Consider the following 57,671-nt stretch of genomic DNA (forward strand, 5'->3'; position numbering starts at 1 on the left):
TGAGGAGTTCATTACTCACAAGATCGTACTTTCTTTCATCAAACCTCTAGTATCATGAACCAGAAAGCTTGGAAGTCTCCAGAGTTAGTCGAACTTGACACCGTCGTCAATGCTACGGCTCAGAATGACAAAGTTGGGAGTGTATCTGACAGTGTTACTCCCACTTCGGGCCTTGATGGAGAAATTCAGCCTGATCAGTGATGAGGTCGCCACAGTCCGCTCGTGAGTGGACTGCTCCATTGAGACAGAGTGAAGGGGAGGTCTCCTGGAGCAGTGTTTAGCTTGCTCAGGTGACCTCCCCTTTTTCTGTGTTGCGTGCAGCAACTGGCTTTACGGCCGCAGCCTCTCGGTGCAGTATCAAAGCATACCTGTCCTGGGAGCCGTCAGGGGATGCACTCAAACTGAAAGAGATCTGAACACTGCTGGTACCCAACGAGCAAGTCTGGTGAGATCTCTTGCCGAGGTAGAAAAGGCGTCTGTCGGCCCAACGGGGCCGTAGAGGTGACCTTCAACCCGTTTCGTAAAGCTACTCTCTTTTTCGTGCATGAACGGTTTCACTACTTACCTTGCAGCTGCGTTTGTTCTTCTACTCCTGATCGCCGTCATTATTGTAGTTCGATCGGGACATCTTGGGAAAAGCAGTTTCATAGACCAACTTACCTACGAATGGAAAACAGTAGAGTTGGTCGATGCGTCCGGCAAGCGACTTGCCGAGGTCGATGCTAGAATTGCCAACACGCCAAAAAAACAGTACATTGGCCTTTCTAGAACGAAATTCCTTGGTTCTCGGGAAGGAATGCTCTTTATTCACGACTCAATGGATACACAGGTGTACGTCATGCGCCAAATGGACTTCCCCCTCGATATCCTCTTCATTGCACCAGATGGCGGGATCACGACGATTCACCAAGCAGAGTGCTCTTCTGGGGAACCCCCCGACTCTGATCTTCCACGCTTCCATGGGGAGGGGAAATACGTTTTAGAACTCTCGCTGGGAACCGCCAGCGAAGTTGGGCTTGATGAGACAGGACGGGTCGTCATTCCTGACTCGACTGAATCTTGAATCGAAACGGTTTCTCAACTCCGGTCAGCGAGTCCTTCCGACGGAAGAAGTTTTTGTACTCTTCTTCTTCCCTTTGGGTAATCCGGGAAAATAATTGTCGTTTTCACGGCAAACAGCTCCAGCTCCACGTACAACGGACGAGATGACTGACCGAAGCCTACCGACTTCCAACCAAGGTATCCAAAATGTCAGGCGTTTGCTGGCGTACGTACCTCGTGCATTGGAGCTCGTCTGGCAAGCGTCTTCCCGCTGGATGATCGGATGGGGACTTCTCTTGATGATTCAAGGGCTTCTCCCGGGTGCTAGCGTCTACTTAACCAAGTGGGTGCTGGACGGAGCATCCGAGGCAGTCGGAAATGGTCTAGCATGGACAAACGTCCAACTCATCGCCGTTCCGGGCGGCCTCATGGCACTCGTTTTGCTCCTCCAGCAGGTCACTCAATCCGCCAAGGGTTGGATTCAGACCGCCCAGTCCGAACACGTTGAAGACTACATTCAGAAACGTATTCATGATCAGGCAGGCCGTCTCGATCTCGCCTTCTACGAGTCATCCGACTATTACGACACCCTTCACCAAGCTAGCACGCGGGCCAGCAGCAAGTCTCTGGAAGTGCTTCAGCAGCTGGGAAGCCTTCTGCAAAATGGTATTACCCTGGGTACGATCGTCATACTACTAGTTCCGTACGGGCTTTGGATTCCACTAGTGCTCATCCTAAGTACGCTGCCGGCGCTCTACGTGGTGGTTAAGCACAACCAGAAGTACCACGACTGGTGGGAGAAACGCACTATGGAGCAGCGACAGGCCCGGTACTACGACATGATGCTGACATACGACTTCGCGGCTCAGGAAATTCGAGCGTTCGATTTGGGAGACTACTTTGCCGAGGCGTACAGCGACCTACGGGAGTGGCTCCGCCGTGAGCATATTGATTTAGAAAAAAACAAAAGTTTGGGCACTATCGGGGCCGGGCTGACGGCCCTTGCCGTCATGGGAGCCGTCATGGGAATTATGGTATGGCGAGCCATGCGTGGATTCGCGACGATCGGAGATCTGGGACTCTTTTACCGGTCGTTTCGAGAGGGGCAAGGCCTGATGCGGAATCTGCTCCAAAACGCAGGGAAGCTCTACACGAACGCCATGTTTCTTGAGCACCTCTTCGACTTCTTATCATTAGAGCCGACGATTCAAGATCCAGCTGATCCACGTGAGGGACGCTCCATTCCCAAGAAAAAAATCAAATTCAACAACGTCTCTTTCCGGTACCCAGACACAGATTTCTATGTGCTAGAAGACTTTTCTCTTTCCCTGTCTGCTCAAAGGGTTACCGCTGTCGTTGGCGAAAATGGAGCCGGCAAGACGACATTGTCGAAGCTCCTCGGGCGCCTCTATGATCCACAGGACGGACAGGTGCTCATTGATGGAGTTGACATCCGAGAGTATCGAATTAAAGACTTACGCAAGCAGATCACGACGTTGTTTCAGCAGCCGATGCGCTATCAGGCAACGGTGGCCCAGAACATTCGGTTCGGCGATGTGGACCGCGAGAAAAATAGAGAAGCGCTGGAGGAAGCCGCCCGCCAGGCGATGATCCACGAGACCATCCAGAATCTCCCAGACGGATACGACACCCAGCTCGGCCACTGGTTCGCAGGGGGGACGGACCTGAGCGGCGGGCAGTGGCAGCGCATCGCCCTGGCGCGAGCGTACTACCGCGACGCCCCCCTCGTCATTCTCGACGAGCCGACCAGCGCGATGGACTCCTGGGCGGAGAACGAGTGGCTCCAAAGCTTCGGGCGCCTCGTGGACGAGGGCCGGACCGCCTTCATCATCACCCACCGCTTCACGACCGCCATGCACGCAGACGTGATCCACGTCATGGACGACGGCGAGATCATCGAGTCGGGCACGCACGAAGAGCTCGTGGACCAGGACGGGCACTACGCAACCTCCTGGCGGAACCAGGTAGAGCATGGATGGCGGGCCTCGGCCGATCCGGACCCGGAAAACGCACCCGTCTCTCCACCGGTCTCGTCGGGCAACGGCAACCCCCTACAGTCCTGACGATCACTTTCCTGGTTGACCTCCCGAACACCCCCCTGACATCAACCTGACATGGCCTCCCTCGAGGACTCCATCACGGCGACAGATTCGTTTGCAAGCGCCGAGGTAGACGACGAGCGCATTCTGTTGGACCCCGAAACGGGAACCTACTACGGCCTGAATCCGGTCGGCGACCACGTGCTCCGTATGGTGGAGAGGGCGGACGCGGAACGCGTGTCGATCCGCAGCGTCGTCGATGCTCTGCACGATGCCTTCCCGGACGAGGACTACGACCGCCTCTCGGAGGACGTGTTGAAATTCGTCGATGAGATGGAAGACTTTGACCTTCTTCTCGTGCACGATTGACCCTTGCACCCGGCAATTGGGCAGAACGGCGACGTTCATAGTTTCATCCTCCCTCGTTTTGCATGAGCGGCATCGCCGGCCTCTACCACACGGACGGGCGCCCCGCAGACCGGCACGTCCTTCGTCGCCTTCTCGACGCCCAGTCGCATCGGGGGCCGGACGGCGAGGGCCGTTGGGACGGCTCCTCCATTTCCCTTGGCCACCTTGCGCTGGACACGACCCCCGAGGCACGCTGCGAAGATCAACCCCTGACGCACAGCGGCGACGACCTCGTGCTGACGGCCGACGCCCGCATTGACAACCGCGACGAGCTGACCTCGAGGTTGGAACGCGGGCGCGACGACGGTCCTCCGGCAACGGACGCGGAGCTGATCCTGCGTGCCTATCGTCGGTGGGGCGACGAGTCTCCCGAGCACCTCCGAGGCGCGTTTGCCTTTGCCATCTGGGACGCCTCTCGGAATCGGCTCTTCTGCGCACGGGACCGGATGGGGCTGCGGCCGCTTCACTACTGCTGGTCTGAGCCACACTTCGTGTTCGGCTCCGAAATCAACACCGTCCTCGCCCACCCGGCGGTGTCCCGCGAGATCAACGAGACGCGCGTTGCCGATTTTCTGGCCCGGATCCACCTGAGCAAAGAGTATACGTTCTACGAGGACATTTCGCGACTGCCTCCAGGGCACCACGCCGTAATCAATCGTGCCGGGATGCACACCAGCGCGTACTGGACGCTCACGCTTCCCGACGAGCGGAAGCTCGGCTCCGACGAGGCGTACGGCGAGGCGTTTCGGGAGGTGTTCGCGGGCGCGATAAAGGATCGGCTGCGGGCGGACGGAGATGCAGGGACGTTCTTGAGTGGGGGCCTCGACTCCTCCTCCATCACCGCCATGGCCCACAAGATCTCGTCGGGCCCCCTCCACACGTTCTCGGTCACCCACGAACAGATCCCAGAGGTGGACGAGAGTGCGTACATTCGGGCCGTCCTCGATCGGGGCGACTACCGGCCTCACCTCGTCGCCGGGGGCAACCACGACCTCCTGGCGGACTTCCCGGGCCACCTCGCCTCTCAGAACAAGGCCCCCCTGGCCCACACGCCCTCCCTGATGCAGCTCCTGCACGAAGCCGTACACGATGCGGGGCTCAACGTCGTGCTCGACGGCCACGGGGGAGACGAGGTCACCTCCCACGGGCACGGCTATCCCCGCGAGTTGGCCCGCAACCGTCGGTGGGGGGCACTGATCCAAGATCTGCGGGGCAGCCTCCAGAACAAAGACCCATCCTGGCCAGGGGCATTTGCCGCGTACTGGCTCCGCTATGGGCGACTGCCGAATCGGATTGGAACGGGGCTGCTCCGCCTGCTCCAATCGGTCGGGCTGTCCGTTGGGAAGCGGGAGCCGCCGCGGCTGATAAGCGCGGACCTGGCCCGCCGCACACAGATGGCCGACCGACGGCGTCGCCACCGCAGGCAGGCCCCCGCGGCCGCCCCGACGGAACGCCAGTGTCATTTTCGCCAGGTATCGGGCACGATGCAGCCGGGCGCCTTGGAAGAGCTCAACCAAATGGCCAGTCTGCGGTCGGTGGAGCCGCGATTCCCCTTCTGGGACCCGCGTGTCGTGGAGTTCTGTCTCTCTCTTCCCTCAGACGTGAAGCGGACGCGGGGGATCGGGCGGCAGATCCTGCGGTCCGGACTTCGGACAGTGCTTCCCGAGCGGATTCGGGCCCGCACGGACAAGTCCGAGTTTCGTCCCAGCGTGATTCAGGCCCTCACCCGTTCCTCCCTCGACGTGCAGACCGTCATCGAGGGAATGGAAGACGCGCTCGCTCCGTATGTGGACATGAACGTCGCTCGCTCCACAACGGATCGGTTCGCCCAGGACCCATCAGGGGCATCGCCGGCAGATGTCGTTTCAGTCTTACAGCTCCTCCGTTTAGGATTCTTCAGGATTAAAAGCAGAAATCCAAAAGATTATCAGGAGCCTCAGACAGCTTCGTAGCATAGAGCAATCACACACGTTTCAGAAAACCCAAACCAAGCGAAAAAGTATGGAATACGTGCCCCCCACAGTAACAAGGTATGGGAATGTAGACGAGATGACCAAAGCGTCAGGACACGGGTATGACCTAGACATTTTTATACATGTGAGTAGGGGACACATAGAAGATATTGATGCTTCTTGGGGGAACCACGACCCTTCCGGCTGTTAGCCCTGCGCGGGTCCGGAAGAACACGGCTCTGGACGGGCGTACGCGACGCGAACGCTGCGGGGAGAACAGTTGCAAACAGAAATAGGGTAGGCTCTCAAATCTGGAAGAGCGATGTTTCTTTTCGCGGAAAACGTACCACCGGGCAATCCCGGAGGAATTTCCCTGCCGTCTTGGGACATCCTTCTGAAAACTCAACGTTGAACTTCACTGTGCACGAAGTTTCTCGACATACATTCGATTATCGTGTTCATGGATTGCGTTTGAGATCAGGCTTTCGGCTTGGCCGGATCAACCCCCTGACGTCTTGTTCCCAATTCGGGCTGTCAGACGCGACCTATCTTAGAAGCGAACCGATAGAGGCGACTGAGAGTGAGACAACACGAATCGATGTTTCCGAAGGAAAAGTTCGAATTCGTTCTCAATTTGGCAGCATCGCAGTTAAACGAAATGAGGTAAAACTGCACCCAGTCCGAGAAAGTGGGGCTAAATCTCTGTTCTCCTACTACGCCGTATACATTCTCGGATTTCTACTCTATCACCGAGACTACTTGACCCTGCATGCAAGTGCCGTGGAGGTGGACGGGGGAACAGTTGCATTTGTCGGGCCCAAGGGTATGGGCAAGTCGACCACGGCCTCGATGTTCTACGAACGGGGGCACAAGCTTCTCTCCGACGACCTCATTGCGTGCCGGCCGTCTTCGACGGACGCCCCGCCGCGCGTCGCCCCCGGATTCCCGTGGATGAAGCTGGGCGAGTACTCGCTCGGCGAGGTCTTCGAGCGCAGCGGCGACGGGCTGGAGCGGTCGGTGCCGAACTCCTCGAAGCGAATAGTGCCTACCCACGAGCGCCAGCCGGATTCTCCCCTGCCCCTGCGACACATTTACGTGCTCGGCTACCACGACGACAATCAAGGCCCGCAGGAGGTGAAGATCGAACGGGTTGGGGCCAAGCAAGCGTGCCTGGTCCTGCTCTCCAACGCGTTCGTGCAGATGTTTCTGGAGGAGGCGGGCGCGGACCCGGAGCACCTCGACCGGTGTGCGGCATTGGCCCGGCGGGTCCCCGTGTCCGTGCTCGTCCGCCCACAGTCGAGGGATGCCCTTCCCTCCATCTACGAGGCCGTCCTTCGGGACACTGAGTCCACGCGCTCCTCGAATGCCCCTGGGAACGTTTCACAGTAAGGAACCGATGGGAAAAGACCCTTCGCCCTTGCCTAGCGGTTCCGCCACACGCGGAGATTGTCCTGACCGGCTTGGCCCCATCGTCACCACGAGCCGCGCTTCGTCCCTCAGCAGACCTCGATGCCTTCTCAGCTTGCCCCGGACGCCCCGTGAACGTCATCGTGCGCACGTTTCGAAAGTTGTGGCAGCACCCCTGGCAAAACTGGGGACTGCTCCTACACGCCGCGGCGTTGACGGTCGGCATCCGGACGGGTCTCGCCGCGGCCTCCCTGAGCCACATGACTCGGGGGCTGCGGCGCGTGGCGACAGGCCTTCCCCAGACGCGAGACGCTACGCCCCGGTACCGCAGGCGCGCCGCCTGGGCGGCCCACGCGGTGGGACGGCGCCTTCTCCCCGAGCGGCCCTGCCTCACGCAGGCCCTCGTCCTGCAATACCTGCTGCTCCGCCGTGGGGACGACGCAGCCGAGCTCCACATCGGCGTCACGAAGGATGAGGACGACACGCTTCAGGCCCACGCATGGGTCGAGCGCAAGGGACACGTTTTGATTGGAGGGATGGACGCGCCCGGGACCTACGAGCGCTTCGAGGACCTTGGGGAGAAGATGGAGGCCGCAAACGCCCCCTAAAGCCGCTCTCCAAGACCGGTGGAGTAGATGCTATTCTCGACGCCAGGGCGTGCATCCTCCCCAACGGAGTCTGTTGGGGAAGCCCTTCCATTCGTTCTCCTTCACCGATCCAAAGGCGTACGACGGAGATCGAGACGGGCGTCACCTTATCGAGGGCCCCCGCTCGAACAGCAATTGCCGCCTTTCACGTCAACAATCGTTCGGTTCCCCTCCACATCACTCCAGGGAGGATGCAGCTGTCCATCTCACATGGCTTCCGACCGCCGTCCCTCATGCCCATGTCGTTGACTGTCGCTTGTTGGTCGCTCCTTGGCCGCGCAGGCCGTGCCGTCCGTGGATCCCTCTTTTTCGGGGCAATTGTCTTTGCCGTCCTGCTTGGCATTGCGGCCGCGTGCCCCGTCCAGGCCCAAAGCACACGGGCCGGGGACACGTTCTACGTGAAACTCGGCGGCGGGCTCTCCGACTACGCCGGCGGGAACGACGGGTCTTTAGGCCTCGACCGGACGACCGAGCTACGAGAATTTTTTGACACCCGCAAGTTTACCGACCGCGACGCGTTTCCGTACGTGCTCGTCGGCGAGCTGGGCTACCAGTTCTCGCCGGGGCTCGGAATGGGGCTGGGCTACCAGTTCGGACAGTATCCCTTTGTCGACGGGGTGCCCTTTACCACCACCCCGGGCACACAGGGCGAGGGCGGGGACCTCGGCCAGACGCGACACACAGTGCAGGTGCTTGCCCGATACACAGTTAGGGCGGCCGAGTGGACGCTCAGTCCGTACGTCGACGCGGGACTCAACGTGTCGTTGGGGGGATTCTCGACGGGGATCGGCCCTCTCGTGGGGGTCGGGGTGGACGCCTCTGTGACCGACCGCACGTCGCTGTTTCTTGAGGGCCGTCTCAACTTTACGTTCGAAGACGAGGCCGTCGACGGCATCACCACCGCAACCCGCGCGGATGCGCTCAGCGCCCTGCCGGCCATCGGGCTCAAGTATACGTTCGACCGGCCCGCGGTGCCGCCCCGCATTCTGGCACTGGACGGCCCGGTCGACGTGGTGGCCGGCGAGTCGGCGGCCTTCTCGGCCCGGGTCAATGAGGAGGAGGCGACGGCGCCCCTGACGTACGAGTGGGCATTTGGCGATGGGCGCTCCGCCTCTGGGCTCACGCCGTCCCACGTCTACAACGAGCGCGGCACCTACACCGTCGCCTTCACGGCCCGCAACGAGGCGGGAACGGCCCGCGACTCTCTTTCGGTGAACGTCCTGCTTCCCCCCCGCATCGTGTCCCTCGACGCCGCCCCCCGTCCGACCTCGGAGGGCGAGCCGGTGCGCTTCAGCAGCGAGGTGGACGGCGCCCGGCCGATTGAACGGCGGTGGACCTTCGGGGACGGCACCACCGGCACGGGGCGCTCTCCCACTCACACCTACGACGAGCCGGGCGAGTACACGGTCCGCCTCCTCGCTGCCAACGAGGACGGGAAGGCCACGGACTCGCTGGCCCTGCAGGTGGAGCGGACCCTCCCGGCGCTCTGCCAGACGGTGGAGGAGTTCAACACTGTGTACTTTGCCCTGGGGGCGAGTCAGCTCAGCCCCGAGGCAGAGCAGAAGCTACAGGAAAACGCGGAGGTGCTCCGCACATGCCCGAACCTGTCGGTCCGCGTGGAGGGCTTCGCGTCCCCGGACGAGCAGACCCCGCAGGCGCTCTCGGAGGCACGGGCCCAGGCAGTCGCCGCCTTCTACGAAGAAGGCGACATTGCCCCCGATCGGGTCACGACGAGCGGCGAGGGGGCCGTTGGCGATCCGGTCGGCAAGAAGGGCGCCGGCGACCAGAACCGCCGGGCCGACTCCCTGCCGCAGCGCGATGACGACCAGTAGCCGCGCGAACAACGGTTGTCCTGCCCCCGTCGGCAGGACGACCGCCTCATTTCTCCGGGGGGCCGTCGTTTTCGCCGGACTCGTGCTCCGCTCCGTCGGAGTGCATTTTCGGCTCTCAAAGACCAACCCGCGCACCTGGAGCCCTCCACTCTGCTCATTGGGAACGGGCCACAGGAGCAGTAGAGGCAAGCCAAAATTTTTACGAAGCCTAGCGGAGCCCTATCATTTTTGTATTGCAAAATAATCAAACGATAAGAACTTTTCATTTCGAAATACCGCCGTCGACAGGAATTCGGGCCCGGCGTGCTCTTCTGCCTGGTCGATTCCGCGCAGCTTTCTTCTTCGGACTTTCTGTCTCCTCGACCCGACGAGACCATGAGGCGACCACACCCCACGAGACGTGCGCTTTCCCTTGCGCTGCTCTTCGCCCTCTTTCCCTTCGCGGCCTCGGCCCAGACGCCCAACGCCTGGGTCAACGAGCTTCACTACGACAATGTCGGGGGCGATGCCGACGAGTTCGTTGAGGTCATCATTGAGGACGCCGGCAGCGTCGACCTCCGCCGATTCCAGGTGCTTCACTACAACGGCGCGGACGGCGACCCCGACGCCGCGGCGCCGGTCGCCCTCAATGAGTTCACGGCGGGCGCGGCCGTCGGCGGCTTTTCTCTATATTCGTACAACTACACGGACAATGGGGAGACGCTTCAAAACGGCACGGAGGCCCTCGCGCTCTGCTTCGACAGCAATGACGACGGCACGTTTGATGCGCTACTGGCCAGCGGCGGCACCGATCAGTTTTTGAGCTACGAGGGCACGCTGACCGGGACGACCGGGGCCGGATGTGCGGGCGGCGAGACGAGCACTCAGATTGGGGCCGACGAGTCTCCCCCGTCTCCCGTCGGAGAGTCCGTACAGCTGGAGGGATCCGGCACCTCGTACAGCGACTTCGCCTGGACGGGCCCTCTTCCGAGCACGCCGGGGGCCGTAAACACGGGACAAACCCTGGGCGGCGGCCCCATTACCGTCGACGACGACGGCCCGGCCGACTACGCGTCCATCCAGGCGGCCATCGACGCGGCGGATGCGGGGGCGACCATCGAGGTACGGGACGGCCTGTACGCCGAAGACCTCACCGTGGACAAGACGCTCACGCTCGAAGGCGCAAACGCAGCCCTTCCCAGCGGGGCCCCTCGCGGGGACGAGGCCACCATCGAGGGACAAGTGATCGTTTCCGCCAGTGAGGTGGTCGTCAACGGGTTCAAGATGACCGGCGGCACGCCCTCGGCGAATCCCAACGCCACCGTCGGCCTCTTCCTACAACCCGGAACGAGCGGACACACGATTGCAAACAACGAGCTCACCGGCCCGGGCGCCGGCGGGGAGGTGCGGGGCCTCGTGACGAGTACCGGGCCCGTGACCGACGTCACGATCCGCCACAACGGGGTGTCCGGGTGGACCTCCGGCCTCTTTCTGAACCCGGGAGCGGAAGCCTTCAGTATCGAAGGCAACGAGATCCGCGACAACACCACGGGCATCGAGGCCAGCGACGTGGGGCCGGACGTGACGGCCGCGCAGAACTGCATCACCGGCAATGCCACTGCGGGCATTGAGGCATCTGGGGGGCACATTCTCACCGCCACCAGCAACTACTGGGGGGCCGCCAGTGGGCCGGGCGGCACCTATCCTGGCAGTGGCGACGCGGTGCTTGGCCCCGTCACGGTCGACTTCAGCCCCGAGCCGGTGGCGGCCTGCCCGAGCGGCGACCCGACGCCCGACTGTGAGGCCACCACGCTGAGCGAATCCGTCACTCCGCCCGAGGGCAGGGATCCCGGCGTGGTAACCGCCACCTTTGCCAACGCAGACGGCCTCGAGGAGATCGAGTATACGAGGCTGGACAACTTCACCGTCACCGGCGAACCGGACGGCTTTACACGGAACGGGGACACGTGGACGGCGGACGACCCCCAGGATCCGCCCACGACAGCCGGGTTCGACCTGACCCAGGCCACCATCGGGGACCCGTCGACGTACTTTGCCATCGCCGCCAGCACGTGCCCCACTCAGGACGACGGGCAGCTGGAGGTGAACTTCGACCCCATCCACGAGCTCTCTCCCGAGGCGCCCGCCGCCATGCAGTTCGCGGGCAACGCCCCCAATCCGTTCGGCGACCGGACGACCATCGAGTTCGCCCTGCCCAGGCCGACGACCGTCACCCTCACGGTGTACGATACGATGGGCCGGCGCGTGGCGACGCTCGCGGACGGGGCCCAGCGGGCCGGAACCCACCGGATTGACTGGGACGGCCGCACCGGCACCGGGCACGCCCTGGCGAGCGGCGTCTACCTGCTGCGTCTCACGACGGACAAGCAGACCTTCACTAGGCGGATGACCCTCATTCGCTGACCGCCGCGTGCAGGTCCCGCCTTCACGCCACTCGACGTTGTACATCTTGTTCTCTGCAAACACCGCCCAACCTGTCATGAGCGCCCCCCCGTCTTCCTCCGACCCCGACGCCAATCCCTCTTCCGAGTCTTCCAACCCCGACACGTCCCGGACGCCGTTCGTCGAGCCGGAGCTGCGACGCGAGACGGACCTGATCCGTGGGACGGGCGACCGTCACCACTTCGAATCGACGGCCAGTTGACCACCGGCGATGCTTTCGCTCCCTTGCCCTTTCGTTATGCGGTGCACGACACTTCTTCTGGTCTTCAGCCTCTTCTGCGGGGCCGCCTCGGCGCAGAACGACTTCGTCGTAGAGCAGTCGGCCCCGGCCCCCGGCACGGCCGACAGGTCCCTCACCGATACGGTGGCGTTTTCGTTCAGCAAGGAAGTGGACGTGAGCACCGACTGGGACTCGCGGTTTGTGGAGATGCCCGGTGGGGCGCTGTCGATCAACGGGGTGTCCCTCTGTCTCAACTTTCAGGGCGAGTGCGGTGGGGGAAACGACGTCCCCCGGCACGTCCGCTTTCGGGTCACCCACCAGCCGGACACCGACTACACATGGCTGGTGTACGCGGTCCAGAGCGCGGCGGGCCCATCAATGACGGCCCCCTACGCCCTGCGCTACACGACCGCCTCGACAATTGGTCAGGGCGCAGTCACCGGCTCCGTCGACGCGCCCGTGCCCAGTCAGACCACCCTCGCCTCCAAGACAGCGTCGGATGTGCGCCCGGCCCTTCGCACCCTGGCCGAGGGCCTGCGACACCGCGACCGGGGCCGCCCCATGTTCGATTCGCGGGATCCCCACCCCGACTCCGTCGGCCCGGACGAGGGGCCATCTTCTTCTGCTCGCGTCCGCACCCTGGGCCCCAAAGACGCCGGGCAGGGCCCGTTCACCCAGATCCTCCTGCTCGACGAGTTCTCGGTGGACGAGACCGACTGGACCGTCCAGGGGGCCGACGTACTGTTCGGATCGTCCGGGGCCTACGCCGTCGAGTCCGTGCGCCCAGGCGCCTACGTACCGGTCGCGGTGCGCTATACCGACGGCACGAACACCACCATCGACGCGCTCGGCTTCCACGACCCCGATGAGGACGGGACGCCCGACGCAGTGGACGTCGACGGGGGCGAGCTCACCGGCATCGATTTGCAGCTGTTTTCGTTTCCGCGCACCACCGCCCGCGCCGAGTCGACCCTCCCCGTCGCCCAAGACTCGGCGGCCCACTACGCCTCGGACCAGGAGCTCCGGTGGCTGCAGGCCGGGGGGGGCCTGCGCCCCGACGGCGCCGCCCACGCGTGGACGTACCGGTTCTACTCGCCGTCGAAGGACCTGAAGACGGAGGTGACGGTCACCCCGCTGGACGTGACGGTGGATACCACCTCCGGGCCCGGCCTCCTGGCGGCGATGAGCCCCATTCCCAGTGGCTTTATCGACAGCGACGAGGCACTTCAGATTGCCCTGGGCGCCGGGGGCCAGGCATTCGCCGACTCGTACGCCCCGGACAACCTGACGACGCTCCTCTCCGGGGGACATCTCTTCTGGACGAACCCGCCGATGCCGGGCGAAGAGTTCTGGCACGCCCGGCTGATCGGGCGCACGAGCTCCACCACCGAAACGTTCGAGCGCCACATCGACCTCGAAACCGGCGACGTGTTGCCGGTCGAGCTGACCCGCCTCGCGGCCTCGACGACCGATGACGCCGTGCATCTCCACTGGCACACGGCCAGCGAGACCCACAACGCGGGCTTCGAGGTGCAGCATGCCCCCGGCGACTCGACCGTGGCGGCCGACTGGGAGGCGCTCGGTTTCGTGGAGGGGGCCGGGACGACGCAACGACCGCAGACCTACCGGTTTCGGGCGACGGACCTGCGCCCCGGCGCGCACCGCTTTCGCCTGGAGCAGCAGGACCTGGACGGCACCAAGACTCGCTCTCGGGTCCTCACCGCGACCCTTGGGAGGGACAGCCCCCTTCGCCTCACGCGGCCCGCTCCGAACCCCGCGCGCCAGTCCGCAACCCTGCGCTTCGGGGCTCAGGACGCCTCGTCGGTGACCCTGACGGTGTACGACGTGCTCGGCCGGAAGGTCGCGACGCTCTACGACGGCCCGCCGCCGAAGGGCCGGCTGGAGGCCGTTCGCCTGGACGCAGGCCGGTGGCCAAGCGGAACGTACTTCGTGCGCCTCGCCACCCCGCACCGCACCGCCACCCGAACGCTGACGGTCGCCCGCTAGCGCAATCGTCGGGGCCGCATCGCCGGATTTATACGGCGTCGGGCGTGCTCTCCTTCATCAGTGGCGCCAGCAGCTCATGAACCCTTCCGGGGTCCTCAAGAACATCGTGGCCTGCCCGGAACCGATAGGCCCGCGTCTGCTCCACCAGCCGGCGGAGCACGGTGAGGTGACGATCGGCGATGCGGGGCGTGGGCGACAGGAAGAAGGCCCCCTGCGCGAGGAGCTGGTCGAGCGCCGGCTTGGGGCCTATGGACTCGACGTGGCTGTCCGGCCCGCCATCAATCTCAGGCAGCACCAGCAGACGGGGCGTGCACGCGGGACGAGAGGGGCCGAGGGAAATTTGCTCCGCGTCAACCGCCCACTTGGCCGAATTGCTCAGGGACGCCGGCCAGTCCGGCCCCATAAGCTCGGGGAAGTGCTCCATTGCCTCCGGCCCCACGCACACGGGACCCCGAAACGAGTGTGCCACCGCCCGCCCCTCTTCTTCTCGGAGCAGCACCGTGTCGTCGGACACGTGTGCCCATCCGTTCCGCAGCAGGCTCAGCGCAACAGTGGTCTTCCCCTGCCCGCTCCGGGCCGGACACAAGAGGCCGCGTCCGTCGTGGGCCAGCGCCGCGGCGTGCAATGGAAACCAGCCCCGGTGCCGACACAAGAGGCCAAGGCTGAGCACCACGAGGTGAAACAGCGGATCCCGCGCTTTTTGCGTCCGGGCGTCGAGCAGCGCCGGCCGAACCGTCCCGTCGGCCCGGCCGGTCTCGAGACGCACCGCGACCGTGGCGTCCTCGTGGCGCAGGACCATGTGCTCCGGGGCGTTCCAGACCTCGATCCCGCAGCGTGCGCTTGTGCCCACGTGCCGGGCCGCCCTGGGCCGGTCGAGGGGCGGCCGGCCGACACAGAACGACAGCGTGAGGTCGGCGGGCTCGTCGGCCGAGTGGGGCTCCGCCCCCTTGTAGCGCAGGGTGCGGCGAAGCAGGTTCTGAATCCCGGCGTCATCGCTTGCGGCCCGGAGACGGAGTCCATGCAGGCGGTAGGAGAGCGACATGGTCCTTCACACTGGCTGTCGCGGGATGTGGAAGCGGGCCCCAGTGCATTTCAGGCCACGTGATCGACCACTTTTTTATAACCACAAAACAAAGACATGGATTCGTACCGTTCCCGCCCTGACGTCGTGTCCACCAAGATCGACGAGAAGACGTCGGTACTGCTCCACCTGGAGGCGCAGCAGTACTACTCCCTCAACGAAACCGGCACCCGCATCTGGGACCTCCTCACGCGGGGCCACGACGCCCAGGCCATCGCCGTCGCCATGACGGAGGACTGGGACGTGTCCCGGGGCAAAGCACTGCGCTCCGTGCGGGCATTTCTCCAGACGCTACGCGAGGCGAATCTCGTGGAAACCACAAGCGATGGCACCGCCGGGTCATAGAGAGGATTTTTATTCCGCCTGGGTGACCGCCGTTAGGTTGTCCTCAGGCTCGCGGTCGATGAGCAGCGTGAAGGGACCCACACCGGCCCGGGCGGGCTTCCCGTCGACCGTCACGGGGATGTCCTGCGTCCCGCTCGTGAGCCTGCGTGTCTTTCGGCAGAGCGTCCGCTGGTCCCCGGCGCCCACGTCGCTCTCCTCGGCGAAGACGCCAATCTCGACCGGGAGATCCATCGGCGCCTCCGTAGGGACGGTTCATTTCGATCGGACTCAGTTGTATCAGGCATTCGCCCCGGGCCTGTCTGGGCCGTTCGTCCACGGAGCCCCCCGTAGAGCCGGTATCGTCGGCAACTCATCGACTGCCCTCACCGATCCACCGAGCGGGCCGAACCGGTCGCCACAAGAAAGGCATTGTTTTTTCTGGCAACGCAGGCCGGGCCACCTGTCGGCAGGACCGGCCTCAAAGCATCGGCGGGTCGCAGATTCCCGTCGCACTACTTCGGCAGTCATGCTGCCTCAGCACGTGCGCACAGGACACACAAACAGGACAGAGACGCACAGTCATGCTTCAGGATCGCTCCCCGACCAGCGGGGCTTCTCCAGGCAGAATTTCTACAGGTCCTCTCCTAACCGCTACGGCGTTTCTAGTGGTGCTCGGCTCGCTTTTGATCGCGAGCCCCGCCGCTGGACAGGGCAACATGGGCACACCCGGGTCCGAGGCCCCAGCCTCCAAAGACGCCAGCCCCGGCATCGACGCGCAGGCCAGCCTCCAGGTCATCGGGGCGGTCCCCCGAGGCGGCCTCCGGGACAATATCAGCTTCGGGGGCGGCCTGCAGGGCTTCATTGGCGGCTGGGTCGGCCAGGGCCCGCTCATGCTGGGCCTGGACGTCGCCTTCCTCGGCTACGGCCACACGACCGACCAGGTGCCCTTCAGCTCCACGGTCGGGCCGCGGGTGCCGGTGGAGGTTTCCACCAGCAACAACGTGCTGGAAACGCACCTGTCGGCCCGGCTTCAGCACCGAAGCGGCCGTTTTCGCCCGTACGCCGAGGGACTGGTCGGCTTCAAGTACCTCTTCACCCGCACCCAGATCGGGGACGGGGATTTCGGGGACGGGCCTGGACGGGACCTCAAAGACGAGATCGCCAGCTCGACCAACTACGACGACTTTGCCCTCAGCGGCGGGGCCGGGGCCGGCGTCGACGTCCGGGTCTTTCGGCAGGAAGAGGCGGCGAAGACGGTGCAGGCGGTGAGCCTGCGCCTGGGCGCGCAGTACCTGCTGGGGACGGAGGCGGAGTACCTCGCCGAGGGGACGCTGGCCGACGAGGACGGGAGCGGCCAGCTCGAAGCCGACGAGCTGGACGTGCGACGCTCGCGGACGACGTTCCTGCAGCCGCAGTTCGGCGTCACCCTCCGGCTGGGCGGCACCGATTAGCGGACGGGCGACGGCCCTGGTCTTCCGACGAGCATATCGTCACGACTGTGATTTCCAGCTATGCGCTCTGCTTCTCACGTTCATGCTATTTTACTGAGCATCACTGCGCTTCTGCCCGCGATGGCTGCTGGCGCCCCGCGGGTCTGCAGCCAGCCCGGAACGGGTCTTACCCGAGGCCCGGCCTGGAGGCAACCGGCAATCGGTACACCCAAAACGTGATCTATCGCCCTTCCGAAGCGGGCTTCCGGATGTGGAATGGGGACCGGTTCGATCTTATCTTTCAAAAGGACACCCGAAATGAAGCGCGGCATATGAGGGAAGCTCTACGATCGACGTGGCCCCGTGTCGGTTCTCTCGTCGGGCCAGTGACTTCCGGTTTCGAAACGCCGATCATCCTCACCGACTACAGCGACCTTGCGACCGGGTCTGGAAGAGCACGGCGTCGGCCTTGGCCTGCGCCTGCCTGTTGCCGTAAAAGATGTCTCCTCAGAAGGTACCTCCTTGGAGGGTGACTGCGGGGTCTCTGCTGGAACGTTCTGAACTTTTTTACAGTGTACGCCATTTGAGCTTGTTTCTTGACGTGCTTTCCGGAAGCAGGTCCCACTCCCATGAAATCTAAGCTTACGCTCCGCCTCGACGAGGACCTAAAAGAGCGCACCAAACGGCTCGCCGACAGGCGGGGGACCTCCGTCTCGAAAATCGTCGAGCACTACTTCAAGCTTCTTCTTCGGGAGGACACTTCCGACACCTCCGGCGAGGATGCCTCCTCGAACGGAGGGCCCACGAATGGAGACCAGTTAGGGGCTGCTGCGGAGGAGACGACCCTTTCCCCGCGAATCCAGAAGCTCAAAGAGAAGCTTGGAAAGCCGGCTCCGGAGATCGACATGGACGGGGACACCCGGCGCTGGGTCGAGGCCGCCGCCGAGAAGCACGCGTAGGTAACCTGGCGGTCTACACCTGGCGGGCTGCATGCTCTGATTGGCGCACCCCCACTTCTCCGTATCTGCGGTCGTGTTGCTGGGCCGAGTTGCGTTGCCGGGCCGATGAGACCTTGTGGCCCTTACTCTCCGTGCTCCTTGTGCAGTGCCTCTGTTTTCGCTTTTCTCAACGCGGTTTTCCCTCCCCACACGGTTCTCTGCCCCCAGCGGGCAGTTTCCTCGATGCGAGTTCTGTTCGATACCAATATCATCATCGACGGAGCCGTCCCGGGGCGCTCCTACCACGAGGAGGCTCTCCAGCTTCTCTCCTACACGAACCGCGGCGCGATCACCGGCCTGGTTGCCCCAGTCTCCTTCTCTACATGCTGGTACGTGGCGACGACCCATCACGACGTAGATCCTCGGCCCCTCTTCGAAACGGTGGAAACGGTCTTTGAGCTCGCGCCGATCAGCAGGGCGGCTCTGCGCGAGGCCCTTCAGGCCAAAGGCCAGGCGGACTTCGAGGACGCCTATCTCGCCGGGGCCGGAGCCGAAGCAGGAGCAGACATTGTCGTGACCCGAAACGGGCAGGACTGCGCGGGCGGCCCACTGACTCCATACTGCCCAGAGGCCCTTCTGCGGATGCTACAGTAGTGAGCGCTCCGGGAGCTCACATCGTTACGCTTCACCCTCTTTTAGGTGAGCCCGGCCTTACCGCTGATCTCGCAGGATGGAGAAGGAGCAGGGAAGACAGCAGATGAGACTGGCTTTCTGTCGGAGTAGACCAGTTTCCCGTGCCTGCCTGAACCCAGTCTTGTTTCAGGGCATGCCTTCGCCAAAGGTTTCCAAGCACTTTCTCCCTGGGGGGTAGCCCTTCTTCAATGATCGTCTCTCTTTGGCAATCATTTCTTTTCGGCAATTGCCTCCCGGGCCATGCTCTCTCCAGAAGACAGAAATGATTCTGGCGAAGATGCCCCCAACAGGAGCGACTCCGACAGGGACACTTCCGGGGAAGACGCCTCCAGCGGTGGAGATAGCAGCTCCACCGGGAATGCCCAAGCCATCGAGCGCGTAAACTGTGGACACAGGTTCACGGGCAACTTCTGCCCGGGGTGCGGGCAGGAAGCTGATCTGTCGGTCTCGGTGATTGGGGTGATCGGGAGCTTTTCCGGACGTTTATCGACCTGGAACGCGGCCCACGGCCGACGATGGTGGGTCTGACCGTTCGCCCCGGGGAGGTTCTTCGCCAGCACCTGAGCGGAGCCCAGGCCGGATTGATCGGCCCGGAGCGGTACCTGCTGGCGGCAGCGGTCGTCGACTACGGCGCCAACCGGCTTTGGGGCTGGATCGGGACCACCAAGCCGCTGGTCCGCTCAGACTCTTCTTCAAGCGGGACAGGAGAGAGACTGGAATGAACCCGATTTGACTTCTCCCCTTGATGAATCGAAGGGAGAAGTCAACCCTCAAGGCAGAGCAGAGTCACGGCAGCCGGAGACTCGTCCCCACGCTCAGGGCAACCCGATCTCCAAACGTGTGCGTACCGAGCACGCTGACCCAGGCCGGCGTGATCGTGATGGGAATCGGGCCCGGCACGACGGCTTGGTCCTGTATCACCAAGATCACGCCGTGCGTTTGGGCCGAACGACATACTCACAGTCGTACCTCGTGGGATCGGCCCTTTGCGGAAGACGCTAGGGAAATTGCATGCTGAAAGCTTCGTCGAGTGACGGAGGCTCCGCTGTTGCTGATTGCATCGTGGTGGATAGCAGTCACGTGAGTCCCTCCTGCTTCTTCCCTTCCTCTCCACCGGGATTGTGCCGGGCCCCAAGCAGTGGCGCTCGAGGAGGCGCTCTGCTCTGGGCCAGGTACCAAACGTTCAGTGTCACCAGCCCGCATCCGATTCCGCTCCAAAAGATGAGGACTCAATTTCATACTTTGGGTGTTTTTGTGGCGGAGCTCATTCTTCTACAGTTCCGACGCTTCAAGACATCTCTGTGGACGGCGTGCAAGCATGGGTCGCGTTTGCGCTCACATTCCCAAAACAACCGCTTTGTGTCTGCTCATACTTCTGGTCGGTACAACGTGGGGGTCACTGCCAGCACGCGCACAGCCTCTGAGAAGCGGCGACACGTTCTACTTAGAGTTCGGCGCAGGGCTCTCCGATCTTGCCGGCGATGATGATGCATCTCCCACTCCCGATACCAATGGGTTGGTCGGAGACTTCTTCGACGTCAAAAAATTCAGAGACGGAGGGGCGTTTCCGTACGTCTTCGCGACGGAAGTCGGCTATCGGGTGCTGCCTGAGGTAGAGGTCGGGCTCGGCTACCAGTTTGGCCGGTATCCCTTTGCCTCTGGGCTTCCTCTAACCACCCGGAACGGCCTTCCAGGAGAGGGCGGAGATTTGGGAACCGCTCGTCACACGATTCAACTCGTCGGGCGTTACATGCACCGCGCTGAGAGGTGGGTCGCCAGTCCCTATGTCCACATGGGAGTCAGCGGGACGTTTGGCGGATACCAGACTGCACTCGGCCCCCTTGCCGGACTGGGAGTGAGCGTGGCCGTGGCCGACCGCATGTCGCTTTTCTTCGAGACCCGCCTCAATTTCACCTTTCCTGACAGAGCGGTAAACGGCATAGAAGGAGGAGAGCCGTTCGATGTGGTTAGCGCATTGCCTCTAATCGGCGTGAAGCACACCTTTTGATGTTCGGTCTTCGTGACACGCTCGACCAACTCAGGCGGTACTTTCGACTGAAAGACGCGCATCGGCACGGGCGGGCGTGAGGGGATTGGGAAGGCACGGGCACCCGAAATGAGCAGTCGACTCCTGAGGACCGAGTGAGCCCCTCCGTGGAACTGCCTGAAGCGGTTCAGGCCTCTGCAGAGACGAATGGACACGTGTAGGTTGATGGATTCGCAGGCCGCCAAGACGAGATGATTTCAGCCCCGCAGGAATTTTGGAATCCGGTGGGACTGTGTGGGAGCATAGAGAGCCAAGTGCTTCTTGAACAATGCCACCAAAAAGAAAACGCCCGCTCCTCCAGATAGAGGAACGAGCGGGATTGGTTTCTGGATGGACCCACGCTATACAGTAAAGGCCGATGCTGCACAACAAAAATCTGAGAGGGAGTGGGAGCCCCTCAATCGCAGGAGAACTGGTCATTCAAAGGGAGCCAGCGACCGAGGTGGTGGGAACAAAGTTACTGAGTGCCCTGGGGACAAGCCTCCTCAATGTGGGCGTAAACGGAATTCATTGGCAGTGTTGCCTTGGCCTGTCTCCGCTTCAAGGAGATCCTTCGAGGGAGATCCTTCGGCGGTCAGGCATCAGCCTCAAAATGACCCCAGCCTCAAAATGACTCGGGCCGCAGAATTTTTACCGCGTAGCAAGGTCGCCAGCACCAGATGGAACCTGTCTGCCCGCACAGAGCCCACATATGAGAAGATGCCGTCGCGTGCAGGGAAATATTGCACACCGGCGCCCACACTCCATGGTGGCTCTCAACAATGTACCGTAATGTCAGTCTTCTACTGGATTACTGCAGGGGATAGCTCAGGGTGACTGGCGTTTCCAAGAGGATCTTGTACGCCGCCCCGGGCTTTAGGGAGTCGATCTGGGTGGTGCCCTGGCTGGGGCGGTACACCCGGCCCGTTTCGTCTTTCACCATAACGAGCTCGTTCTGTATGGACTCCAAGGCTTGGTCGATCGCGACGCTGGTACTGCCTGGGTAGGGGAGCCAATTCAAGCCGACGTCGAGCGAGACCGATATGGAATCGAGCGCCGTGCCCTCCATGACGAAGGACGTCGGGGCCTTCGCGTAGATCTTGTACGCCGCACTTGCATCCCACGTGCCGATCTCGTCTGTGCCCGTCTCCGGGTCAAATACCTGGCCGTCTTCTGTTTCGACCTGGACGAGGGTGGAGATTGCATCGCCGAATATCGTCTCCAGATCAGGATCGGAGGGCTGGACAGCCGTGGAGACGAGGTTCCCCCCCTTCTGAAGATCAAGGACCTGACTCGTTGTACTTCCCCCTCCCGGAGACGCATACGGCCCCATATTCTCAAATTTGTTTATCATCGGAAGAGCCACGTAGAACGTGTTCGTGGGTCCTAATCGAACCAGGACACGGACTGATGAAAAGTCCCCAGTTTCAAATGTCTGTCGGTATTGCGTCCATCCATCTGGCTTAGAGACCAACCTTGTCAGTCGGCCCGATTTATCAGGAGTCCACACCGAAATATCCGCAGCACCCTTCGCCCAGTAGCTGAACGTATACTTCGTGTTCTTTTCAAGTTGAACCTCAGGACTGAAGTGCTCGTTTGCTCCGTTGGTATTTGGATTGTCAAGTTTTATTCCCCTGCTCCCTCCTTTTGGATCTGACAAATCGAAAGTATACGTGACTGCATCGGGAAAGTCCACGTCCCACGTTCCCGTTCCGAGTCCCTGCCAGTCTTTTGAGGAATACAGATTTTCGACTGGTGGGTGCGTGTAGCTGAAGGTCAGATTTGGTTCATTGGTACCAGACTCATACCACGCGCCAACCTCCCCGCCGGGAATCACGAAGGAGTCGCCATTCGAGACGTTCACGGTAATGTCACGGCTGTCGTTAGGATCTACCCGCATCACTGTCACACGCCATAGGAGCCGACCATTTGCTTCTACTGCTGTGACGATGGGGTTCTCCAACCACCCGATTTCCTCGGTCGTGTGCGTCGTGAACGAGTCGTCATTGAGTTGATTCCTAATTCCCTGAAATACATTGCTCACGTTGATGTCATTCTCATCACTTCCTCCGCCTCCACTCGCACCACGGGCATTGAAGTGAAGTAGAGGGACGCCAGTATCAACGTGAAGAACAACGTGTCGAATGTACTCGTTATAATAGTTCGGCGTTTCATCTAGGTCGCCCTGAAAGAAGTCGTTAATGTTCGGATAGGTAATCCATGGCTGGACGTGTCCATCGGTACCCCGGTACATCGTACGGGCCAGCTTCGTCATGTACCGGACCGTCGCTATCGGAGACTTTCCGTAGGCATATCTGACTCCTATTTTGCCTCGACTGGACCGTTTAGATAACCCTCGAATTGAAGCGTAAAGCGGTTTTGATCCGTGCGTCCCGAATATTTTGTATCTGTATTGAAGCCGCCCGTCTGAGTTCGGGGCATTGGTGCGTTCACTCTTTGGAACGCCCGTGTTTTCGTAATTGCTTCCCCTTGCATTTGGAAATTCGTTTGTAAGAGGGTCAAAAATCGCCTCGTTGAGGGCAACCGCTAACTGCGCCTTCGAAATTTCAGCATCCCATTTGGGATTGCTTCCCTGCTGGTCTATAACGTCGTCAATCGTCATCGGCGCAAGAATTTCCTTCAACGATTCCCCGTTTCTGCCGAACTCAGGGTCGTCCCACCGTGGATCGTGCTTAATGGCTTTGTTTGCTCCAACGTGAATCTCCACGTCTAACACGACCCCATCCAGATCCCCCCCCGCGTCGGTGAAGCCATTCAGAAAGTCCTGCATCCACCCGTTCATCTGGGTGGCAGCGTGCGTAAACCATGGGCTTTGCCACTTGCTGAGGATGCGATCTCCCTGTGAAGCAGTAATGGTCACTGGGTTTCCGCTGCCGTCGTCAATCGAGATGCTGGTGTCTCCCGCCGTGGCCCCACCATCCACGTACACAAACGTGACGTCGTCCCACCCAAGAGGTGGATTCGACGGATCCCCCGTCTGGATGGCAAGCTCGTGCCCGTCGCCAAGATCGTACGGTAGTGCCTCGACAGTAATCGACGTGCGGTTTTCCCCTGAGATGTTCTCAGTTAAGGTCGTTGCAATGGTCCGGTCATTCGGGTTATCCCGATCAGGCGAGAAATTATCGTGAGCAATGTAAAAGGAAAACGCGTTCGGGAGAAGATAACGCCTCCCCTTTAGACGATCTAAGCTCTTCGGAGCTAGGGTTTGTCCGGTCTCGAATCCGAACTCATTTCCCCAATCGCTTGTCCGGATTAACTCCGATATATTGTCAGCTTCCGATGGAGGTTCGTTCCACGCAGCAGCGTGAACGGGCCCAGCGGATTGTGCCTGCACCTCCCCCCCAACCAGGACATGTGCAACGGCAAATGCGACGAGTAGAGGGAGGAGGCGAGCCAAAATGTGGAGCCGAACCGGATGACTCATAGGCAGATCTGCACGGTGGCTGCGGATTGTTTCGAAGATTTACGACCAGTAACCCGCCAATGAGGATAATCAATCCTTTGAGTAGGCAGGAATGCGGTTTGTACCGTAGGAGCAGTAACCGTGCCAGTATGCGGCCTATGGATCACATTCCCTACTTCCCTTCAATTTCCCCGATGGGCCGGTCCGCCGGTCGTCAACACATGCCGACTGCACCTGTCATCGGGAAGATGCGAAACAGGATTGGGTAGACGCTCCCTACGCGACCGGGGTCAGAATTTGTAAAGGCCTACTCTTTCTCCTCTCGATTCAGTTCGTACATTTTGGCTCGCACGTTGGCGATATAATTTCCCCGTATCTGACTTGCAATCAGCCCTGGATTTCCCTCCAGAAATCCCAACTGAAACACGTAGTGGTACAGAAACCACAGGAGGGGCTCGAAGGGAACTCGGATGGCAATCTTCTTGAGGAAGCGCCGTCGCTCCTGGGCGTTGCCGAAGAAATTGGCTCTAACGGAGTCCTCCCCGTAGGTGCCGCCATCAAGGTATGCCCGCCGCAGATGGGCCTCCCACGTCGAGTACCGGTTGTGGCGAGCAATGTACGCCTCCAGCCCTTTGAAGTCCTCGTGGATCAGATCCGTCTCCAGGGTCCCGACCGTCCCGTCGACAATGAGCCGCTCGTGAACCTCCATGTCGAGCCCACTGGGATCGTCGATGAGGCGTTCGAACCGGGCGTGCCCCCTGCGAAAGAGAAGGACCGCCTCGTGGGAAAACCCCCCGTACTGGAATTCCTGTCCCAAAAAATGGAACCCCTTGGTAATTAGGTATGCGTCTTCGGCGTTTTCCCTCGAAAGCGTTCCGCGGATCTCGTCCCAAAGGGCCTCCGGGACCACCTCATCGGCGTCGAGGAGAAACACCCAGTCGGTATCGATGTCAAGGGTGTCGAGGGCCCACTGACGCTTCTTCGGATACCCGCCGTCGTAGTCGAACTGCGCGACCTCTGCGCCACGCTCGCGTGCAACCTGAGGAGTGGCGTCCATGCTCTGGGAGTCGACGACCACAACGCGTTCGGCCGGGCCGAGCGCCTCCAGACAACGAGGCAGGTTCACCTCCTCGTTTTTCGCCGCAATGAGAACGGTAACGGGGAGCGTCACGGGTTCAGGTTATGTGCTGCTCAGTTTGCGCTCTTTGAGAGGGCGTGCCGGGTTTCCTCCCGCAATCGTCCAGTCGTCGACATCGTTCACCGCCACCGCCCGGGCCCCCACGACGGCCCCTTCCCCGACCGTCACGCCGGGCCCTACGAAGGCGTCCGCGCAGACCCAAGCCTGGTCTCCCACGGTGATGGGCGGTTTTAAAAGGGGCATCGCCGGGTCCCTATGGTCATGCGTCCCCGCGCAGAGGTGGGCGCGCTGCGAGACGGTGACCCGCTCACCGACCGTCACAGGCCCGAGGTTGTAAACGAGGGCGTCCTCCCCAATTGAGCTCCAGTCGCCGATGGTCAGGTTCCACGGGTAGTAGATCGTCGCCGTGTTGTAGATATGGACCTCCGTGCCCACCGTCGCCCCGAAGAGGCGCAGCACAAAGCGGCGCCACCCGAACGCCGTGCGGGGACTCCACCGAAACGCATACTGCCCGATCATCCACAGCACACGGCGCAGGAGTTCACTGAAATCGTATTTCTGAGCCTGACGATTTTCCCCGATACTCAGTTGAGCACTGCGCTCTGTCGATGCCCGTTCTTGGTTCATCTCACGGCGATCTTTGATTTGATCTCCAGTCGAGGCTTCTCATGTTGATGCTTCTCATTGGGAAAACAGTGCAGAACGGCGTCTACCGCTCCTTTATGACCGAACGGCGTCTGGCCGTTTCTGACGTCCCAACGTCCACTTATACGTTGCCGCGAGGGTACTGGCTACCTGGGACCACGTGTATTTCTGACGGACGAGTTCTCGCCCTCGCTCGCCCATGGCCCTGCGTTCGGCGGGTGAAAGCTGCGTCGCCTCTTCGAGAGCCGCCACCAGCGGCTCTACGCCAACCTCCACCCACCACCCGCACTCGTGCTCTACAAGGTCTTGCCAGGGGGCTCCTTTCGTCGTGATGACGGGCACGCCGTAGGACAATGCTTCGGCGACTACGATCCCAAAGTTTTCACTGTGGGTCGGAAGCACAAACGTGTCTGCCCGGCGAAACAGATCCTTTTTTTCCTTCCCCTCCACGGGTCCCACGAACTCGAAACGCGCGGTGAGGCCCTGTGCCCGGACGCGCTCCCGCACCTCCTGCTCGTGGCCGTCTTCGTCGGGCCCAGCCACAACCACTTTCCATTTGTCAGGGTGAAGCCGGGCCCAAGCCTCAACCAGGTTCGGAAGGCCTTTGACCTCGTGGATCCGGGACAAAAACAAGCAGACCCGCGGGCCATCGGAATCCGGCACCTCCTCGTTCGGGGACGGGGGAAGGTCGACGCCGTTCGGGGCTACGACGATCGGGTTGTCGAGGCCAGCGCTGCGAAGCGTACGGGCCTCGGCGTCGGCCGTGGCGTGGAGCACCTCCGCCCGTCGCAGATCGCGTCGCTGGTAGAGCCACCAGGCGACCCGTTTTCTCAGGGCCTTGTGCTGGACCGACCACGGCTCCAGCATGCCGTGCGTGCTCACGACCCGGGGAATCTCGGCTCTCTGCGCTTCTCTGGCCACGACGTGATTGACCGGCAGCCAGAGCCCGTTGTCGTGAAGCACCGTTTCCGACGGAGCAGCTTGAAGACACCGGCGAAGGCGCGTTCGAAATCGCTTGAGGTTGCCCCATAGGTGCCAGGGCTTTGGCCCTGTCTCCACTCGTTGTACGGTAAGTGAGGAGGACGAGGGCACCGGTACCGACGCACGGTCCGACGCAAACGTAAGGATCGTCACCGTACATTCCATCTCAGCGAGGTGCCGGGCCGTTTGGGCCACCGTCTGCGACGTCCCCCCACCCCGATGGTCCAGGCTTGCAATGGTTAGAAGGACATGCATCGCCAGTGGCTGTGTCGTTTAGGAAGAGGCGACCTTCTCACAGTCGCCCGCGACCGTGCGGAGGAGGGCTTCCAGTGTGGCAGCATCTTCGTCAACGTCGTACGAGTTGCGAACGATCGCCTTCGCCGCCGAACTCCACGCCGGGAGTTGGGTCCGCCGCTCAAGGATCCGCCGAATAGCTTCCCGCCAAGCCCCTACGTCATCCACCGGCACAATCCATCCGTTCCGCCCAGGCTCGACAAACTCGAGGGCCGACATGACCTCATTGCTCGCAACGACGGGCCGTCCGGCGGCCAGTGCCTCCATGGTAACCATCCCGAATCCGTCGTGCCGGGAGGGAAAAAGCACCACGTGTGCGTCGGCCATGACGCGAGGGACCTCTTCGTACGGGACCGTCCCCAAAAACTCGATGTGATGCGGGTCACAGCGCCTGGCGTGTCGTTCAAGCCAGGCACGCTCCGGGCCCTCCCCCAAGATCTGTAGCTCGACAGGTTCGGAGACCCCTTCCAGAGCACGCAGGACAACCCCGATGCCCTTGGCCCTTGTTAAGCTGGAGACAATCAAGAACCGGAGCCGTTCGGGCGCCTCCATGAGACGCGGCAGGGCACGGAAGGGATCCAGATCACGATGGTACGGGACCGAACACATCGGGCCGTCGAAGTGAAACGCCTCTTCGTAGAAGGCCACAGTGGCCTGCGTCGACCCGACAAACCCCGCGGCCCGATTCAGAATCCACTGAATTGGAAACCGACGCACCCGATCCACAAGCCACGACGAGAGCGGGGACGTACGCTCCGCCCAGAAGACAAACGGTACGCCGTCGCGCCGAAGACGCCAGATGATGCCGTACGTATTCAGGGAGGCATAGGACGTACTTACAACCGCCACGTCCAGCGTGCCGCTCGACGCAGTACGCATGATCTCCGAATCCCAAAACTGTCCCCATCCCAGCAGGTCGCGGCTCTCCAGGCAGACGTACGGCGCCTTACCAAAGGCCGGTGTCCAGTCTCGCCCCGGAAGCTGCTCACGCTCATAGACAACCTCGAGTTTGACGGACGGCCGACGGTGAAGCGCATTCAGCACCTCAACAAGGTGCGGGCTGGGACCGATCGTGTAGAATTGTACGTTCATCGTGTCTCGCAAAATCTTCCCGGCGTCCGGGTGCGGCGGTGCTCTTGCCGGATGGAGAGGCGCCCGTGCCTCCGATCCGGAGACACACTGGCAACGATGATTCCAACCGCCATCCAGAACACGAGGTGGCCGAACGAGCCCGGACCGAGCATCCAGGGCTCCCCAGCCGTGTGTACCGCCAGGCTAAAGAAAAGCGATATCCCATACAGGGCCAGGTCCCAGTCGGTCCATCGGGTCGCCGCTGCTGCCCGATAGAGAACCCCCTTCCCAAGGGTCCACGCTACGACACCATAGAAGGCAATCAACATCCCCACCCCCACGACCCCGACGGACTCCAGTACTCCAAAGTATCCGGACCCATCCCGCACAGACGAGACCGCGCTCGCAAATCCTGTCATCCGGAAGTCATCCGTCACACCGTACCCGTGGCCGAACCAGGGGTACTCCCTCCAATTCCGGAGACTCGCTTCCCAAACGTTATCACGGGAGGCCGTGAGGGTGTCCTCCTGCATACGCTCCGCCATCACGCCGGCGAGCTCAACCAGCGTGGCGTCCATGCTCCAGACCCAGACCCCAAAGCCCAGCAGGGCACCCAACCCGAGGCTCCAGCCTACCTTTCGGGTCGCGACGACCCAGATCCCCGCCCCTACTACAAAGGCCGCCAGCGAGGTGCGGGAGGCCGTCCACATGATCACAAGTACAGCCCCAATCGCAGTCGCCCACGGAACGTACCGTTTCCAGGGTCCCGCAAACGCGGGCCAACGGCCTGCCCAGAGCGCGGTCACTCCGCTAACCAGAGCCACCATGCCGATTGAGTTTGGATTGGCGAGCACGGCGAGGCGGCCCTGCACGTAGGTTCCCCACCCCGTGGCGATGAGCGTGATGCCGGTTAGCGCCGCGAGCAGGATTACTCCCATGACTCCCGCGAGCAGGAGAAAAAAGGCTTCAGCCAGCGCGTACCACTCCTCCCGCCCCAGCGCGCAGTTGGCAACGAAGACGAACACGTAGATCTGCGTGGCCAGCAGGATCCACTTCAACACCGAGAGCCGCACTGCAAATCCCGCGAGCGCTGTTGCCAGGTACATCATCAGAAGGGCAAGAATGGCGGTTGTGATTCCCCCCGTACGGGCCGGAAACGAGACCGTCTGGCCCGAAAAGGCGAGGAGCCACGTTCCCGCTCCGGCCACGCCGAACAGCACGATCCACCGCCCAATCCCAGTTAGGCTTGCGGGAACGCCAACATCAATCTGGGCGGCCAAGTAGATAAAAACAGTCCCGAACAGAAGGTGCCAGTAGCGCATCGGGACGAGAGTATTAAGATTTGCGTGTAACCGAGATGCTGTTTTCCCCAGGACGGTGCACGGTGGGCTGCCCAAAGCGGTATATCCTCGCTTCAATCATCTCCACAAGCATGGTACGATTCGACGGGCCGCAGTCCGTGGTCCGTGGTCTTTGAGGCCGAACGGCTCCCTCCATAGCGTAGATTACCGCCCCTCAAGCAAGCGGCACGCCGACGGTCCTCTTTTCATCAGGAAGAGTGCCCGGTGCCAACAGCCGCCACTGGCGACGCTCTTCCAACCTCTCGCAACATCCGTGCCCACCGCGTTGCCCACTGCTCCGCCGAGTAGGGCATCGCGAACTGCTGGGCGCGGCGCCCCCATTCGGGCAGGGCATCGTATGTGCCGTGGGTCCGCGCGAGCGCATCAGCCAGCGCCGCGGCGTCCTCGTCCGGCACCCGCACGCCGTTGTAGCCGGAGCGCACAATCTCGACGGCCGACCCGCAGGCGTCTGAACAAACCACCGGAAGGCCCGCGGCGGCGGCTTCGACGAGCGCCAGCGGCCACGGGTCAAACCGACTGGGCAGCACGAATGCGCCCGCTTGCGCCCAGACATCCGCCATGTCGGCCGGCTGCACGAAGCCGCGGTTGTCAATGCCGGGCTGACGGTCCAGCCGGCCGGCCATCGCGCCCTTTCCGCAACATACGAGGGGCCAGGGCGCTTCGACTCCTTCTCGATACCGGGCGTACCCGTCGACCAGCACGTCGACGGCCTTCTCGTCGGCAAAGCGGCCCACGAAGAGAAATTGCTTCGGCCATCCGCCGGCCTTTCGCCGCTCCCAGAGGGGCTTGAGCCCGGCCACGTCGACCCCGTAGAGGCCCCGCACGATGCGGTCGGGGGACACCCCCAGCCGGGACGCGTACTGCCAGCTGCGCTCGCCGGTGACGACGACCCGATCCATGCGGGACACAAACGGCCGTAGGCCCCATCGGGCCACCTGTTGGCGGCCCGTTTCCTCCCAGGGCGTGTCCATGCCCATGACGAAGGGAATGTCGCGGAGGGCCGATCGGAATGGGAGTCGCCGGTACGCGGAGTGGAACCAGCCGCTGAGAACCACCACGTCCGGATCCTGCTCGGCCACGAGGTCGCGGACGAGACGCGCGTTGCCGCGTTCTGTCTCGTCGAGGAGGCGACGCGGAATGCCGGCCATGAGCTCATCGTTGAAGGCCGTGCTCTGCCCCGCCTCAAACGCCAGCACGAAGGGATCAATCCCCTCCTGATCCACGAGTGACCGCCAGCAGGCCGCCATGTACCCCGAAATGGTGGCCCAGCAAAAGACCACGCGCAGAGGGCGATCCTCAGGGGCAGTACGGTCGGGCATTGGCTCCTTACGTTGTCTCTTGCATTGTGATGTTCTGGAAGGCGTCGACCAGCCGATTCACGCACCGATCCCACGTGTATCGCTGCGCCCGCTTGCGCCCAGCCTCAATATGCCGGCGGCGGAGTGAGGAATCGTGCCGAAGCGTGCGGACCTGTTCTGCGATGGCCTCCGTCTCCTCCGGCGCGACGACCATTCCAGCGTCGCCCACCACCTCCGGCAGGGAGGCCGCGCCGGAGACGATTGCCGGGGTACCCGCCGCCATGGCCTCCGCGGCCGGGAGGCCGAAGCCCTCGTAGCGCGAGAGAAACAACAGGGCCAGTGCGCCCCGCATGAGCCGCGGCACGTCCTCGTCCTCGACCCAGCCCAGCAAGTGAACGTTATCGAGATCCTGAGCTCGGGCCTCGTATTCCTCTCCGTTCGGGCCGGCCACGACGAGCTGCACGTCGGAGCCCTGTCGCTCCAGCTCTTTCGCCACGGCCAGCAGCGCATTGCCGCCTTTTTTCTCCCGGAGCCCGCCAATCATGAACAGGTAGGGCGCCTCGCAGGGGCGCTCCAACGTATCCCGGGGCTGCTCCGCGATCTCAAAGAAGCGCGCATCCACCCCGTTTCCCACGACGACAATGTCGTCTGGATCGGCCCCCAGCAGCTCCACTATGCGCGACTTGCTGAACTCCGAGACCGTAAACACGACCTCGCAGTCGCGGAGCGTGTCGTAAATCCACGTGCTCCACCTCCACCGGAACCACCGATGGGACCACGTCTGCGACCAGGGCAGCTCCGTCTCGAAGGCCTGGATGTCGTGGATCGTGACGGCGACCGGGCATTTTTCGACGGGCAGGTAGGTCTCCACCGGCGCGTAGATCAGGTCCGTGTCGTCGGGCACCCAGCGGTCCATGCGGGGTCGCCCCAGAATCTTCCAGCCCCGCTCCGTCAGATTTTCTGGAAAAGGAAACGTTCGGTACGGCAGGTCTCGCAATGGGGTGGAGGAATCCAGTTGGTCGTCCTTCTGAAGCCATTCCGCCGCGAAGAAGAGCTGCTGCCGAACGTCCTTCCGCTCGGCGAGCCGGAGCAGAATGCTGTTGGCGTGGCGCCCTACGCCTGAGCAGGGCAGGTACGTTCGAACGGGGTGGATAAAGGAGAGAAGATTCATGCCGCCGCCCCCACATCTGATGCCGGGTCAACCTTCTTCAGGGAGAGGGTGTCAAATGACCATAGGCCTCGAGACCGCTCACAGTAGTCCAGCATTCGCGCCGCATCCGGGGCGAGGCGCTCTTCGACTCGCCGACGCATGGCCTCGTCCCAGTCCGGCTCCATTTTTCCATCCCGGCGAAGCACCTGTTTGCCGAGACGGATAACTGAGTCGGGCAGGATCCCTTTGAGGCTCCAGAAGCCTGACCACTGCCGCAGGCGCTGAGCCAGCCGCGTATCGGTGCGCTTGTCGGCGGTCTGATTTTTCGGCGTGGCGGCCTCCCCAAAGTCAAATCCATCCGGATTCACCCCGAGAAACCGGCCGCAGTCCCGAAAGAACGCCCGAGAATCGGCCTTCAGGTCTTCGAGGAAGAGCACCTTGATCTGGTCGTCATCGAAGTGCGTGCGGTAGCGGGAGAGTTGCCGCCAGTGGAGCGACATCTCAATAAGGCGATCCACTTCCTGAACCGCCTCGTTGATCGTCCCCCACGACTGCCCGTTGCCGATCCCCCAGGCCCAGTGAGACTCGACCCGCTCTACAGGATGCCGGATGATGTACAGGATCTTTGCCTCCGGAACGTCTCGCCCCATCCGCTCGGCCGTATCCTCACACCAGGAGTCCCACGCGTAGAAGCCACTACTCTCTCCTACGACCGCCTCGGCTCGACCCTCGAAGAGAGAGAAATACTGTTCAAGGCCCTGTTCGTCGTACCGGTCACTGTGGAAAAACCTCGGCTCTTCCGGCACGACGTGTATTTCGTCGTGGGTGTTCAGATTCTGTTTGAGGCTCGTCGTTCCGCACTTCATAGCCCCAATGAGGATAAAGTCAGGCGTCCTCGGCATACGATCAAACTCGTGAAATTGAAATGTCATTGCGTGCTTTTCGCACTTTCCACCACGTGCGGACCGGATCAAGGAGCCCGTGTGCCCACTGGACCGGCCAGTACCGCACCATACTGCGGAGCTGATACCGGGCCTCCCAGGCCCACGTCCCGCCTGCAACACACGCCTTCATGTCGTCCACCCAGTCCTGCACAAGGCCATCGGTCATGGAGTTGAAGGTTTTCGTTCGGCTGAGGTACCGGCGCGACAGGTAATAGCGAACGTACGCCGGCATATTGACTTCTACCTTAGATCGATTGGGCACAGACGCATCTTTACCATAGGACTGCATCCATTCATTATCCACGTCTATCCCGAGAAATTCCAGGACCCGGGCCACCGTATTGTCCGGGTCATTTTTCATCTGACCGAAGCGGACCAGAAGGATTCGGTCCTCATCAAAAACGGACGACCAGTTCCGATAAATGGCGCGGTAGTCTCCAAAAGCATCGTTGAGTCGTTGATCAGCATACGTCAGCACCGATGAGATATCTTTCCCCACCTCGGCCACGTCGTCAAGGTAAGAGTACGTCCAGTGCCGCCGGAGCGCTGACCACATCCGATCCACCGGGTGCCGTACGAGGAGAATGAGCTTGAGGTGAGGGAAAAGATAATGCACCATTTGAATCTCTTTGGGACGCATGATAGCGTAATTGGGGCTTATTTCACCACGGGCCTGAATGTCTGTCTCTCCCTTATCCTGAAAGTATTCAAGATACCAGCCCAGTTCCTTCTCCCGCACATTATGGTTAAAGAACTGGCACTCTTTCGGCGCCATCTGAACTTGAGGATGAGCATCTAACACCTGATTTAAATATGTCGTGGCACACCGCTGACTTCCAATCCCTAAAAATGTGGGCTGATTAGTGCTTTCCACCAATAACCACCGCGAGTGATTTGGACTTAACTCAAGGACCGGACGCACCTTTTAGCGAAAGCTACAAACCGAATGGTATATCTGATTCAAGTGGCGCTGCGACCTAAGGGCCTCCCATCCCCTTCGGAATGGATACACGCTGAAATCCTGAATCCTTGCCCGTATGTAGTTCAAAAGAGAGGATTGGCCGTATAGAAAATGAACGAACAGGCCTCGCTCTGGCATCGTCGAGGTCTCCGAGATTCCTGCCCAGTGGAGAAGAAAGAGACTCTTTTTGTGGTTCAGCCCCCCGTAATTCCAGAGATAATAGCTCCCGCCTTGTTCGTATACGGATCCCGGCTGATTGGCCCATCCCTGCTGACAAATGCCGCCCATCACCTCCGCAAAGTGGCCGTAATTGACCGGTTTCATGTCACAGCAGTAGTTGATAAAGGCTTGGTCCGTATTCCGCGGATTCATCTGGTCTCGGATTTCCAAGGCCTCCCCCGCCAGCGCCTCAAAGTCATCCATCGTAAAGAGCCCCTTGCGCGACGCCCACCGCCCGGAGTTAAACCCGCGTGCCCGGTTTTGGCGCAGCATCTCTCGCCGAAACGGCCCTGGCTCGTAGACCTGATCGAGCGCACAGTCGTAGTGCATGAAGTCAAACCCATATTCGCGGGGGGCAGTCACGAACGGCTCTAAGTCCGCCAGGACAACCTGCCGGACGTCGAGGTACATGAATTCATCAAGCGGGCCCCAAAACGCGGCGTACCGCCGAAACCAATACGGGCCCACGCCCTCTGCGTGACCAAGTTCGAAGGCTTTCCCAATTTCTTCCAGCCGATCGAAGTCCGGATCGGCGTAGATCTTAAAATTATACTCCGATTGTAGATCGAGGAGCCGGTCACACTCCTCATTAAACGGGATGAGGTACAGGGGGAGATCGGGATTGAACCACCGGTAGCTGTTCAGAAATGCTACCGCCCATTCGTACACGGCATCATTTGCCGAGAAGTATACGCCGTGTGCTTGTTGTTTGGACATTTATCCGCCAGTGAAGGCTTTTACGCTGGATACAATCTTCTCCGCCGCAACCGGACCGCTCACCCAATTCAAAACTCGGTACGGCACGCTCCCAACCGTCGGACTCTTCCCGTCCGCCAGCGCACGCGCCCCCTGGAAGTATGTCTCCGCAACTTCCCGGTGTCTCTCCCGCAAAATTGCCCGCCCGTGCCTCCAAAGAGCACGGGCGAGGACTGTGCGGACCTCACCAGGCAGTGGCTTTCCCTGCTTCTTCTCAATGAGCCGGCGGTATCGTTGAATCAGATCGTAGTGCGTCATGAGTCCCTGTTCGGCGTACGACCGCCCACTGATGCGGTCCGCTTCTTCGTGCTGCCGAAAGTGGTACGTCGGCGTCGGCTCGTACACGAACTCGACCCCGGCGAGGGCCAGTCGTAGGTGAAGGTCATGCTCCTGGCTGCGGGGGAGGGAGGTGTCAAAGCCCCCCACCTCCAGCAGGTACTCTTGGCGGTGTAGTGGGCACGATGTGAGGGGATTCGAGAAGAGGAGATGCGTCACCGGTTCCTCGTCCGGTTTCCGCCCGCGCAGGTCGTCGTACCCGTCGAGCTCGTACCCTTCCTCGTCCACCCAGATTGCATCGCCGAACACCACTGCGTCCTTCTCTTCCGGCAGGGCCTCTGCCTGCCGCACCTGGCGTTCAATGCAGTCCATCACCAGCACGTCGTCGGCGTCGAGAAACTTGACGTACGTGCCCTCCGCCATCTCTACTCCGCGGTTTCGGGCCGCCGGGGCCCCTTGGTTGGGCTGCTGTTCGCACTGAACCCGGTCGCCGAACGACTGAATTACGTCCCAGCTGTCGTCTGTGGAACCGTCATCGATAACGATGGCCTCCAGGTGCGGATAGGACTGATTGAGGACGCTCTCGATGGCTTCTCTTACGTACGCTGCGTCGTTGTAGCAGGGCGTGACGATTGAAACCAGAGGCTTCGAACCAGACTCTGCAGCTGAGGGCTGGCTATTGAATGATCCGGTATCGCTCACGGCTGATACAAGGGAGGGCAAACAGAAATTCTTGATTCCTGCTTTTGACGCTACGCAGCGGATTCACAGGACTGCCGAAGGATTCTTTTTCCGATCACATTTTCCGCTACCCGCTTTGCCGCTTCTCGGTATCGCCCCGCTCGGAGACTGGAGATCTCCTTCTCATTAGCAAATTCCTCGTAGTGAGATCCTTCCAGAAAGGGATCGGTTCCTGCTAACTCAGAAGTCCACCCTCTCGTCTGCTCATAGCCGAGGGCCAGCAGATCCTCCGTGATATCCCCATGCAACTCAATTTGGCCGGCAACGCGTGGGCGGTGATCCTCCCATCGTCCTACACTTTCTGCGGAAATGGGACGCACGTCCCCCAGCGCGTCCTCCGCATCGTCGGAAACCTCTGCGTGATTGTGGTAGTCGCCAAAATGATGTTTTCGCTCTCCCAATGGAAGTGCGCGCTCCAATACATCTTGCACCGCATTCGGATGCTCTACAAACTTCTCGTACTTCAGAGGCACAAACCGCTCGTGCTTTCGTAGTCGCCGGCACACGGGAAGAAACAAATTCCAGTACTTCAATCCCACCCAGTAGGTGTCGTTGTCTTTTCCGTGACGGCTGCAGATTATGTCTCGCGGATCGCGAATTAGGTAGACAACATACAGGTTTGGATCGACGTGGATAGACGGCTCGATGCGGAGGGAATCGAGCGGATATTTTGTGAGGTATGTGCCCACCGGACGCGATGGTCTCCCTACAAGACTCTCCTCGTGCCCGGAAGAGAATTCTAGCCCATAGCACGTCTTTAGCACCTCGAAAAGCAGGGTGCTTCCTACTCGAGGACTGACGCATGTGATGTGGATTCGGCGCATCGGAGGTGATCCGGTGCGAATAAGATGAGACCTGTTGCAAACAGCCTGGCTGATTGCTAACTAGCGGACGCCGCTTTCTCAAGCACTGTGAGGTACTGTTCGCCAGTGTGTCGCCAGTGGTAGCGACGCTGAAATCGATCCCGCGCCCGCTCAGCTAGTGCACACGCACGGTCAGGCGAGCGTATCAGACTCGTCAATTTCTCCGCGATGTTGTCCGGATCTTCAGGATCCGATAGCAGACCGGCGCGTCCATCGTCGAGGATCTCGCGCCGCACGGGCGAATTGTCTGCCACCACCGCACACCCTGATGCCATTGCTTCCACGTACACGAGGCCGTACGAGTCTTTGAGTGTGGGCATACAAAAGATGTGCGCCCGGCGAAAAGCCTCAATGACATCTTCGCGAGGAAGATAATCGTGCGTGTCGACGTCGAAGTTGCAACGCGGGAGATCGGTACGGGTGACAATCATCACCTCGAAAGCGGAGCGGAGGTCCGGATGCTCAGCGTAAATCCGGTTCAGCGCCTCAACGAGATTATGAACCCCCTTCCGTGACCCGTCCGAGCCGACGAACAAGATGCGAATCGGTCGAAGCTCCGAAAACTTTTCATCGAGAGCGTCAGGCCCGATGGCCCCAATCTTGGGCAAGAAGTATGGTACGTGGTGGACCGCGTCGCGGACGCTTTCGCCCGTTACGGCGTTGACCGCTTCGACAAACCGCTCGACGGACTCTTCAGTTTTGAGAATGTAGGTGTCAAAGCGGTGGATTTTATGGAGCTCATGCTCGATCTCCTCTCGCCGATCCGCGTAATTCGACGCACCGACGTAGTCGTTCGGGACAAATGCGGTCTCGTAAACAACGGGAACGTCACTCCGCAACTGGACGGGCAGCAAGTCGCGCGCCAGAATGACGTCCACGTTCCGAGCGATGGATGGCGGGATGACAACATTCTCGCGCATCCACGGCCAGAACGGAAGCGGAATCCCGGACCGCTCCTGAACGCGCTTCATGTAGTACCCTAGGTCGTACAGCGTGCTCGACAGGTGGCTGTCGTTAAGTGTTACGCCGGTTCCGGAGTCGATCGACGTAAGACCACGTAAGTTCTTGACGTATTTATAGTCCGTGTTGTCCAGCTTCTTCAGGACTCTGCTATTCGACATGTAGTTGGTCAACACGTTCATGGGACGGATAAATCGTTCCCAAACAGTAGTGTCTGAGCAGATGCGCAGGTCCCCTTAGTCTCGTATTGCGCGGCAGGTGCTCAGAATCTGATCAACACCTGGCCTACTGAGACGGCCCTTTTCGCGGTTCTCAGCTCCGTGCACGTCGGCAGCTTGAAGGTAGCGATAATCTAGGTCGTTGAATCGGGACAACAGCCAGTAGAACATCGGACGTTTCCGAAAGAACACCTCAAATACGGTCGTCCCCTTCTGGCAAAACAACAGATGGGCCAGGCCCGCCCCGTGAGCCCCCACGACAACCCCGGCGTTCGAGAACAGCTCAACCTGTTCGCGGAAGGTCAGGTCCTCCAGAAACACGTCCTCGAAGCCCTGTGCCCGAAGATCGCCGAGAAAATCATCCCGGTTTAGAAAAACACGCTTCTTCGCCTTTCACTTGATGAATACCCACTTCTGAGACGTCTTGGCAATTCCAGTCTCCTTCGAACGGTTCAGAAACGCTTGCCGCAACCACCAGACATTGTCAAGTGAATAAGCGGCTTTTTTCTCATTATTATTTTAATTTTACTATTTACTTATTTATTATTTTACAGTACTATATTTTTATACTATTTTTTACTTTTGCATGTTAGCCTAATATGTGTATAAATTATACTCAATATTTTTGCTATCCTATTGTAAAATTTCATGTCTCTACTAAGAATAAATTCGCCGTTGTTTGGTGGATAATAAACTCTTTTTCTAATTGTCCTATTTATTTCCCTCTCAGTACTTTCCACGTCTTTACTTCTTCCATGTATCATTCTAATTTTTCCGTGAGCGAATCCGCAGAAGTTCACTCTAAAATTATATTCAGGTGGTAGTGTGGCTATTCTTACATCTTTTTTTTCGTACAATACTTCTCGTAATATGGGCTGATCTTGTAGGGGTTTTTCTTTCTTTGTGTTTTCTTTTTCGTAAGCACGCTTCCACTCTTTAATAAATTTTTCTGTTTTATCGTTACTCTTGTATGCGAAGAGACCGGAATTGTAGGCCGAAAAGGAGTCCGGTACATCAGGATGATAATTATCCCAACCACTACTATTTCCAAGAGACATTCGCCGCCCTGGGGCATGACATGCAGCCACGTCGAACCGATCGAGGAGCTCAAACACATCCCGTAGATCCTCGGTCACGTACGTGTCCGTATCGAGAAAAATCGTGCGCTCGAAGGGAGACCTCATCATCGCGCCGATTTTGTCTGTTCGATCGTGTGCTGGCGGGTCCAGGGCATATACCTCGGTGAAGGGCCCCCCCACGTCCGCCCTGTCACTAAAGAGCACGACACCTATGTCTTCATCATGGACCTTTCTCACTTGGCGCGCAGACTGAATTGCCTCCTCTACATACTGGTCCCCAGTCGCAGAGTACACGAATCCATCTCGTGGTACACTTTTCGATTCTGCTTCCATCTTAGCCTCAGTTCATTCTGCTTCTAGTCCGCACTTTTGTAGTACTCGCTCACAAACTTTTTACGCTCTCGCCACTCCAAATAGTCCTTCTTCCATTTCTGTCCAGTCACTCGCCTTGTCACCCACCGAAGCCACGACACGACAACTCCCTTATATAGCCCTAATGGCATTCCGAGGAGCGTCGATGGCATGGACACCTCCGAGCCGGAATACACATCCTCAAAGCGTGCAACGCGCCGCGAGGCAACGTGCTCTAGTGTGCATTTTGACTCTGGCACAAAATGTTTAACCTCTGCATTTGGCACATACCAGCCAGCAAGCCCGCTTCCCTGAAGCCGTTTCATCATGTCTGTTTCCTCTCCAACTAGCACCTTGCCGGCTGCCGGATTCAGGCCAATCTCTTCGTCAAAGCCGCCAACCTCCTGAAAGTGTTTGTAGGGACAAGCCCAGTTAGGTCCTATGAATAACTGCGAGACTTCTTTCTCTCTCCCCCCGTAGTTTAAGCCCGCAACAGAAGGCTGGGCTATTTCCAGCAACTCCTTATCAGGAGGCTCGCCCTCGTATTTACTTTCAATCGGGCCACCAAAATAATACCCTTCTGGCCTGCGCCGATACGCCTCCCAATAGGCCGTAAGCCAATACCGACTGGGCTCCACATCGTCGTCAGTAAAAACGATGAGCTCCCCTCGGGCTGCACTCAAGCCCGAATTCAGGGCACGACTCTTTCCCTGTTGCGGTTCGTGCACGTAGGTGATCGGCAGCTGACCGCTGAACGACTTGATGACTTGTTTCGTGCTGTCCGTGCTGTTGTTATTCACAGCGACGAGTTCCCAGTCCGCATCCTCGGGTGGTGCCAGTTTACAGAGCGCCCCAAGCGTGATACGCAGGCGCTCAGCATTGTTGTAGGTACAAAGAACGACGGAAATGTCCATGTTTTCATCCTCTGAGTGTGGTGCGCCTTCAGTAAAAGAAGGACAAGCTTATCCGATAAGCCCCTCAGGACTTTTCTTCAGGAAAGGCGCCGGCCAACCGCTTGAAGTGCCCAAGGAAAGATTTCCCGAACCGGTGCCATTCCCCTGGCCCGTACTTTGTGTCGCATCCCTTCCACCCATCCCTCGCGCTTGGCTATCCGAGCAGCGATTTGATCAAGCTTTACCAAGGCGTGCTGGCGCACCCGAATGCTTCCCGTTTTTGGAAGTAAGCGGCGCACACAGGCTTCGTAAATGGCACGCAGGTACTCGTGTACACAAGCAAGATCCTGGATACTAGTCTCCGCAGCGGCACGGTCGACCCCTTCTACCTCCATCCAAACGAGAAACTCCGATATCCACTTTCGGGCTTTTTCCCTTAAAAGAACACGATGAAGATTGCCGGCCACCTTTTCACACAGTCGAATTTGCTCCGTTCGCTTCGACACGGTCACCGACCCATCGTGACGGCGGAGTTTGAGCAACGTATCCGGTATATTAGATAATTGGGACACCTGCACTGCCCGGGTCCACAGCTCATAATCTTCAGCGTGTTTCGCCCATTCCGCGTAGCCACCTAACGCCTCCAAGAGGGACTGCCGGATCACGACACTCGGATGACACAAACAGGTATTAAACAGCAACTTCCAGGAGACAATTTCCGGCTCGGTCGGAGGAGACCAAGAGCCCTTAAATCGTCCCTCCGCGTCTATTTTCTCGACATTCGTTCCTACTACTCCAACATTCGAATGTCTATGCAAAAACTGGACTTGGTACTCTAAACGCTCTGGGTAAGATATATCGTCTCCATCCATTCGGGCAATATACTGACCTCGTGCCATGTCAACCCCCCGATTCAAGGACTTGATCAGACCTCTGTTCTCTTGGTGAACGACCCGGATCCGCTCATCTTGGCCTGCAAACTTGTCTAAAATGTCTTTGGAACCGTCCGTTGAACCATCGTTGATGATTATGAACTCGAAATCTTCAAATGTCTGATTTAGAATACTTTCAACAGCCTGTTCAAGATGTGGTCTTTCATCATACACTGCCATTACTACACTCACTAGTGGATTTGACGGTAATACCATCTTGACCTCTTCAGATCAATGAAGAACGACCGGAGATGTCAGCCGTGAGTATCCGTTTTGAAACGCTGATCTAATTCGACGTGGAAGAAGCGAGGTACTCTACCATACTCGCATAAGCCGTTTCCGAAGCGTCGATTTGTCGCTCAGCCTCCCGAATAAGTTGGGAACGGTACTCCGGAGCCCGACTCCATGCTTCTCGAATCGCCTCATCCAGCGCCACCTTAAAATCTCCCCGATTAGTACGGAGTACTGTACAACCAACTCCAAACATCTCGGCCAAGCCATGAAATTTATTGTGGTAATACTTCGAGTTAGCAAGTCCAACGACAGGTACCCCTTGGCTGAGTGCAAACACGCCTCCATGGTAGCTTCCAGTTACTACGACCCGGCACTTTCCAGCCTTACGAATCACCTCTTCGGGACTTGTTAGAGAGGCCCCACCATCTGTTTTCTTTCCTACCGCTTTCAAGATCGCTCGAATAGATGCTACGTCGGAATTTTCTCCTCTGTATGCGATCGGAACTGGCAACAGAGGGGCATCATATGTGGCAGATGCTTCAGAGAGTACTTCTGCCACTGTCTCCGTCAGGTCTGCAGAAATGTTGGAGTAATAGGCAACTCGCAAGTTCACCCCAATCCCTTCACCGAGTGCTTGCGGACGCTCGTTGTGCGCTAAGGTAACCGCGTCGTCTCCTGTCACAGTGATTCGATCATCCGGTACCCCAAGGTCACGCAAGAGCGGATACGAAAATTTTTTCTCACGCAGGGCGATGGACTGGACCTCTGGCAATGCACGCCTCGCTTTGTTTCGTAGACGTGAGGAGCGAATCGGGCCGATCCCCTGCCCGAACATGAAAACCGGTACTCCTCGACTGTGAGCGAGCATGATGAGGTTGCACACTCTTTCAGCAGAAGCGAAAAGATCCGTCATTAATCCGCCTCCGCTCACGAATAGAATGTCCGCCTTCTCAAATCGCTGCACAAATTTATTCCTCGCCTCCACCTCATTTCCTCTTACATTGGCCTTGGCTTCCGTAAGCCAGTCTTTAATTCTCGGCCATCTCATTGAAAAGAGATCCACAAGATTCGGAATAGCTTGATCAATTCGATGCCACAAAGGTCGCTTGAGAGCCCAACTCTGTATTTGCCAATCATCTACATCCTCAATTTTGCCATCCCCGCACACAGATTCGTAGTTGGGGTTTTTTTCTATCAGTTGGATTTGGGGATCGGAGAGTATTCTTGATATTCTTTTAATTGCAACATGAAACATCGAAGCATCCCCTAAGTTATGACTTGTATTATTACTTTGGACTATTACTTTCATGTTTGATTTTTGATTTCGTAAGTTAAACTACAATTTTAAGTGAAGTGTACCTCCGAATGAAGCGGTGGAACCTCAGCCATTGGCTAGAACACTACGGCTTTCGGGGATGAAAATTAGGAATTCCTCAAAAGGCAAAATAAAGAGGATTTCGGGTAGCTTTGCCGAGTCCACTTCACACCTCTGCCCCCTCGGAGCTGCTCGTCGTCGCGTCGTTGCGAGAGTGAAGCCGTCCTTGTGTGGTAGTGCCTATGCGCTGGTTTTCATTTTTCTACTCTTTAAGATATAAACTTTTCCTCAGCTGTGGGACATAAATGAATTGGCAATCGATCATCAGTACACTTGCCTCTCGCCATCCTGATTCAAAAAAAAACGTGGAGTGTAGTTTACTCCATACAACTCTTTTCTTTACTGATTGAAGTAGGGTTGGACGATCCATAAAGGAAGATATTTACATATTCTTATTTTTTCTCATATATTTTTACCTAAAACATAAGTGTTTCTCATGTAAAAATACTACTTCAACATATTCGAAATATCATTTTTATTGTTTATTTTTTTTTGTATATTGGTTTGTGTTACTTTTCGATTATTACTGCACTTTTCTTCTATAACTTGCCATAAAAAGCGTCGAATTTGGGCAACTGCTTGTGGTTTATTTTCCATCGTCCTTACTTCACAGCCGGGAAGTCCTCCTATTGCCTCCGAGACGCCTCCCTGCTTTCCCCCAAGGACGGCACACCCGAACCACGCGGCCTCGACCAGGCTAATGCCAAACCCTTCAAAGTCGGACTCTTCGCAGGAATAGTTCGGATGCAAAAACCCATCGCTTTTGGTGAAGAGCGTCTTTTTCTGGCCTTCCGAGACATACCCGAGAAAGAAGATCGAACGACCATCCTGATCCCCTGCAATTCTTCGGAGGCGCTCCTTCTCGGGGCCTTTCCCGGCGATCATATAAACAGCATCCTCCAGCAATCCCTCTGCCTTGGCCTCCCGAAACGCTTGAACGGCGCGGTGAAGGCCCTTCCGCTCGACGAGCCTGCATACCGAGCTGAAGACCACGCTTCCCTCAGGGATCTCGACGGGCAGGGGCTCAGGATCAAGGGACTCCAGCTTATCGAAGTCAAGGCTTGGATGAAGAATAGTACTGGGTTGAGGACGTCTTCCCGTCCGCTGCGTGTATAGCTCTCGCGTGGCCTCCGAGTTGAAGACGAAACGATCAGCCCTCCGGTGGGCCCGAGCAAGCAATTCTGGATACTGGTCCTGTAGCTGCATAATTTCCAGGCCATGAAACAGGATCCACAATCGGATGCCCGTCTGCTCACAGAACCGAAGAATAGGGGGCCCGAACAACGCATCCAGATAGGTTACAAACAGGATGGGCTGCCGCCCCCAAGCCTGCTGCCAGGCGAGATTCCCTCCACGGCGCAACAGGGCGCCCCACATCCAGGCGGCCCGAAGCTTCCCTAGGGCCTTCGTATCGACATTTTCAGAAAGCCACTCGGGGGGCGAGGGCGCATAAACCGGATACGGCAACGCGCCGTTCTGTTGTTGGGACGTAATTACGGCTCCCAGCCGCCCTAGGTCGTGCACGGCCTTCGCGATCTGGTGAGTGAACTCCGCGACCCCGCCGGCTTTCGGCTTGGCATCCGCCGAGAAAATGTAAACGTTCGAAACGCTCATTGGGGTCGGAAGAGAACCTGTCGACTTGCCTCAATGCCTGCGTTCTCGGCGGCCTCGTACCACCGCGCGTCTTCTTCTTGAAAGACGGACTTTGATGGCTTCACGTCGGGAAGACGCTCCAGGTCCAGCGAAAGACCCGTCCGTTGCTGGATCTCCGTTAATACCACCTCGGGCTGCCGGCTGAAGCGCTCGTACGAAACCGACATGTAGCGGTCCCCAAAGGCAGATTCCCCGGCCTGCTCGACCCTCTCGTACGCATCTTTCCAGAAGTACATCAGTCGGGTGTGCGCCGTCCACGAATAGAACCGCTTTGCCAACCCTTCGTCCCCCAAGATTTTTACCCCGTATGCCGATTGCGGGCCGCACCCGGTGATCTCTTCCACATTCCAGTAATTGAACCCGCTTTTCATCTCAAAAAAGCGGCGGCGGCGCTTGAACAGCTGCCACCGGCCCGGGAGCGAGGATGTAAGCTCCGACGGGAGCAAGTGCGAGGCCGCAAATCCAGCCGGCGATCTGTGGAGATGGATAACGTACACATCGCCGTCGACAACCTCCGCCAGGCGCCCCACCTTGTTCCAGCACCGAGTTGTGTCGATCACCACTTCATCGTTGCGGCGCAGAAGCCACTGAAGCCAGGCGGCCTGGCCCTGAGGAAAGGTATTCGACAGCTCGTCCAACGAATAAATCGGGGCATATGAGTCCCAGAACGCTGTACTATCCGTTTCCAATGCGTCAATGTACTCGCCGTATACGTCTTTTTCGTGGGACTGGGGAAGCTGTATCAGTGTGGGATTGAACGGCTCGTCAAAGCAGAGCGCCCCCGACGCCTGTCGGAAACAGCGCCAAAAGATGGTGGAGCCCGAACGTCGGAGCGCCGAAATGATAATTCGCTTCCTGCTCACAGTACGGTGTGTCCTTCGATCTTCGGCAAGGGGAAGATTGCGGGCGGGATATCTCTCACATCATCTGACGTAATCGTAGATCTCTATGTCTCCGCTGGCTAACTCCCGGAGCCTGTCTACATTTACTGCTTCCTCGAACTTCTTCAGAACCTTCATCTTCGTCTGTTCGCGCGTCTCGGAGTTTGCTTCGCTGGTATGGCGAAGAGGTGCTCCTCAAGGGGGAAAGTGGCGGTAGATGAACGGAACGCCGCGGTCAGCGTGAGCGCGCAAGAGCGTGAGTCGGATTTGAAAGAGTCGCGCCAATCCTTCTGCACGCTCGCCGTCCGGCAGATCGAAGCGGGCCCACTTCCGCGTCTCCACCAGATTGATAAACCCCTCTATCCCCGCTCCAAGAGTCTGCCGGAGGCCCGTCGAGATGGATGTGCCTTCGCACTTCGGCAGATGAACGAAAATCCACTTCTGCCCCCTCATCTTCTCCTCCAGGCGGGACAGCAGATTTTCCCCCTTAAAAGCACTCGTCGGATGGCAGGACGAAATCCCATGCTTACGCTCGCTTCAGCGTCGGATCGAATCAAAGACTCTGCATCTCCACCATCTCGCGAAACGCCCCCTCCTCCCGGTGACGGAGCTCATGGTAGGTTCCCTCTTCAATCACCCGTCCTTGGTCGAGCACGTAGACCCGATCCGCGTTTTTCACCGTTGAGAGCCGGTGCGCGATAATGACGACCGTCACTTCTCCCTGCAGCGCGTCGATGCTGGTCTGAATGTGCTGCTCGGAGGCGCTGTCCAGGTCGCTCGTCGCCTCGTCGAGCAGCAGCAGGTTCGGCTGCTTGAACAGCTCCCGCGCCACGAACAGGCGCTGCTGCTGCCCGCCGGAGAGCCGCACGCCCCGGTCGCCCACCTGCGTCTGGTACCCGTTCGGCAGGTCCTGAATGAAGTGGTGGGCGTGGGCCCGCTCGGCGGCGTGCATCACCCGCTCGCGCAAGGCCGGGTCCTCCTCAATGTCCCCCTGCCAGAGGCTGATGTTGTTGGCCACCGTGTCGTCGAACACGACCGTTTCCTGCGAGACGTACCCGATCTGGTCGCGCCAGGAGGCCAGGTCGATCTCATCGTGCGGCACTCCGTCGACGCGGACTTCGCCGCGCCGGGGCTTGAGCATGAGCGTCATCATGTCGACCAGCGTCGACTTCCCGGCGCCGGACTCGCCGACAAGGGCAATCGTCTGGTTGGCCGGCACCGAAATGTTCACGTCGCGCAGCACGTCGCCCTCCTCGTCGTCGTACGTGAAACGGATGTCCTGCAACTCGAGGCCCTCGCGGAGCGGCCCGAGGGCCTGCGTCCCGCTCTGTTCCTGGTTGTTCAGCACGACGTCAAACTCGTCGTCGACCATTTCCACGGAGCCAATCTTATTCATCGTGCGCTGCCACGCACCCTGCACGGCCATCATCGCCTGCATGCCACGGTGGAAGAACAGCAGCGCCACAAAGATGGGGGCCACCGGGTCGTTGAAGACGCCCACCTGCAGGGCAATGAGCCCCACGATGAGAAGCACCGACGCCGGTTCCTTGAGGGCATTCGTGAAGGCACTCGCTACGTTCTGCCGGAAGATGTACCCCGTCAGCCGCTGCACGCTGTCCACGACGCCCGAGCGCAGATGGGCCGTCTGGTTCGTCCCCACAATGTACTTGAGCGACTGCAGCGACTGGACGAGGAGCTTGTTGAGGGTGCTCATCTCCGCGGATTGGTCCCGCGAGAGGCGGCGTACGTAGGCGTTCAGGTATTTAAAAAAGAAGAGGAGCACCAACCCGACCCCCAGCGCCATGCTCGCAAACCGCCACGTGATCGCAAACGCAAATGCGAAGTAGCTGAGCGTCGTGACGATCTGCGTCAGAAACTGCACGAAGCTCTTGAACGAGCTGAAGAAGCGGTTGACCTGCTGGTTGATGACATTGATGAAGTGGCCGGCGTTCTGCTCGATGTAGTGCCGGTAGTCCATCCCACAGTACGCGTCGAACAGCTGCGTCTTGAGCTCCCGCAGGAGCTGGGCCTGCAGGTAGCCCTGGTAGCTTCCTTTCGCAAACTGGAGCGCTCCCTTCGCAACAAAGACGATTGCGATGAACGCCAGGATGCCGACCATCGAGTCGGCAATCCCCATCGTGGCCAGCAGGTCGTGCAGCAGCTGTTCGGCCCATCCCATCTCCTCCGTGCTGCCCGTGGTTTGCGAGGCGCGCAGCAGAGGCAGCAGCAGCGCGATGCCGAAACCGGACGCAAGCGCCGTGGCCACGGTCAGCACAAAGATCAGGTACATGCGCCGGCCGAGGTAGCGTCGGTAGATCTTCAGGTACCCAAGAAGGTCGGCGAAGGTGTTCATGCACTGTCGGATTCGGTGCGGGGAGGTCGGTTCGTAGACGACGGCGGTCAGGACGCTGCCATATTCAGGCGGTATTGCTTAGAACGGGACGCCGTCGTCGTATCCAATCGTCTCCTCTCGAACGGACGTGTCGGTATCAAGGGAAGATCGAAAGGCTTGAAGCTTTGCAAACAGGGTCTCGCTCTCTCGATACGCTTCGCGCAGAAATTCAACATCGTCCAGATACTCGCGGCGCTTGACAAGGTGGAGGGTGGCAACTGTCTCAAGCAACGAACGAACAGCGATGCGGAGGAACCGGTCTTGCTCGGCATCACTTAATCCGGTCGAGCCCTCGGCTACGTTTAGTGCGATGCTGTTGGCGGCACGGGTCATCTGGTCCGCCAGGTTGTAGCGCTCATGCTTCGGAAGCTGCTGGGCGATGTCGTGCACCTGGTCACTATAGTCTAGCGCCCGGGTCCAGACCTCTAACTTCTCGAATCTGTAGGCCATTTGATCGTCCGCCCGATTTTGCAGGCTCCCTTAAGATGCATTGCGGTCGGCTGTCAGCCGTCCGCGGGCCGCGGTCCACCCTCCTTCTCACGATCTCGTCATGACTTTCGTGTGGACGGACGTGTCCTCCTCCAAGCACCCATTCAGGTACCGATCCAGGAGGGACGCCCACGCCCGGCAGCACACCTCCCGCTCGAAGTGCTGAAGGAAGGCGCGCCGGGCGTTTTCCCCGAGTCGGGTGCGCTCGTCGGCATCGCGGTAGAGGGCCATCAATTCGTCGCGGAGGGCCTGGCCAGCCGTCTCCTCCCGGGATGGATCCACCACGCGCCCGCTGTCCGAGAGCCGGATCGTTTCGCCGGACTCGGAGTCCTCCGGCCCCACCATCAGCACCGGCCGCCCGGCCGCCATGATGCCGTAGAGCTTTCCCGGCACGGCGATGCCGGCCATCTCCTCGCGGAGCGTCAGCAGGTGGACATCGGCCATCGGCAGTGAGTACTGAAGGTCCTCGCGGGGAAAGTACGGCAGGTACCGGACGTTGGACAGGTCGTGCTCATCGGCAAACGCTTGGATCCGGTCTTTCTTGGGCCCCTCTCCCACAAAGACAAACTCGATGTCCGGGTGCCCGTCGAGCGCCTTCGCGACAGCGAGCACCTCGTCGAAGCGGTGGGCCACCCCGGCGTTGCCGGAGTACATGACGACGAACTTATCGTTTAGCCCGAGCTCCTCGCGGAGCGGGTTGTCGGCGTGGGAAAGGGGGGCGACCTCCTCCTTGCGGCTCCACACCGGAATCGTGTGGAGGCGCTCCTCCGCCACACCTTTTTCTGACAGCCGGCGTTTCATGCGGCTGCCCAGATCCACGACGAAGTCCGCGGTGCGGTAGCTTACGTCGTTGAGGGCATGCAACAGGCGAGCGGGGAGGCCGCCCTCCGCAAACATGCCCGCGGCCACCTCCGCGTCCGGGTGCAGGTCCATCGACCAGATGCCGTAGGGCTGCCTTCGGAGGCCGTTCGCCACGGCCCCGACGAGCGGCAACAGCGGGGGTGTCGTGAGCGTGACAATGGTGTCGTAGGACGGCCCTGTGAGGACGCGGGCCAGCGCGCTCGCGCCGAAGCTTGCATAGTCGGTCAGGCGGCCGAGGGTCGTTTCGCGCCCGAAGGCCGTTGCCCGCACCCGGTGGATGTTGACGCCGTTGTGGGTTTCCTCGGCCGGCACGTCCATCGCGCCAGACAGGTAGTGCCCCCGGCTGCAGAGCACGTGCACGTCCATGCCTTCTGCCGCCAGGTACTCGGCCAGATCCGTCAGCATCTGGGCCGTCGCCGCCCAGTCCGGCCAGTAGTGCTGGTTGATAAAGAGAATGGACGGCTCATCGCCCGCCGCGGTGGGGTTCATGTTGAATGTGTGTTTGGGATGTTCACTGCTGGCCGCTGGGAGCGAGAGCGAGGGCCGAAGGTCATGCTTTCTGTAACACGAGTACTCCCGGGGTGCGAAGAATACCTCCAAACCGTGGCGGAAGCGAATGTAGTGATTTCACTGTTCAGGGAGCAATGTCCGCTGATCTCAAAAAGACTTTTCGGTCATTGACCGACTCTCGCTACTCATCGGAGAGATTCACTCTGAAAGCACTTCTTCGCTGACACTCAGGGCGCTTCGGTCGTTCCACTCCCTCAGAATGACGTGTTAGTGACAGGGAATGCTCGAACTCTGCGTTCTGAGGTCATCCTGAGCGAACGTAGAGAGCGAAGGATCTCTTCGATGGATGGCAGAGACGATTCCGGAGCTCATGCGACCTGCCGTCGTCTCCGCTGTATTCGAAGAGATCCTTCCGCCGACAGGGGTCGGCTTCAGGATGACTCGTTGCCAGAACGTTCTTTCGTGCAGAAAGGCTCGCAGCATTCATCTACCCAGGGGTATTCACCGTGCCTCCTCCATTACTGCAGGGCCGAGGTCATTCCAGGAAGGGTTTTTCTCTTCGATCAGCGCCGCCTTTTTCTTCCGAAGCCAGCCTTTAATCTTTTTCTCAGCCGCAATGGCATCTTGCGGTCGCGGGAATGCGCGGTACCAGACGAGGCGCGTAACGTTGTACCGGGCGGTGAAGCCGTCGGCGTCCTTCTGCTTGTGCTCTCGGACGCTCCGGGCCAGATTGTTCGTCATGCCAACGTAGAGCACCCGCGAGCGACTGGCCATGATGTAGGCGTAGTACCGTTCTCCCATCGTCTCGGACGGCTTCCGATAGCTCTAGAGTCATTCTGAGCGAAGCGAAGAATCTCTCCGACGGGTAGCAGAGCCGTACTTTCCAAGCACCGTCCCATCCGCGGCTTTCGTCTTCTACCAAAGGGACTCTTCGTCGATTCGCTCCTCAGAGTGACGTTTCAGAAAAGGCAGTCGGCAGCTCAGCTGGCCCGTTCTTCGTCATGACCCCGAGCAGAAGGTCGGCCCGGCGGCAGAGCACGGGTACGTCCATGCCCGCATCACCACATTTGGCCAAGTCCGTCGGCCCCTGAGCCGTCACTGTACAGTCTTCTTAACAACCAGGACGGATAGGATGCATGGAAAGCGCAACGTGGAACGCGCAACGCGAGCCACCTGCTGCGTTTACTGGTGGTTTTGGACGGTGACCTCCTCGCGGGCGTCCTTTAAGTCGTGTTCGACCATCTCTCGGGCCATCGCCTCCATCGAGGTCGTCGGCGTCCAGCCGAGCTCTTTCCGTGCTTTCTCCGCGTCGCCGAGGAGGATGTCCACCTCCGTCGGGCGGTAGTAGCGCGGGTCGACCTCCACGACCGGCCGCCCAGTGTCCGTGTCGTACCCGATCTCGTCTTCGCCGTCCCCCTCCCACGCGAGGTCAATGCCCGCCGCCTCGAAGGCGAGCGTCGCAAACTCCCGCACCGTCGTCGTCCGCCCGGTCGCCAGCACGTAGTTCCCCGGCTCCTGCTGCTGGAGCATACGGTGCATCCCCTCCACATAGTCGCGGGCGTGGCCCCAGTCGCGCCTCGCGTCCAGGTTGCCGAGGTAAGTCTTCTCCTGCAGGCCGGCCTTGATCCGGGCCGCCGCCCGCGTGATCTTGCGCGTCACGAACGTTTCTCCTCGGCGCGGGCTCTCGTGGTTGAAGAGGATCCCGTTGGAGGCGTGGATGCCGTAGGCCTCGCGGTAGTTGACCGTAATCCAGTAGGCGTAGAGCTTCGCCGCCGCGTAGGGGCTTCGGGGCCGGAAGGGCGTCTCCTCATTTTGGGGCGTCTCGGCCACCTCCCCGTAGAGCTCCGAGGTGGAGGCCTGGTAGAAGCGGGTCTTGTCCTCCAGGTCTAGAATCCGGATCGCCTCTAGAAGGCGGAGGGCCCCGACCGCATCGACGTCGGCGGTGTACTCCGGGCTGTCAAAACTGACCTGGACGTGGCTCTGGGCGGCGAGGTTGTAGATTTCATCCGGCTGGGTCTCCTGCACAATCCGGACGAGGTTCGTCGAGTCGGTCAGGTCCCCGTAGTGCAGAAAGAGCCGGACGTCGTCCTTGTGCGGGTCCTCGTAGAGATGGTCGATGCGGCCGGTGTTGAAGCTGGAGGCCCGCCGCTTGATGCCGTGCACCTCATAGCCCTTCTCCAGCAGGAGCTCTGCGAGGTAGGACCCGTCCTGGCCGGTGATGCCGGTGATTAGGGCCACGGGCACGTCTCCACGGGCCCCGGGCCGGTCGTCCGGAATCTTGCTCGTGATCTCTTTGTCGGGGGGCATTCTTTGCGTGGAACGTGGAACAGAAAATGTGTAATGCGTTGCGCGTGCAACGTTGAACGTGTAACGTTTAACGCGAGGTGTATTCAGGGGGAATCTCACGGACCTGGTCGGGACCGTCACGCTGCTCCAGGTGTCGGATCAGGTGGTACAGCTGGCGGGATACTTTGTCGGCCGACTCAAATATGTCTTCGAATTTTTCTTCGTCGAGATAGCCCTGATCCTGTGCGATGTAGAGCTGAGACCGCCCCCCCGGCTGACGCCTTGGCGTGCCCCAGATAATTGATGAACTGGGGGCGTGTCCAGCTCTCAAAGCCTTCTACGATATTGGACATGACACTGGTTGACGCCCATCGGATCTGATCCTTCAACGTCCAATCGGACTCACATCCTCTCTTGCTCGTCAGACCGTAGACTTCATTCGTAAGCTTTCGGGCCGTCTGCCATGCCCGAAGGTCTTCGAAACACTCAGTCATATTTGTTGCGGTGCAGAACGTGCGGTGTGGAACGACAAACGTTCTACGTTCACCGTGTTACGTTCAACGCCTCTTGTTGTCGGTACCAGTCGTAGGTTGTCTCGATGCCCTCCCGGAGCGATGTCTCCGCCGTCCAGCCAAGGGTGTCCATTCGGTTCGTATCGACCAGCTTACGGGGCGTGCCGTCCGGCTTTGATCGGTCGTGCTCGACGGGGCCGTCGTGGCCGACCACGTCCTGTATGAGAGCCATCAGCTCTTTAATCGAAAGGTCTTCCCCCACGCCCACGTTGAGCATCCCGTCGGGGGCCACCTCACGGATCTCCTCTTCCGGCGTCTCTAACGTGAAGCGGACCGCATCGGCCAAGTCATTGACATGCAGAAACTCCCGCTTCGGCGTGCCGGTGCCCCAAAGCGTCACCGGCGCGTCGGACCCATCCGGCGCGGCGCCTTTTGCCTCGTGGGCCTTGCGCAACAGCGCCGGCAGAACGTGGGCCGTCTCCAGGTCAAAGTCGTCGCCCGGCCCGTAGAGGTTGGTCGGCATGAGCGTGAGCATGTCGTCCTCGTGCTGCTCGCGGTGCGCCTGACACAGCTTGTGCCCCGCGATCTTGGCAACCGCATACCACTGATTCGTCGGCTCCAGCGGACCAGTCAGGAGACTCTCTTCCGGCATCGGTTGGGGCGCGTGCTTGGGGTAGATGCACGTCGACCCGAGGAAAATCAGCCGGTCTACGCCTACCTCATGGGCGGCGCGGATGACCGATTGCTCGATCGCAAGGTTGTCCCCGATGAAGTCGGCCGGGTACGTGTCGTTGGCCACAATGCCGCCGACCACCGCCGCGGCCAGCACCACGAAATCCGGCTGCTCGGCCGCAAAGAACGCTCGGGTGGCGTGGGGGTCGCGCAGGTCAAGCTCGTCGGAGGTCCGGCCCACGAGGTTCGTATAGCCAGTGTCCTTCAGCTCTTCCCAAATGGCCGAGCCCACCATGCCGCGGTGGCCCGCAACGTAAATTTTGGCGTCGGGGTCGTTTAGATGCATTCAGGGAAACCGTAGAACGTGGAAGGTAACATGTTGGACGTGGCACATTGAAGCGAGAGCTGAGGACCTTCACGTGGCTCCCCTCATAGGCTCGACGCTCGTGCTCAGACCTTGCATTGCGCATGATACACCTGACCAGCAGATATAGCTCCGCCACGTCAGTCACACGGCCTGTTAAAACCCTGTGACCTAGTGGTGCATCGACACCAGCGCAAACGATGGGGGCCTCCGTTCTGGAGCGGCCGTCAGCAGGCCCCACCGGATTCTCTCTCATGAGCCCTGCCCCTGTCTTCAGGCCGCCGGGCATGGCTCTCCCTTCCCTCTTTTCTCCGTCTTGCTCCCGCGCACTCTCTCCCGACACGGCCGTTTTGTTCGGCGAATCATCTTCCGACGTCGAAGATGCGCAGGACGGTGAACGTCAGGGAGGTCACGGCGGTTGTGATCTGAAGCACCTCGCGCCACCCCCATCCCTCGCTGGTTTCCAGCCGCACCACGTCTCCGTCTTGAAGCGGGGGATACTGGGGGCGCTCCGCAAACGCGTCGAGCCGTTCCTCGAGGATGCGGGTGCGCTCTCCTCCCTCGCGGCGGTAGAGGTGCACGGTCACCGTGGCGTCTCCACCGCCCCCGCCACCCCCCGCCAAGGCCATCAGCTTCCCCAGGTCGATGTTCTCTCCGATCTCGTACACGCCCGATCGCCCGCCCCCGAGCACGAGCACCTCGATGGTGTTCTGGCCGGGGCGCGCAAACGTGTAGTAGGCCGTGCCGCCTGCCTCTCGCCCCCCCGGGGCGCCCTGCTGGGCCCACACCGGCCCAACGACCAGCATCAGGCACAGGGCGAGTCCCAGGGTGCAGTGGGGAGTGACGGAGCGGAGACGCAGGGTGTGCATGAAGCGGGGCGTAGACGTGAAATCAGTGAGGAGAGAGGCAGAGGTCCCCGGAGAGGTGGAAGGACCGGTTCCCCGTCGCCGCTATGCCGTGGCATCTTCCGGCAGCGATCGGTACTGGTCGTAGGGGCCGTACTGGCCGTAGTGGCGGTAGCGATACTTGTAGCCGTACGCCATCGACAGGTCGAAGCCGTTGAAGACCACGCCGGCCACGTCCGCCCCCACCTCCCCAAGCACCTTGAGGGTGTCGTTCAGCTCGTCCTCGGTCGTCGTGCCCGCCCGGGCCACACAGAGGGTCGTGTCGCACAGGTCCGACAGCATCGGCCCGTCCGCCGTCGCCAGCACCGGCGAGGAGTCCACGATGATGTGGTCGAAGTATTGTTCGGCCTCGCCCAGAAACTCGCGGAAGCGGGCCGACCCGAGCACCTTCGCCGGGCTCTCGACCTCTGTTCCGGCCGGGAGCACGCATAAATTGTCGGCCAGTGGCCGCTTCATTGCGTGCTCTTCGAGATCATTCTGCAGCGTTTCGGTGAGCCCAGGGTCCCGCGACACGTCGAACACTTCGTGCAGGCGCGGGCGGCGCAGGTCCCCGTCCACGAGGAGCGTCGCGTGGCCGGCCTGTGCGGCAATGACCGCCAGGTTTGCCGCCGTCAGGGACTTGCCGTCGCCGCTGCCCGGGCTGGTCACCAGAACCGTCCCGCTCTCCCCGTCGGGCCGACCGAGCTGCAGGTTGGTCCAGACCTTCCGGTACGCCTCCGTGGCCGCGGAGTACGGCTTCAGCACCCCCACCAGGCCCGTCTCCAGACGGTGCCCGTCCCGTTCCACCGTCGCCTGCCCGCCGAGCTGGTCCTCAATCAGCGGCGTCAGGTTGGGAATCACCCCGATGCCGTGGTAGCCCATCTCGCGGATCTGGTCGGGCTTGTACAAACGGTTGTCCATCTGGTCTCGCAGCAGAGCCAGCCCCGCGCCGCCGAGCAGGCCCAGCATCAGACCCAGGATCAGGTTTCGCTGCGGCCGCGGGCGAACCGGCCTGCCGGGCAGGCCCGCCTCCGAAATGTTCGTCGCGTAGCCGAGTTCAGACTTCTCGCGCACCCGGGCCTGCTGCAGCTGCTCGGTCACGAACCCGTACATCTGCTCGGCGTACTTCTGGTCACGCTTCAGCTGGGCCAGGTCCATGGACTTTTCGGGGATCGCGTCCAGCTCGCGCTCAAACTCTTGGAGCCGCCCCTCCAGCACGTCGACGCGCGACTCCAGGCCCGTAATTTGAATTCGCTTCTCGGCAATTCGGCGCTTCAGCTCGTCGACGCGCCGGGCCCCCTCCTCCGGGCTCAGCCCGCCCCCCATCACCTCGCCCACGTACCGGTCCGAGAGCGTCTCGATGCGGGCGCGCAGCTTCCGAATGCGGCGGTCGATCTGGGCCGCCTGTGCGCTGTCGGCCGCCGTCGTGCGGCCGGACTGAAGCTCCACCTGTTGCTTCGAGAGCTCAAGATTGGCGATCTCCGACTGCAGGGAGGCAAGCTCTTCCTCGACGGTCGAGGACAGCCGCTGAGACAGCTGGTCGGGCTGGATGGACTCAAGCTCCTTCTGGAGCGATTCTAGGGACGACCGCTCCATCCGCAGCTCGATGCGTGCCTGCTCGAGCTCCGACTCGGTGGTGGCAATTCGCTCCGTCAGGGAGCCCTGGCGCTGGTCGAGGCTGACCGCATCTTCACGTCGCTGGAACCGTTGGATCCGGGCCTCGGCGGTTTCGAGCTCCCGCTCGAGCTTCTGGGACCGCTGCTCCAGAAACGTCCGGGACGCCCGGGCCCGGGCCCGGCTCGACTCCTGGGTCAGCTTGATGTATTCCTCCGTGAACAGGTTGGCGAGGCGCCGCGCAACCGCCGGGGCTTCGTCCCGGGCAACGATCTGTATCACGTTCGTCTCCGACCCCGCCCGGCCAAACCGGACGCGCCCGGACAGGGCCGGGGCGACGGAGGCCGCCGACAGCTGCGTGGTGTCCATCCGCGACGTCCCGCCCGCAGAGGTCCCTTCGCCAGCCTCGCCGGGACGGGGGCCCACCGACGCCCACACCCGATCCAGGAGAGTCCCCAGCGGCGAGGCCCCCTGCGACGCCAAGAGGGGCCGGGCCTCCCCCTGCTCGAGGAGCCGGGCGGCCACCCGTTCGCGCAGGGTCTGCGAGTTGCGGAGAAACATCAGCTCGTTCCGCAGCGAGGAGCTGCTCGGCAGCAGCCCCCCTCCTTGCGACTGGGCCTGCGCCCGGAGGCCGGACTCGGAGGCGGACTGCTGGTTCTTCTCCACGAGCACAAGGCTGCTCGTGCGGTAGACGGGCACCTGCGTGTACGTGTACAGCGCCGCCCCCGTCATCGCAAGGAGGCACACCGCAACGATGAGCCACTTCCGGCGCCGCAACAGATCGAGCAGCTCTTCCACCTGCCCCTTGACGCCCGGCCGCCCCGCGGACGCTCCGGGGGCACCCGTGGTGCCGGCCTCCCACGAGCGGACGATGTCCCCCTGGCCGTTCTGGTCTGGATCGCGCCGCTGAAGATGAGCCATGTACGAGGGGATGGGATCTCGTGTCCGAAAGACGAGTGTGCCGCCGCTGCTTTCCGGCATCCGGCCGCAACGGCGGAACAGAGCGCGGCCGCTCCCGCCCCGTCATTGATCTTTTTTATACGCCGCCAATTTCAAAGCGTACGGAAGGATGCACTCCATAGTGTGCGTACGCCCTCGCGTCCATCCGTCATCAATCCGCCCACAGGGCTTAATCTTTCGGAGCAATGACTTTCAATCCGACGATCTGAACGTTCCAGTTTTTAGAAATGAAGTCGGGACGCGGCTCAGCGTTTCGGTTCGTGGCCGCTTGGGTCCCACGCCGCGATTTTCACGCCGCGATTTTCGGGACGTTCGTATCGGGCGCAGGTCGGTTAGTTCAGGCAGATGGGGGTCCTCAACGAGCCCGGGGCGGTTTCCGCCCTGCCGCGGCGGGGAAGGGGGCGAGACGACCGGGCCTGCCCGGCCCGCGGTGGGCCCTCCCCACGGGAAGATCTGTCGCTCGTGGAGGGAGCGCTGACCGTGTCGTCAAGGGCCGGAATGAAGTGGGGCGCTCCGTTGATGGTTCCGGCCCGCACGACCTGTCCCCCCTCCACGTCGGGCGCGGCTGGACGTCCGCTTCGGAGCCCGGCCCATCCCCCGAGTAGAAAGGCGGCGCCGACGACGTAGATCGATCCGGCGAGCCCGAGGATGAGGATCTGACCGACGGTGAACATGGCAAAGGGCCCGGCAAAGGAAGTGAGCGTGGGAACCGCATCCGTTTGTGAAGACAAGAACCATTCCACGAGGCCACACGTCCGTAGATACGTTTCCTCGGCGCTCAAGGGCCTGTGTTCCGGGCGACCCGGGTTACGTTTCGAAGGGAAACGGGTCATCCTACCCCCCTGGGGCATCGATCCTGTGATGCTCGCTCTCTTTGCGGAGTACCTGCCCGAATCGGTCCCAGCTTCGGACATCCTCGGC

At 60.4% G+C, this 57,671-nt stretch carries 50 protein-coding genes and 1 pseudogene (1 of these 51 cut by a window edge); 16 read left to right on the top strand and 35 right to left on the bottom strand.

Annotated features, from left to right (window positions below; translation table 11 throughout):
- Positions 1-544: 544 nt before the first annotated feature.
- The 10 genes from B7R93_RS05335 (at position 545) to B7R93_RS05375 (ending at position 14,016) form a co-directional block, all read left to right on the top strand.
- Positions 545-1,063 carry a DUF192 domain-containing protein gene (locus tag B7R93_RS05335; RefSeq protein ID WP_103019771.1) on the top strand — a complete coding sequence of 173 codons (519 nt, stop codon included), beginning with the start codon at positions 545-547 and terminating at the stop codon, positions 1,061-1,063.
- A gap of 142 nt (positions 1,064-1,205) precedes the next feature.
- The gene (locus tag B7R93_RS05340) at positions 1,206-3,125 is read left to right on the top strand and encodes an ATP-binding cassette domain-containing protein (protein ID WP_103019772.1); all 1,920 of its coding nucleotides are present in this window, start codon (positions 1,206-1,208) and stop codon (positions 3,123-3,125) included.
- 51 nt (positions 3,126-3,176) lie between these two features.
- Positions 3,177-3,470 carry a PqqD family protein gene (locus B7R93_RS05345; RefSeq protein WP_103019773.1) on the top strand — a complete coding sequence of 98 codons (294 nt, stop codon included), beginning with the start codon at positions 3,177-3,179 and terminating at the stop codon, positions 3,468-3,470.
- 62 nt (positions 3,471-3,532) lie between these two features.
- Complete coding sequence (gene asnB, locus B7R93_RS05350; protein WP_103019774.1) at positions 3,533-5,461, top strand: asparagine synthase (glutamine-hydrolyzing); 1,929 nt, start codon at positions 3,533-3,535, stop codon at positions 5,459-5,461.
- A gap of 825 nt (positions 5,462-6,286) precedes the next feature.
- Positions 6,287-6,850, top strand: coding sequence for a hypothetical protein (locus tag B7R93_RS05355; protein ID WP_103019775.1), 564 nt, complete (start codon positions 6,287-6,289; stop codon positions 6,848-6,850).
- A 161-nt stretch (positions 6,851-7,011) separates the two neighbouring features.
- Positions 7,012-7,476: a lasso peptide biosynthesis B2 protein gene (locus B7R93_RS05360; protein ID WP_232798048.1), complete on the top strand. Its 465-nt coding sequence runs from the start codon at positions 7,012-7,014 to the stop codon at positions 7,474-7,476.
- 278 nt (positions 7,477-7,754) lie between these two features.
- Entirely contained in the window at positions 7,755-9,347 is a 1,593-nt protein-coding gene (locus tag B7R93_RS05365) for a PKD domain-containing protein (RefSeq protein WP_198598586.1), read from the top strand.
- Positions 9,348-9,722: 375 nt separating this feature from the next.
- Positions 9,723-11,750: a FlgD immunoglobulin-like domain containing protein gene (locus tag B7R93_RS05370; protein WP_157942202.1), complete on the top strand. Its 2,028-nt coding sequence runs from the start codon at positions 9,723-9,725 to the stop codon at positions 11,748-11,750.
- A 76-nt stretch (positions 11,751-11,826) separates the two neighbouring features.
- Positions 11,827-11,991, top strand: a complete 165-nt coding sequence (locus B7R93_RS15205) for a hypothetical protein (protein WP_157942203.1) — start codon at positions 11,827-11,829, stop codon at positions 11,989-11,991.
- Between the two features lie 36 nt (positions 11,992-12,027).
- Positions 12,028-14,016, top strand: coding sequence for a T9SS type A sorting domain-containing protein (locus B7R93_RS05375; RefSeq protein ID WP_103019778.1), 1,989 nt, complete (start codon positions 12,028-12,030; stop codon positions 14,014-14,016).
- A gap of 28 nt (positions 14,017-14,044) precedes the next feature.
- On the opposite strand, the gene B7R93_RS05380 is transcribed toward B7R93_RS05375, so the two are convergent.
- Entirely contained in the window at positions 14,045-15,058 is a 1,014-nt protein-coding gene (locus tag B7R93_RS05380) for a hypothetical protein (RefSeq protein WP_103019779.1), read from the bottom strand.
- 96 nt (positions 15,059-15,154) lie between these two features.
- Here B7R93_RS05380 and B7R93_RS05385 point away from each other — a divergent pair, with 96 nt between their 5' ends.
- On the top strand, positions 15,155-15,442 hold the full coding sequence (locus tag B7R93_RS05385; protein WP_103019780.1) for a PqqD family protein: 288 nt from the start codon (positions 15,155-15,157) through the stop codon (positions 15,440-15,442).
- Between the two features lie 9 nt (positions 15,443-15,451).
- Here B7R93_RS05385 and B7R93_RS05390 read toward each other — a convergent pair whose 3' ends face one another.
- Positions 15,452-15,673, bottom strand: a complete 222-nt coding sequence (locus B7R93_RS05390) for a hypothetical protein (RefSeq protein ID WP_232798050.1) — start codon at positions 15,671-15,673, stop codon at positions 15,452-15,454.
- Positions 15,674-16,137: 464 nt separating this feature from the next.
- Here B7R93_RS05390 and B7R93_RS05395 point away from each other — a divergent pair, with 464 nt between their 5' ends.
- The 4 genes from B7R93_RS05395 to B7R93_RS05410 all read left to right on the top strand — a co-directional run bounded on the left by B7R93_RS05395 (position 16,138) and on the right by B7R93_RS05410 (position 19,204).
- Positions 16,138-16,872, top strand: a complete 735-nt coding sequence (locus B7R93_RS05395) for a hypothetical protein (protein WP_103019781.1) — start codon at positions 16,138-16,140, stop codon at positions 16,870-16,872.
- A gap of 608 nt (positions 16,873-17,480) precedes the next feature.
- Positions 17,481-17,810 (top strand): DUF6364 family protein, encoded by a 330-nt coding sequence (locus B7R93_RS05400; RefSeq protein ID WP_103019782.1) that lies wholly within the window; start codon positions 17,481-17,483, stop codon positions 17,808-17,810.
- Positions 17,811-18,032: 222 nt separating this feature from the next.
- Positions 18,033-18,443 (top strand): type II toxin-antitoxin system VapC family toxin, encoded by a 411-nt coding sequence (locus tag B7R93_RS05405; RefSeq protein ID WP_103019783.1) that lies wholly within the window; start codon positions 18,033-18,035, stop codon positions 18,441-18,443.
- 554 nt (positions 18,444-18,997) lie between these two features.
- Entirely contained in the window at positions 18,998-19,204 is a 207-nt protein-coding gene (locus tag B7R93_RS05410) for a hypothetical protein (protein WP_103019784.1), read from the top strand.
- Between the two features lie 64 nt (positions 19,205-19,268).
- On the opposite strand, the gene B7R93_RS16005 is transcribed toward B7R93_RS05410, so the two are convergent.
- Positions 19,269-19,403: a hypothetical protein gene (locus B7R93_RS16005; RefSeq protein WP_262507551.1), complete on the bottom strand. Its 135-nt coding sequence runs from the start codon at positions 19,401-19,403 to the stop codon at positions 19,269-19,271.
- 436 nt (positions 19,404-19,839) lie between these two features.
- Between B7R93_RS16005 and B7R93_RS05415 the strand changes: the two genes are divergently transcribed.
- Positions 19,840-20,490, top strand: coding sequence for a hypothetical protein (locus tag B7R93_RS05415; RefSeq protein WP_157942204.1), 651 nt, complete (start codon positions 19,840-19,842; stop codon positions 20,488-20,490).
- An 829-nt stretch (positions 20,491-21,319) separates the two neighbouring features.
- On the opposite strand, the gene B7R93_RS05420 is transcribed toward B7R93_RS05415, so the two are convergent.
- The 32 genes and pseudogenes from B7R93_RS05420 to B7R93_RS05580 all read right to left on the bottom strand — a co-directional run.
- Positions 21,320-23,953 (bottom strand): carbohydrate binding domain-containing protein, encoded by a 2,634-nt coding sequence (locus B7R93_RS05420; protein WP_103019786.1) that lies wholly within the window; start codon positions 23,951-23,953, stop codon positions 21,320-21,322.
- 286 nt (positions 23,954-24,239) lie between these two features.
- Complete coding sequence (locus tag B7R93_RS05425) at positions 24,240-25,103, bottom strand: glycosyltransferase family 2 protein (RefSeq protein ID WP_103019787.1); 864 nt, start codon at positions 25,101-25,103, stop codon at positions 24,240-24,242.
- A 9-nt stretch (positions 25,104-25,112) separates the two neighbouring features.
- The gene (locus tag B7R93_RS05430; protein ID WP_103019788.1) at positions 25,113-25,697 is read right to left on the bottom strand and encodes an LbetaH domain-containing protein; all 585 of its coding nucleotides are present in this window, start codon (positions 25,695-25,697) and stop codon (positions 25,113-25,115) included.
- A gap of 93 nt (positions 25,698-25,790) precedes the next feature.
- A complete protein-coding gene (locus B7R93_RS05435; RefSeq protein WP_103019789.1) occupies positions 25,791-26,951 on the bottom strand; it encodes a glycosyltransferase in 1,161 nt (386 codons plus the stop codon).
- An 18-nt stretch (positions 26,952-26,969) separates the two neighbouring features.
- A complete protein-coding gene (locus B7R93_RS05440; RefSeq protein ID WP_103019790.1) occupies positions 26,970-28,082 on the bottom strand; it encodes a glycosyltransferase family 4 protein in 1,113 nt (370 codons plus the stop codon).
- Positions 28,079-29,383, bottom strand: a complete 1,305-nt coding sequence (locus B7R93_RS05445; RefSeq protein WP_103019791.1) for an O-antigen ligase family protein — start codon at positions 29,381-29,383, stop codon at positions 28,079-28,081. Before B7R93_RS05445 ends, B7R93_RS05440 begins: the two co-directional genes overlap by 4 nt.
- A gap of 227 nt (positions 29,384-29,610) precedes the next feature.
- Positions 29,611-30,741: a glycosyltransferase family 4 protein gene (locus tag B7R93_RS05450; protein WP_103019792.1), complete on the bottom strand. Its 1,131-nt coding sequence runs from the start codon at positions 30,739-30,741 to the stop codon at positions 29,611-29,613.
- Positions 30,742-30,748: 7 nt separating this feature from the next.
- Positions 30,749-31,891, bottom strand: coding sequence for a glycosyltransferase family 4 protein (locus B7R93_RS05455; protein ID WP_103019793.1), 1,143 nt, complete (start codon positions 31,889-31,891; stop codon positions 30,749-30,751).
- Entirely contained in the window at positions 31,888-32,772 is an 885-nt protein-coding gene (locus B7R93_RS05460) for a sulfotransferase domain-containing protein (RefSeq protein WP_157942206.1), read from the bottom strand. The genes B7R93_RS05455 and B7R93_RS05460 overlap by 4 nt, the downstream gene beginning before the upstream one ends.
- 4 nt (positions 32,773-32,776) lie before the next feature.
- Positions 32,777-33,736 (bottom strand): sulfotransferase, encoded by a 960-nt coding sequence (locus B7R93_RS05465; RefSeq protein ID WP_103019795.1) that lies wholly within the window; start codon positions 33,734-33,736, stop codon positions 32,777-32,779.
- A 3-nt stretch (positions 33,737-33,739) separates the two neighbouring features.
- Positions 33,740-34,711, bottom strand: coding sequence for a hypothetical protein (locus B7R93_RS05470; protein ID WP_103019796.1), 972 nt, complete (start codon positions 34,709-34,711; stop codon positions 33,740-33,742).
- Entirely contained in the window at positions 34,712-35,728 is a 1,017-nt protein-coding gene (locus B7R93_RS05475) for a glycosyltransferase (RefSeq protein ID WP_232798051.1), read from the bottom strand.
- A gap of 50 nt (positions 35,729-35,778) precedes the next feature.
- Positions 35,779-36,456, bottom strand: coding sequence for a hypothetical protein (locus B7R93_RS15210; RefSeq protein ID WP_157942208.1), 678 nt, complete (start codon positions 36,454-36,456; stop codon positions 35,779-35,781).
- A 191-nt stretch (positions 36,457-36,647) separates the two neighbouring features.
- On the bottom strand, positions 36,648-37,772 hold the full coding sequence (locus tag B7R93_RS05485) for a glycosyltransferase family 4 protein (protein ID WP_103019798.1): 1,125 nt from the start codon (positions 37,770-37,772) through the stop codon (positions 36,648-36,650).
- 54 nt (positions 37,773-37,826) lie between these two features.
- A pseudogene (locus B7R93_RS16305) lies at positions 37,827-38,138 on the bottom strand (glycosyltransferase 61 family protein); the annotation flags it as partial.
- 239 nt (positions 38,139-38,377) lie between these two features.
- Positions 38,378-39,220: a putative nucleotide-diphospho-sugar transferase gene (locus tag B7R93_RS05495; RefSeq protein WP_103019800.1), complete on the bottom strand. Its 843-nt coding sequence runs from the start codon at positions 39,218-39,220 to the stop codon at positions 38,378-38,380.
- 23 nt (positions 39,221-39,243) lie between these two features.
- A complete protein-coding gene (locus tag B7R93_RS05500) occupies positions 39,244-40,152 on the bottom strand; it encodes a glycosyltransferase family 2 protein (protein ID WP_103019801.1) in 909 nt (302 codons plus the stop codon).
- Between the two features lie 77 nt (positions 40,153-40,229).
- The gene (locus tag B7R93_RS05505; protein WP_103019802.1) at positions 40,230-41,279 is read right to left on the bottom strand and encodes a glycosyltransferase; all 1,050 of its coding nucleotides are present in this window, start codon (positions 41,277-41,279) and stop codon (positions 40,230-40,232) included.
- A gap of 70 nt (positions 41,280-41,349) precedes the next feature.
- A complete protein-coding gene (locus B7R93_RS05510; RefSeq protein ID WP_103019803.1) occupies positions 41,350-42,606 on the bottom strand; it encodes a polysaccharide pyruvyl transferase family protein in 1,257 nt (418 codons plus the stop codon).
- Positions 42,607-43,119: 513 nt separating this feature from the next.
- A complete protein-coding gene (locus tag B7R93_RS05515) occupies positions 43,120-44,286 on the bottom strand; it encodes a glycosyltransferase family 4 protein (protein WP_103019804.1) in 1,167 nt (388 codons plus the stop codon).
- Positions 44,283-45,188 (bottom strand): hypothetical protein, encoded by a 906-nt coding sequence (locus B7R93_RS05520; protein ID WP_103019805.1) that lies wholly within the window; start codon positions 45,186-45,188, stop codon positions 44,283-44,285. The genes B7R93_RS05515 and B7R93_RS05520 overlap by 4 nt, the downstream gene beginning before the upstream one ends.
- Positions 45,189-45,759: 571 nt before the next feature.
- Positions 45,760-47,559 (bottom strand): ABC transporter ATP-binding protein, encoded by a 1,800-nt coding sequence (locus B7R93_RS05530; RefSeq protein WP_103019807.1) that lies wholly within the window; start codon positions 47,557-47,559, stop codon positions 45,760-45,762.
- Between the two features lie 78 nt (positions 47,560-47,637).
- Positions 47,638-48,048, bottom strand: a complete 411-nt coding sequence (locus B7R93_RS05535) for a four helix bundle protein (RefSeq protein WP_103019808.1) — start codon at positions 48,046-48,048, stop codon at positions 47,638-47,640.
- A gap of 87 nt (positions 48,049-48,135) precedes the next feature.
- Positions 48,136-49,437, bottom strand: a complete 1,302-nt coding sequence (locus B7R93_RS05540; RefSeq protein WP_103019809.1) for a glycosyltransferase family 4 protein — start codon at positions 49,435-49,437, stop codon at positions 48,136-48,138.
- A 522-nt stretch (positions 49,438-49,959) separates the two neighbouring features.
- Complete coding sequence (locus tag B7R93_RS05545) at positions 49,960-50,259, bottom strand: GIY-YIG nuclease family protein (RefSeq protein ID WP_103019810.1); 300 nt, start codon at positions 50,257-50,259, stop codon at positions 49,960-49,962.
- Between the two features lie 381 nt (positions 50,260-50,640).
- The gene (gene gmd, locus B7R93_RS05550; protein WP_103019811.1) at positions 50,641-51,765 is read right to left on the bottom strand and encodes a GDP-mannose 4,6-dehydratase; all 1,125 of its coding nucleotides are present in this window, start codon (positions 51,763-51,765) and stop codon (positions 50,641-50,643) included.
- Between the two features lie 176 nt (positions 51,766-51,941).
- Complete coding sequence (locus tag B7R93_RS16310; protein ID WP_103019812.1) at positions 51,942-52,238, bottom strand: four helix bundle protein; 297 nt, start codon at positions 52,236-52,238, stop codon at positions 51,942-51,944.
- Between the two features lie 49 nt (positions 52,239-52,287).
- Complete coding sequence (locus tag B7R93_RS05560) at positions 52,288-53,274, bottom strand: GDP-L-fucose synthase family protein (RefSeq protein ID WP_103019813.1); 987 nt, start codon at positions 53,272-53,274, stop codon at positions 52,288-52,290.
- A 380-nt stretch (positions 53,275-53,654) separates the two neighbouring features.
- Positions 53,655-54,161, bottom strand: a complete 507-nt coding sequence (locus tag B7R93_RS05565; RefSeq protein ID WP_103019814.1) for a hypothetical protein — start codon at positions 54,159-54,161, stop codon at positions 53,655-53,657.
- Positions 54,162-54,242: 81 nt separating this feature from the next.
- On the bottom strand, positions 54,243-56,711 hold the full coding sequence (locus B7R93_RS16015) for a polysaccharide biosynthesis tyrosine autokinase (protein ID WP_198598589.1): 2,469 nt from the start codon (positions 56,709-56,711) through the stop codon (positions 54,243-54,245).
- Positions 56,712-57,082: 371 nt separating this feature from the next.
- Positions 57,083-57,424 (bottom strand): hypothetical protein, encoded by a 342-nt coding sequence (locus B7R93_RS05575; protein ID WP_103027277.1) that lies wholly within the window; start codon positions 57,422-57,424, stop codon positions 57,083-57,085.
- Positions 57,425-57,584: 160 nt separating this feature from the next.
- Positions 57,585-57,671 carry the end of a hypothetical protein gene (locus tag B7R93_RS05580; protein WP_103019817.1) on the bottom strand. 552 nt of this gene lie beyond the right edge of the window, so 87 of the gene's 639 nt are visible here — the last part of the coding sequence; the start codon falls outside the window, past its right edge; it ends in the stop codon at positions 57,585-57,587.

The sequence above is a fragment of the Salinibacter altiplanensis genome, assembly GCF_002894645.1.
GTDB lineage: Bacteria > Bacteroidota > Rhodothermia > Rhodothermales > Salinibacteraceae > Salinibacter > Salinibacter altiplanensis.

Excerpts from the sequence above, each read along its gene's own strand:
- B7R93_RS05335 (WP_103019771.1), top strand. The coding sequence starts at position 545 with ATGAACGGTTTCACTACTTACCTTGCAGCTGCGTTTGTTCTTCTACTC.
- B7R93_RS05340 (WP_103019772.1), top strand. The coding sequence starts at position 1,206 with ATGACTGACCGAAGCCTACCGACTTCCAACCAAGGTATCCAAAATGTC.
- B7R93_RS05345 (WP_103019773.1), top strand. The coding sequence starts at position 3,177 with ATGGCCTCCCTCGAGGACTCCATCACGGCGACAGATTCGTTTGCAAGC.
- asnB (WP_103019774.1), top strand. The coding sequence starts at position 3,533 with ATGAGCGGCATCGCCGGCCTCTACCACACGGACGGGCGCCCCGCAGAC.
- B7R93_RS05355 (WP_103019775.1), top strand. The coding sequence starts at position 6,287 with ATGGGCAAGTCGACCACGGCCTCGATGTTCTACGAACGGGGGCACAAG.
- B7R93_RS05365 (WP_198598586.1), top strand. The coding sequence starts at position 7,755 with ATGTCGTTGACTGTCGCTTGTTGGTCGCTCCTTGGCCGCGCAGGCCGT.
- B7R93_RS05370 (WP_157942202.1), top strand. The coding sequence starts at position 9,723 with ATGAGGCGACCACACCCCACGAGACGTGCGCTTTCCCTTGCGCTGCTC.
- B7R93_RS15205 (WP_157942203.1), top strand. The coding sequence starts at position 11,827 with ATGAGCGCCCCCCCGTCTTCCTCCGACCCCGACGCCAATCCCTCTTCC.
- B7R93_RS05375 (WP_103019778.1), top strand. The coding sequence starts at position 12,028 with ATGCGGTGCACGACACTTCTTCTGGTCTTCAGCCTCTTCTGCGGGGCC.
- B7R93_RS05380 (WP_103019779.1), bottom strand. The coding sequence starts at position 15,058 with ATGTCGCTCTCCTACCGCCTGCATGGACTCCGTCTCCGGGCCGCAAGC.
- B7R93_RS05385 (WP_103019780.1), top strand. The coding sequence starts at position 15,155 with ATGGATTCGTACCGTTCCCGCCCTGACGTCGTGTCCACCAAGATCGAC.
- B7R93_RS05390 (WP_232798050.1), bottom strand. The coding sequence starts at position 15,673 with ATGGATCTCCCGGTCGAGATTGGCGTCTTCGCCGAGGAGAGCGACGTG.
- B7R93_RS05395 (WP_103019781.1), top strand. The coding sequence starts at position 16,138 with ATGGGCACACCCGGGTCCGAGGCCCCAGCCTCCAAAGACGCCAGCCCC.
- B7R93_RS05400 (WP_103019782.1), top strand. The coding sequence starts at position 17,481 with ATGAAATCTAAGCTTACGCTCCGCCTCGACGAGGACCTAAAAGAGCGC.
- B7R93_RS05405 (WP_103019783.1), top strand. The coding sequence starts at position 18,033 with ATGCGAGTTCTGTTCGATACCAATATCATCATCGACGGAGCCGTCCCG.
- B7R93_RS05410 (WP_103019784.1), top strand. The coding sequence starts at position 18,998 with ATGGTGGGTCTGACCGTTCGCCCCGGGGAGGTTCTTCGCCAGCACCTG.
- B7R93_RS05420 (WP_103019786.1), bottom strand. The coding sequence starts at position 23,953 with ATGAGTCATCCGGTTCGGCTCCACATTTTGGCTCGCCTCCTCCCTCTA.
- B7R93_RS05430 (WP_103019788.1), bottom strand. The coding sequence starts at position 25,697 with ATGAACCAAGAACGGGCATCGACAGAGCGCAGTGCTCAACTGAGTATC.
- B7R93_RS05435 (WP_103019789.1), bottom strand. The coding sequence starts at position 26,951 with ATGCATGTCCTTCTAACCATTGCAAGCCTGGACCATCGGGGTGGGGGG.
- B7R93_RS05440 (WP_103019790.1), bottom strand. The coding sequence starts at position 28,082 with ATGAACGTACAATTCTACACGATCGGTCCCAGCCCGCACCTTGTTGAG.
- B7R93_RS05445 (WP_103019791.1), bottom strand. The coding sequence starts at position 29,383 with ATGCGCTACTGGCACCTTCTGTTCGGGACTGTTTTTATCTACTTGGCC.
- B7R93_RS05450 (WP_103019792.1), bottom strand. The coding sequence starts at position 30,741 with ATGCCCGACCGTACTGCCCCTGAGGATCGCCCTCTGCGCGTGGTCTTT.
- B7R93_RS05455 (WP_103019793.1), bottom strand. The coding sequence starts at position 31,891 with ATGAATCTTCTCTCCTTTATCCACCCCGTTCGAACGTACCTGCCCTGC.
- B7R93_RS05460 (WP_157942206.1), bottom strand. The coding sequence starts at position 32,772 with ATGCCGAGGACGCCTGACTTTATCCTCATTGGGGCTATGAAGTGCGGA.
- B7R93_RS05470 (WP_103019796.1), bottom strand. The coding sequence starts at position 34,711 with ATGTCCAAACAACAAGCACACGGCGTATACTTCTCGGCAAATGATGCC.
- B7R93_RS05485 (WP_103019798.1), bottom strand. The coding sequence starts at position 37,772 with ATGAACGTGTTGACCAACTACATGTCGAATAGCAGAGTCCTGAAGAAG.
- B7R93_RS05495 (WP_103019800.1), bottom strand. The coding sequence starts at position 39,220 with ATGGAAGCAGAATCGAAAAGTGTACCACGAGATGGATTCGTGTACTCT.
- B7R93_RS05500 (WP_103019801.1), bottom strand. The coding sequence starts at position 40,152 with ATGGACATTTCCGTCGTTCTTTGTACCTACAACAATGCTGAGCGCCTG.
- B7R93_RS05505 (WP_103019802.1), bottom strand. The coding sequence starts at position 41,279 with ATGGTATTACCGTCAAATCCACTAGTGAGTGTAGTAATGGCAGTGTAT.
- B7R93_RS05510 (WP_103019803.1), bottom strand. The coding sequence starts at position 42,606 with ATGAAAGTAATAGTCCAAAGTAATAATACAAGTCATAACTTAGGGGAT.
- B7R93_RS05515 (WP_103019804.1), bottom strand. The coding sequence starts at position 44,286 with ATGAGCGTTTCGAACGTTTACATTTTCTCGGCGGATGCCAAGCCGAAA.
- B7R93_RS05530 (WP_103019807.1), bottom strand. The coding sequence starts at position 47,559 with ATGAACACCTTCGCCGACCTTCTTGGGTACCTGAAGATCTACCGACGC.
- B7R93_RS05535 (WP_103019808.1), bottom strand. The coding sequence starts at position 48,048 with ATGGCCTACAGATTCGAGAAGTTAGAGGTCTGGACCCGGGCGCTAGAC.
- B7R93_RS05540 (WP_103019809.1), bottom strand. The coding sequence starts at position 49,437 with ATGAACCCCACCGCGGCGGGCGATGAGCCGTCCATTCTCTTTATCAAC.
- B7R93_RS05545 (WP_103019810.1), bottom strand. The coding sequence starts at position 50,259 with ATGGGAGAACGGTACTACGCCTACATCATGGCCAGTCGCTCGCGGGTG.
- gmd (WP_103019811.1), bottom strand. The coding sequence starts at position 51,765 with ATGCCCCCCGACAAAGAGATCACGAGCAAGATTCCGGACGACCGGCCC.
- B7R93_RS16310 (WP_103019812.1), bottom strand. The coding sequence starts at position 52,238 with ATGACTGAGTGTTTCGAAGACCTTCGGGCATGGCAGACGGCCCGAAAG.
- B7R93_RS05560 (WP_103019813.1), bottom strand. The coding sequence starts at position 53,274 with ATGCATCTAAACGACCCCGACGCCAAAATTTACGTTGCGGGCCACCGC.
- B7R93_RS05565 (WP_103019814.1), bottom strand. The coding sequence starts at position 54,161 with ATGCACACCCTGCGTCTCCGCTCCGTCACTCCCCACTGCACCCTGGGA.
- B7R93_RS16015 (WP_198598589.1), bottom strand. The coding sequence starts at position 56,711 with ATGGCTCATCTTCAGCGGCGCGATCCAGACCAGAACGGCCAGGGGGAC.
- B7R93_RS05575 (WP_103027277.1), bottom strand. The coding sequence starts at position 57,424 with ATGTTCACCGTCGGTCAGATCCTCATCCTCGGGCTCGCCGGATCGATC.